Source organism: Exiguobacterium sp. CH10 (assembly GCF_018617635.1).
GTDB classification, from domain to species: domain Bacteria; phylum Bacillota; class Bacilli; order Exiguobacteriales; family Exiguobacteriaceae; genus Exiguobacterium; species Exiguobacterium aestuarii_A.
This window is the reverse complement of the sequence record NZ_JACSKO010000005.1, coordinates 1-53,567: the sequence shown is the minus strand read 5'-3', so window position 1 is coordinate 53,567 and position 53,567 is coordinate 1. Positions and strand designations below refer to the sequence as shown.

72 protein-coding genes, 2 tRNA genes and 2 rRNA genes (1 of these 76 running past the window's edge) are annotated in these 53,567 nt (G+C 48.5%); 23 read left to right on the top strand and 53 right to left on the bottom strand.

Annotated features, from left to right (window positions below; translation table 11 throughout):
• Window positions 1-21 carry the end of a DedA family protein gene (locus KNP04_RS13645; protein ID WP_214876802.1) on the top strand. 453 nt of this gene lie to the left of the window's left edge, so only the last 21 of its 474 coding nucleotides appear in the window; its start codon lies off the left edge, out of view; its stop codon occupies window positions 19-21.
• 1 nt (window position 22) lies between these two features.
• On the opposite strand, the gene KNP04_RS13640 is transcribed toward KNP04_RS13645, so the two are convergent.
• Both KNP04_RS13640 and KNP04_RS13635 read right to left on the bottom strand, forming a co-directional pair.
• Complete coding sequence (locus KNP04_RS13640) at window positions 23-1,036, bottom strand: ABC transporter permease (protein WP_214876800.1); 1,014 nt, start codon at window positions 1,034-1,036, stop codon at window positions 23-25.
• Entirely contained in the window at window positions 1,029-1,757 is a 729-nt protein-coding gene (locus KNP04_RS13635) for an ABC transporter ATP-binding protein (protein ID WP_214876798.1), read from the bottom strand. The genes KNP04_RS13640 and KNP04_RS13635 overlap by 8 nt, the downstream gene beginning before the upstream one ends.
• A 171-nt stretch (window positions 1,758-1,928) precedes the next feature.
• Between KNP04_RS13635 and KNP04_RS13630 the strand changes: the two genes are divergently transcribed.
• Window positions 1,929-2,528 carry a TetR/AcrR family transcriptional regulator gene (locus KNP04_RS13630; protein ID WP_214876796.1) on the top strand — a complete coding sequence of 200 codons (600 nt, stop codon included), beginning with the start codon at window positions 1,929-1,931 and terminating at the stop codon, window positions 2,526-2,528.
• A gap of 41 nt (window positions 2,529-2,569) precedes the next feature.
• On the opposite strand, the gene KNP04_RS13625 is transcribed toward KNP04_RS13630, so the two are convergent.
• On the bottom strand, window positions 2,570-2,953 hold the full coding sequence (locus KNP04_RS13625) for a hypothetical protein (RefSeq protein WP_214876794.1): 384 nt from the start codon (window positions 2,951-2,953) through the stop codon (window positions 2,570-2,572).
• Window positions 2,954-3,139: 186 nt separating this feature from the next.
• Here KNP04_RS13625 and KNP04_RS13620 point away from each other — a divergent pair, with 186 nt between their 5' ends.
• From KNP04_RS13620 to KNP04_RS13610, 3 genes are all read left to right on the top strand, one after another.
• Complete coding sequence (locus KNP04_RS13620; protein ID WP_214876792.1) at window positions 3,140-4,636, top strand: phytoene desaturase family protein; 1,497 nt, start codon at window positions 3,140-3,142, stop codon at window positions 4,634-4,636.
• Window positions 4,637-4,750: 114 nt separating this feature from the next.
• Window positions 4,751-5,476, top strand: coding sequence for a hypothetical protein (locus tag KNP04_RS13615; RefSeq protein WP_214876790.1), 726 nt, complete (start codon window positions 4,751-4,753; stop codon window positions 5,474-5,476).
• Between the two features lie 9 nt (window positions 5,477-5,485).
• Window positions 5,486-6,214, top strand: coding sequence for an ATP-binding cassette domain-containing protein (locus tag KNP04_RS13610; RefSeq protein ID WP_214876788.1), 729 nt, complete (start codon window positions 5,486-5,488; stop codon window positions 6,212-6,214).
• 110 nt (window positions 6,215-6,324) lie between these two features.
• On the opposite strand, the gene KNP04_RS13605 is transcribed toward KNP04_RS13610, so the two are convergent.
• The 11 genes from KNP04_RS13605 to KNP04_RS13555 form a co-directional block, all read right to left on the bottom strand.
• Window positions 6,325-6,801, bottom strand: coding sequence for a hypothetical protein (locus tag KNP04_RS13605; protein ID WP_214876786.1), 477 nt, complete (start codon window positions 6,799-6,801; stop codon window positions 6,325-6,327).
• Window positions 6,794-7,279 (bottom strand): hypothetical protein, encoded by a 486-nt coding sequence (locus KNP04_RS13600; protein WP_214876784.1) that lies wholly within the window; start codon window positions 7,277-7,279, stop codon window positions 6,794-6,796. The genes KNP04_RS13605 and KNP04_RS13600 overlap by 8 nt, the downstream gene beginning before the upstream one ends.
• A gap of 128 nt (window positions 7,280-7,407) precedes the next feature.
• Window positions 7,408-7,881 carry a DMT family transporter gene (locus KNP04_RS13595; RefSeq protein ID WP_214876782.1) on the bottom strand — a complete coding sequence of 158 codons (474 nt, stop codon included), beginning with the start codon at window positions 7,879-7,881 and terminating at the stop codon, window positions 7,408-7,410.
• Between the two features lie 12 nt (window positions 7,882-7,893).
• Entirely contained in the window at window positions 7,894-8,553 is a 660-nt protein-coding gene (locus tag KNP04_RS13590) for a Crp/Fnr family transcriptional regulator (protein ID WP_214748702.1), read from the bottom strand.
• A gap of 12 nt (window positions 8,554-8,565) precedes the next feature.
• Window positions 8,566-8,991, bottom strand: a complete 426-nt coding sequence (locus KNP04_RS13585; RefSeq protein WP_214876780.1) for a DMT family transporter — start codon at window positions 8,989-8,991, stop codon at window positions 8,566-8,568.
• A 12-nt stretch (window positions 8,992-9,003) separates the two neighbouring features.
• Window positions 9,004-9,942, bottom strand: coding sequence for a DMT family transporter (locus tag KNP04_RS13580; protein ID WP_251129982.1), 939 nt, complete (start codon window positions 9,940-9,942; stop codon window positions 9,004-9,006).
• A 107-nt stretch (window positions 9,943-10,049) separates the two neighbouring features.
• On the bottom strand, window positions 10,050-10,532 hold the full coding sequence (locus tag KNP04_RS13575) for a hypothetical protein (protein ID WP_214876777.1): 483 nt from the start codon (window positions 10,530-10,532) through the stop codon (window positions 10,050-10,052).
• Window positions 10,507-11,007, bottom strand: coding sequence for a hypothetical protein (locus KNP04_RS13570; protein WP_214876774.1), 501 nt, complete (start codon window positions 11,005-11,007; stop codon window positions 10,507-10,509). The genes KNP04_RS13575 and KNP04_RS13570 overlap by 26 nt, the downstream gene beginning before the upstream one ends.
• On the bottom strand, window positions 11,004-11,507 hold the full coding sequence (locus tag KNP04_RS13565) for a hypothetical protein (RefSeq protein ID WP_214876772.1): 504 nt from the start codon (window positions 11,505-11,507) through the stop codon (window positions 11,004-11,006). Before KNP04_RS13565 ends, KNP04_RS13570 begins: the two co-directional genes overlap by 4 nt.
• 9 nt (window positions 11,508-11,516) lie before the next feature.
• Entirely contained in the window at window positions 11,517-11,975 is a 459-nt protein-coding gene (locus tag KNP04_RS13560; RefSeq protein WP_214876770.1) for a hypothetical protein, read from the bottom strand.
• 13 nt (window positions 11,976-11,988) lie between these two features.
• A complete protein-coding gene (locus KNP04_RS13555; RefSeq protein WP_214876768.1) occupies window positions 11,989-12,438 on the bottom strand; it encodes a hypothetical protein in 450 nt (149 codons plus the stop codon).
• A gap of 161 nt (window positions 12,439-12,599) precedes the next feature.
• On the opposite strand from KNP04_RS13555, the gene KNP04_RS13550 reads away from it, so the two are divergent.
• Together KNP04_RS13550 and KNP04_RS13545 are read left to right on the top strand one after the other, a co-directional pair.
• Window positions 12,600-13,805 (top strand): MFS transporter, encoded by a 1,206-nt coding sequence (locus KNP04_RS13550; RefSeq protein ID WP_214876766.1) that lies wholly within the window; start codon window positions 12,600-12,602, stop codon window positions 13,803-13,805.
• A 19-nt stretch (window positions 13,806-13,824) separates the two neighbouring features.
• Window positions 13,825-14,256: a MarR family winged helix-turn-helix transcriptional regulator gene (locus KNP04_RS13545; RefSeq protein ID WP_214876764.1), complete on the top strand. Its 432-nt coding sequence runs from the start codon at window positions 13,825-13,827 to the stop codon at window positions 14,254-14,256.
• A gap of 34 nt (window positions 14,257-14,290) precedes the next feature.
• Here the strand turns inward: KNP04_RS13545 and KNP04_RS13540 are convergent, their stop codons facing one another.
• From KNP04_RS13540 to KNP04_RS13520, 5 genes are all read right to left on the bottom strand, one after another.
• Window positions 14,291-14,752 (bottom strand): heme-binding protein, encoded by a 462-nt coding sequence (locus KNP04_RS13540; protein WP_214876762.1) that lies wholly within the window; start codon window positions 14,750-14,752, stop codon window positions 14,291-14,293.
• Window positions 14,752-15,927, bottom strand: coding sequence for an MFS transporter (locus KNP04_RS13535; RefSeq protein WP_214876760.1), 1,176 nt, complete (start codon window positions 15,925-15,927; stop codon window positions 14,752-14,754). The genes KNP04_RS13540 and KNP04_RS13535 overlap by 1 nt, the downstream gene beginning before the upstream one ends.
• A 17-nt stretch (window positions 15,928-15,944) precedes the next feature.
• Complete coding sequence (locus KNP04_RS13530; RefSeq protein WP_214876758.1) at window positions 15,945-16,682, bottom strand: IclR family transcriptional regulator; 738 nt, start codon at window positions 16,680-16,682, stop codon at window positions 15,945-15,947.
• A gap of 111 nt (window positions 16,683-16,793) precedes the next feature.
• Window positions 16,794-17,837 (bottom strand): flavin monoamine oxidase family protein, encoded by a 1,044-nt coding sequence (locus KNP04_RS13525; RefSeq protein ID WP_214876756.1) that lies wholly within the window; start codon window positions 17,835-17,837, stop codon window positions 16,794-16,796.
• Window positions 17,838-17,842: 5 nt separating this feature from the next.
• Window positions 17,843-18,613, bottom strand: a complete 771-nt coding sequence (locus tag KNP04_RS13520; protein WP_251129979.1) for a nucleotidyltransferase domain-containing protein — start codon at window positions 18,611-18,613, stop codon at window positions 17,843-17,845.
• Window positions 18,614-18,741: 128 nt separating this feature from the next.
• Here KNP04_RS13520 and KNP04_RS13515 point away from each other — a divergent pair, with 128 nt between their 5' ends.
• Window positions 18,742-18,909: a hypothetical protein gene (locus tag KNP04_RS13515; RefSeq protein WP_214876754.1), complete on the top strand. Its 168-nt coding sequence runs from the start codon at window positions 18,742-18,744 to the stop codon at window positions 18,907-18,909.
• A 62-nt stretch (window positions 18,910-18,971) separates the two neighbouring features.
• On the opposite strand, the gene KNP04_RS13510 is transcribed toward KNP04_RS13515, so the two are convergent.
• From KNP04_RS13510 to KNP04_RS13495, 4 genes are all read right to left on the bottom strand, one after another.
• Window positions 18,972-19,379, bottom strand: a complete 408-nt coding sequence (locus KNP04_RS13510) for a hypothetical protein (RefSeq protein ID WP_214876752.1) — start codon at window positions 19,377-19,379, stop codon at window positions 18,972-18,974.
• Between the two features lie 107 nt (window positions 19,380-19,486).
• Window positions 19,487-19,681: a hypothetical protein gene (locus KNP04_RS13505; RefSeq protein WP_214876750.1), complete on the bottom strand. Its 195-nt coding sequence runs from the start codon at window positions 19,679-19,681 to the stop codon at window positions 19,487-19,489.
• Window positions 19,678-19,998 carry a nucleotide pyrophosphohydrolase gene (locus KNP04_RS13500; RefSeq protein WP_214876748.1) on the bottom strand — a complete coding sequence of 107 codons (321 nt, stop codon included), beginning with the start codon at window positions 19,996-19,998 and terminating at the stop codon, window positions 19,678-19,680. Before KNP04_RS13500 ends, KNP04_RS13505 begins: the two co-directional genes overlap by 4 nt.
• Before the next feature lie 2 nt (window positions 19,999-20,000).
• Complete coding sequence (locus KNP04_RS13495; RefSeq protein WP_214876746.1) at window positions 20,001-21,644, bottom strand: DUF2075 domain-containing protein; 1,644 nt, start codon at window positions 21,642-21,644, stop codon at window positions 20,001-20,003.
• 132 nt (window positions 21,645-21,776) lie between these two features.
• Here KNP04_RS13495 and KNP04_RS15515 point away from each other — a divergent pair, with 132 nt between their 5' ends.
• The 3 genes from KNP04_RS15515 to KNP04_RS13480 all read left to right on the top strand — a co-directional run bounded on the left by KNP04_RS15515 (window position 21,777) and on the right by KNP04_RS13480 (window position 24,440).
• A complete protein-coding gene (locus tag KNP04_RS15515) occupies window positions 21,777-22,757 on the top strand; it encodes a LytTR family transcriptional regulator DNA-binding domain-containing protein (RefSeq protein WP_214876744.1) in 981 nt (326 codons plus the stop codon).
• A gap of 130 nt (window positions 22,758-22,887) precedes the next feature.
• A complete protein-coding gene (locus KNP04_RS13485; RefSeq protein WP_214876742.1) occupies window positions 22,888-23,736 on the top strand; it encodes an ABC transporter ATP-binding protein in 849 nt (282 codons plus the stop codon).
• Window positions 23,733-24,440: an ABC transporter permease gene (locus KNP04_RS13480; RefSeq protein ID WP_214876740.1), complete on the top strand. Its 708-nt coding sequence runs from the start codon at window positions 23,733-23,735 to the stop codon at window positions 24,438-24,440. Before KNP04_RS13485 ends, KNP04_RS13480 begins: the two co-directional genes overlap by 4 nt.
• A gap of 41 nt (window positions 24,441-24,481) precedes the next feature.
• On the opposite strand, the gene KNP04_RS13475 is transcribed toward KNP04_RS13480, so the two are convergent.
• The 8 genes from KNP04_RS13475 to groES form a co-directional block, all read right to left on the bottom strand.
• Complete coding sequence (locus KNP04_RS13475; protein ID WP_214876738.1) at window positions 24,482-25,003, bottom strand: VOC family protein; 522 nt, start codon at window positions 25,001-25,003, stop codon at window positions 24,482-24,484.
• Entirely contained in the window at window positions 24,987-25,955 is a 969-nt protein-coding gene (locus KNP04_RS13470; protein ID WP_214876736.1) for a Gfo/Idh/MocA family protein, read from the bottom strand. The genes KNP04_RS13475 and KNP04_RS13470 overlap by 17 nt, the downstream gene beginning before the upstream one ends.
• Window positions 25,952-26,641, bottom strand: coding sequence for a ribose 5-phosphate isomerase A (gene rpiA, locus KNP04_RS13465; protein WP_214876734.1), 690 nt, complete (start codon window positions 26,639-26,641; stop codon window positions 25,952-25,954). The genes KNP04_RS13470 and rpiA overlap by 4 nt, the downstream gene beginning before the upstream one ends.
• A gap of 4 nt (window positions 26,642-26,645) precedes the next feature.
• Window positions 26,646-27,593, bottom strand: coding sequence for a sugar-binding transcriptional regulator (locus tag KNP04_RS13460; protein WP_214876732.1), 948 nt, complete (start codon window positions 27,591-27,593; stop codon window positions 26,646-26,648).
• 131 nt (window positions 27,594-27,724) lie between these two features.
• The gene (locus KNP04_RS13455) at window positions 27,725-27,946 is read right to left on the bottom strand and encodes a hypothetical protein (protein ID WP_214876730.1); all 222 of its coding nucleotides are present in this window, start codon (window positions 27,944-27,946) and stop codon (window positions 27,725-27,727) included.
• A gap of 147 nt (window positions 27,947-28,093) precedes the next feature.
• Window positions 28,094-28,663, bottom strand: coding sequence for a YdeI/OmpD-associated family protein (locus tag KNP04_RS13450; protein ID WP_214876728.1), 570 nt, complete (start codon window positions 28,661-28,663; stop codon window positions 28,094-28,096).
• Window positions 28,664-28,793: 130 nt separating this feature from the next.
• Entirely contained in the window at window positions 28,794-30,428 is a 1,635-nt protein-coding gene (groL, locus tag KNP04_RS13445; RefSeq protein ID WP_214697033.1) for a chaperonin GroEL, read from the bottom strand.
• Window positions 30,429-30,467: 39 nt separating this feature from the next.
• Window positions 30,468-30,752, bottom strand: a complete 285-nt coding sequence (gene groES / locus KNP04_RS13440) for a co-chaperone GroES (RefSeq protein WP_015880602.1) — start codon at window positions 30,750-30,752, stop codon at window positions 30,468-30,470.
• A 258-nt stretch (window positions 30,753-31,010) separates the two neighbouring features.
• On the opposite strand from groES, the gene KNP04_RS13435 reads away from it, so the two are divergent.
• Window positions 31,011-31,661, top strand: coding sequence for a CPBP family intramembrane glutamic endopeptidase (locus tag KNP04_RS13435; protein WP_031424528.1), 651 nt, complete (start codon window positions 31,011-31,013; stop codon window positions 31,659-31,661).
• A gap of 16 nt (window positions 31,662-31,677) precedes the next feature.
• Window positions 31,678-31,887 carry a YdiK family protein gene (locus tag KNP04_RS13430; protein ID WP_015880600.1) on the top strand — a complete coding sequence of 70 codons (210 nt, stop codon included), beginning with the start codon at window positions 31,678-31,680 and terminating at the stop codon, window positions 31,885-31,887.
• 15 nt (window positions 31,888-31,902) lie between these two features.
• On the opposite strand, the gene KNP04_RS13425 is transcribed toward KNP04_RS13430, so the two are convergent.
• Window positions 31,903-32,304: a hypothetical protein gene (locus KNP04_RS13425; protein ID WP_214876726.1), complete on the bottom strand. Its 402-nt coding sequence runs from the start codon at window positions 32,302-32,304 to the stop codon at window positions 31,903-31,905.
• Between the two features lie 11 nt (window positions 32,305-32,315).
• The gene (locus KNP04_RS13420; RefSeq protein ID WP_214876724.1) at window positions 32,316-33,941 is read right to left on the bottom strand and encodes an ABC transporter substrate-binding protein; all 1,626 of its coding nucleotides are present in this window, start codon (window positions 33,939-33,941) and stop codon (window positions 32,316-32,318) included.
• Window positions 33,942-34,042: 101 nt separating this feature from the next.
• Between KNP04_RS13420 and KNP04_RS13415 the strand changes: the two genes are divergently transcribed.
• The gene (locus KNP04_RS13415) at window positions 34,043-35,278 is read left to right on the top strand and encodes an MDR family MFS transporter (RefSeq protein WP_214876722.1); all 1,236 of its coding nucleotides are present in this window, start codon (window positions 34,043-34,045) and stop codon (window positions 35,276-35,278) included.
• A gap of 36 nt (window positions 35,279-35,314) precedes the next feature.
• Here the strand turns inward: KNP04_RS13415 and KNP04_RS13410 are convergent, their stop codons facing one another.
• Entirely contained in the window at window positions 35,315-35,713 is a 399-nt protein-coding gene (locus KNP04_RS13410; protein WP_214876720.1) for a hypothetical protein, read from the bottom strand.
• On the bottom strand, window positions 35,710-35,868 hold the full coding sequence (locus KNP04_RS13405; protein WP_015880595.1) for a hypothetical protein: 159 nt from the start codon (window positions 35,866-35,868) through the stop codon (window positions 35,710-35,712). Before KNP04_RS13405 ends, KNP04_RS13410 begins: the two co-directional genes overlap by 4 nt.
• Window positions 35,869-35,972: 104 nt before the next feature.
• Between KNP04_RS13405 and KNP04_RS13400 the strand changes: the two genes are divergently transcribed.
• Window positions 35,973-36,308, top strand: coding sequence for a TM2 domain-containing protein (locus tag KNP04_RS13400; protein WP_214697039.1), 336 nt, complete (start codon window positions 35,973-35,975; stop codon window positions 36,306-36,308).
• Between the two features lie 38 nt (window positions 36,309-36,346).
• On the opposite strand, the gene KNP04_RS13395 is transcribed toward KNP04_RS13400, so the two are convergent.
• Together KNP04_RS13395 and KNP04_RS13390 are read right to left on the bottom strand one after the other, a co-directional pair.
• Window positions 36,347-36,925, bottom strand: a complete 579-nt coding sequence (locus KNP04_RS13395; RefSeq protein ID WP_214876718.1) for an NADPH-dependent F420 reductase — start codon at window positions 36,923-36,925, stop codon at window positions 36,347-36,349.
• Window positions 36,926-36,928: 3 nt separating this feature from the next.
• Window positions 36,929-37,402 (bottom strand): hypothetical protein, encoded by a 474-nt coding sequence (locus tag KNP04_RS13390; protein ID WP_214697041.1) that lies wholly within the window; start codon window positions 37,400-37,402, stop codon window positions 36,929-36,931.
• 159 nt (window positions 37,403-37,561) lie between these two features.
• Between KNP04_RS13390 and KNP04_RS13385 the strand changes: the two genes are divergently transcribed.
• Window positions 37,562-37,744 (top strand): PspC domain-containing protein, encoded by a 183-nt coding sequence (locus KNP04_RS13385; protein WP_074032578.1) that lies wholly within the window; start codon window positions 37,562-37,564, stop codon window positions 37,742-37,744.
• Between the two features lie 37 nt (window positions 37,745-37,781).
• Here the strand turns inward: KNP04_RS13385 and KNP04_RS13380 are convergent, their stop codons facing one another.
• From KNP04_RS13380 to KNP04_RS13365, 4 genes are all read right to left on the bottom strand, one after another.
• Window positions 37,782-39,128, bottom strand: coding sequence for an FAD-dependent oxidoreductase (locus KNP04_RS13380; protein WP_214876716.1), 1,347 nt, complete (start codon window positions 39,126-39,128; stop codon window positions 37,782-37,784).
• 212 nt (window positions 39,129-39,340) lie between these two features.
• Window positions 39,341-40,129: a twin-arginine translocase subunit TatC gene (gene tatC, locus KNP04_RS13375; RefSeq protein ID WP_214742996.1), complete on the bottom strand. Its 789-nt coding sequence runs from the start codon at window positions 40,127-40,129 to the stop codon at window positions 39,341-39,343.
• A 3-nt stretch (window positions 40,130-40,132) separates the two neighbouring features.
• A complete protein-coding gene (gene tatA / locus KNP04_RS13370) occupies window positions 40,133-40,351 on the bottom strand; it encodes a twin-arginine translocase TatA/TatE family subunit (RefSeq protein WP_034770678.1) in 219 nt (72 codons plus the stop codon).
• Window positions 40,351-41,007 carry a redox-sensing transcriptional repressor Rex gene (locus KNP04_RS13365; protein ID WP_015880579.1) on the bottom strand — a complete coding sequence of 219 codons (657 nt, stop codon included), beginning with the start codon at window positions 41,005-41,007 and terminating at the stop codon, window positions 40,351-40,353. Before KNP04_RS13365 ends, tatA begins: the two co-directional genes overlap by 1 nt.
• Before the next feature lie 150 nt (window positions 41,008-41,157).
• Between KNP04_RS13365 and KNP04_RS13360 the strand changes: the two genes are divergently transcribed.
• The 4 genes from KNP04_RS13360 (at window position 41,158) to KNP04_RS13345 (ending at window position 44,657) form a co-directional block, all read left to right on the top strand.
• Window positions 41,158-43,059, top strand: a complete 1,902-nt coding sequence (locus KNP04_RS13360) for an ABC-F family ATP-binding cassette domain-containing protein (RefSeq protein WP_214876714.1) — start codon at window positions 41,158-41,160, stop codon at window positions 43,057-43,059.
• The gene (locus KNP04_RS13355; RefSeq protein WP_026824457.1) at window positions 43,056-43,463 is read left to right on the top strand and encodes a hypothetical protein; all 408 of its coding nucleotides are present in this window, start codon (window positions 43,056-43,058) and stop codon (window positions 43,461-43,463) included. The genes KNP04_RS13360 and KNP04_RS13355 overlap by 4 nt, the downstream gene beginning before the upstream one ends.
• 154 nt (window positions 43,464-43,617) lie before the next feature.
• On the top strand, window positions 43,618-44,280 hold the full coding sequence (locus KNP04_RS13350; protein ID WP_214818586.1) for a type 1 glutamine amidotransferase domain-containing protein: 663 nt from the start codon (window positions 43,618-43,620) through the stop codon (window positions 44,278-44,280).
• Window positions 44,281-44,366: 86 nt separating this feature from the next.
• Window positions 44,367-44,657: a putative quinol monooxygenase gene (locus tag KNP04_RS13345; protein WP_214876712.1), complete on the top strand. Its 291-nt coding sequence runs from the start codon at window positions 44,367-44,369 to the stop codon at window positions 44,655-44,657.
• Between the two features lie 32 nt (window positions 44,658-44,689).
• On the opposite strand, the gene KNP04_RS13340 is transcribed toward KNP04_RS13345, so the two are convergent.
• Entirely contained in the window at window positions 44,690-45,553 is an 864-nt protein-coding gene (locus KNP04_RS13340) for a LysR family transcriptional regulator (RefSeq protein WP_214697062.1), read from the bottom strand.
• Between the two features lie 113 nt (window positions 45,554-45,666).
• On the opposite strand from KNP04_RS13340, the gene KNP04_RS13335 reads away from it, so the two are divergent.
• Entirely contained in the window at window positions 45,667-46,650 is a 984-nt protein-coding gene (locus KNP04_RS13335) for a zinc-binding dehydrogenase (RefSeq protein ID WP_214876711.1), read from the top strand.
• 42 nt (window positions 46,651-46,692) lie between these two features.
• On the opposite strand, the gene KNP04_RS13330 is transcribed toward KNP04_RS13335, so the two are convergent.
• The 7 genes from KNP04_RS13330 to KNP04_RS13300 form a co-directional block, all read right to left on the bottom strand.
• Window positions 46,693-47,259, bottom strand: coding sequence for a hypothetical protein (locus KNP04_RS13330; RefSeq protein ID WP_214876710.1), 567 nt, complete (start codon window positions 47,257-47,259; stop codon window positions 46,693-46,695).
• Between the two features lie 14 nt (window positions 47,260-47,273).
• Window positions 47,274-48,296 carry a tRNA (adenosine(37)-N6)-threonylcarbamoyltransferase complex transferase subunit TsaD gene (gene tsaD / locus KNP04_RS13325; RefSeq protein WP_214697073.1) on the bottom strand — a complete coding sequence of 341 codons (1,023 nt, stop codon included), beginning with the start codon at window positions 48,294-48,296 and terminating at the stop codon, window positions 47,274-47,276.
• Window positions 48,293-48,754 carry a ribosomal protein S18-alanine N-acetyltransferase gene (gene rimI / locus KNP04_RS13320; protein WP_214761456.1) on the bottom strand — a complete coding sequence of 154 codons (462 nt, stop codon included), beginning with the start codon at window positions 48,752-48,754 and terminating at the stop codon, window positions 48,293-48,295. The genes tsaD and rimI overlap by 4 nt, the downstream gene beginning before the upstream one ends.
• The gene (gene tsaB / locus KNP04_RS13315) at window positions 48,747-49,403 is read right to left on the bottom strand and encodes a tRNA (adenosine(37)-N6)-threonylcarbamoyltransferase complex dimerization subunit type 1 TsaB (RefSeq protein ID WP_214697083.1); all 657 of its coding nucleotides are present in this window, start codon (window positions 49,401-49,403) and stop codon (window positions 48,747-48,749) included. Before tsaB ends, rimI begins: the two co-directional genes overlap by 8 nt.
• Window positions 49,400-49,849, bottom strand: a complete 450-nt coding sequence (gene tsaE / locus KNP04_RS13310) for a tRNA (adenosine(37)-N6)-threonylcarbamoyltransferase complex ATPase subunit type 1 TsaE (protein ID WP_074032590.1) — start codon at window positions 49,847-49,849, stop codon at window positions 49,400-49,402. Before tsaE ends, tsaB begins: the two co-directional genes overlap by 4 nt.
• Before the next feature lie 103 nt (window positions 49,850-49,952).
• Window positions 49,953-50,029 (bottom strand) — tRNA-Met (locus KNP04_RS13305).
• Between the two features lie 25 nt (window positions 50,030-50,054).
• Window positions 50,055-50,131: transfer RNA gene (locus KNP04_RS13300), tRNA-Met, on the bottom strand.
• Window positions 50,132-50,269: 138 nt separating this feature from the next.
• Here KNP04_RS13300 and KNP04_RS13295 point away from each other — a divergent pair.
• Window positions 50,270-51,052, top strand: a complete 783-nt coding sequence (locus KNP04_RS13295) for a sporulation protein (protein ID WP_214748859.1) — start codon at window positions 50,270-50,272, stop codon at window positions 51,050-51,052.
• Here KNP04_RS13295 and KNP04_RS13290 read toward each other — a convergent pair.
• On the bottom strand, window positions 51,037-51,678 hold the full coding sequence (locus KNP04_RS13290) for a uridine kinase family protein (protein WP_214876702.1): 642 nt from the start codon (window positions 51,676-51,678) through the stop codon (window positions 51,037-51,039). The genes KNP04_RS13295 and KNP04_RS13290 overlap by 16 nt on opposite strands.
• 50 nt (window positions 51,679-51,728) lie before the next feature.
• Here KNP04_RS13290 and KNP04_RS13285 point away from each other — a divergent pair, with 50 nt between their 5' ends.
• Entirely contained in the window at window positions 51,729-52,106 is a 378-nt protein-coding gene (locus KNP04_RS13285) for an HIT family protein (RefSeq protein ID WP_214697096.1), read from the top strand.
• A gap of 9 nt (window positions 52,107-52,115) precedes the next feature.
• On the opposite strand, the gene KNP04_RS13280 is transcribed toward KNP04_RS13285, so the two are convergent.
• The 3 genes from KNP04_RS13280 to KNP04_RS13270 all read right to left on the bottom strand — a co-directional run.
• Window positions 52,116-53,054 (bottom strand): coiled-coil domain-containing protein, encoded by a 939-nt coding sequence (locus KNP04_RS13280; protein ID WP_214876695.1) that lies wholly within the window; start codon window positions 53,052-53,054, stop codon window positions 52,116-52,118.
• A gap of 165 nt (window positions 53,055-53,219) precedes the next feature.
• Window positions 53,220-53,336, bottom strand: a 5S ribosomal RNA gene (rrf, locus tag KNP04_RS13275).
• 53 nt (window positions 53,337-53,389) lie between these two features.
• Window positions 53,390-53,567: ribosomal RNA gene (locus tag KNP04_RS13270) — 23S ribosomal RNA — on the bottom strand; the annotation flags it as partial.

Sequence of the window (53,567 nt, the reverse complement as noted above, 5' to 3'; positions counted from 1 at the left end):
GATTGGGTGTTGTCCTTCTAACTCAATGCCCCCGATACTTACCGAGCGCCCGCATATTTAAGAGATACAAGACACCTGCATAGAGAATCAATCCGAGTAAATACATCCAAATTCCCGAGAAACCACTTCCGTAAATCATGACTTCCTTGATTGCCGTCGCCCCGTAGAAGATTGGCATGACGTAACTCAAGTTTCCGAGGCCGTACGGGATCAAGTCAAGTGGGATGAGTCCCGAGAAGAATACTTGCGGGATGATGGTGAACGGAATCATCTGGACGACCTGTAATTCCGAACGGGCAAACACCGAGATGGTCGCTCCGAAGAGCACCGCCGTACCCGCCATGAGTAGCATCGTCAACATGACCCACGCCATATTCCCAAGAGAAGAAAGACCGAGCACATAAATCGAATAGAGTACGATAAAAATTGACTGAACGACCGCAAACGTCCCGTATCCGAGCGTATATCCTAAAATGACTTGCCCTCGCTTGATCGGGGTCATCAAAAGCCGTTCGAGCGTACCGCCACTACGTTCTTTGACGAGCGCCATCGCGGATAAGATGAACACGAAGAAGAACGAGAAGAGAGATAGGAATACGAATCCGAACGAATCGAACGTCGACTGGTCTTCTTCCCCATAGACAAATAACGTATCAATCTCGGCTGCGGGGTTGAGCGTCGTCAACGCATCTTGAATCTCACCAACCGCCTTCGACGACTTCGTCGATGGTTCACGTAACGTGATGGTCGTACCTTCTTGATCCATTTCAAAGACAGCATCGACATGTTCATTGTCTTCGATGTATGCTTTCGGATCATCGAACGTTGCTTGTTCCACCTCGAGCGTCTCATCTTCAAACGCATTGACGAGCTGTTCTGGTGCGTTGTCATCAAGGACGACAGTCGGCACGTAATCCGAGTCACCGAGCAAGAAATAGACGAGCGTTAAAATGAGAAGCGGTGCAATCAAAATCAAGGCCACACTTCGTTTATCATTTAACGTTTGGAAGATAACACGTTTCGCTAAATTACGCATGACCGCCCACCTCCTCTTTCCCAGCAATCAAGAACAGTTCTTCGACGCGACCATTCTCGGTCTGGTCGAGCAAGTCCTGTACATGGTCATAGGCAATCAACCGTCCATTGTAGACGAGCGCGGCACGATCGCACTCGAGCACTTCGTCCATGACGTGCGTCGAGACGATGATGGTCGTCCCCTCTCTCCGAATCACTTGAAACTGATTCCAAATTTGACGACGTAAGATCGGGTCAATCCCGACCGTCGGTTCATCGAGGAACAACACGTCTGGCTTATGCAAAATCGCAATGGCTAGCGACAGACGTTTTTTCATCCCGCCTGAAAAATTACGGACGAGTTTATGCCGGTCGTTCGTTAAATCGACAAGGTCGAGCACTTCTGTGATTCGGTCCTGGAGCGCTTTTTTCCCTAACTTATAAATTGAACCGAAGAAGGCGAGGTTCGCCTCGGCCGACAAGTCTTCGTACAAGCCATCGTTTTGCGGCATAAATCCGATTTGTTGGAGCATATCCATGTTTGGCATCTTCGTTTCACCGATGTGGACACTTCCTTTGTCTGGTGTGAGTGCGCCGATCATGAGTCGGATGAGCGTCGTCTTCCCCGATCCAGATGGTCCGAGCAAACAGCAAATCTCACCGGACGGAATCGTGAAGTCGATGGTGTCGATGGCGAGTTGGTCACCGAATGACTTGTCGACGCGTTGCAGTTGAATGTTCATTTCTGTCACTCCTTTTCGGCGCCTCATCGTGTATACTCAAGATAATCGACACCGTGTTGGTTTATAAGTTCAGTATAGACCTGGTTCACGGTAGCAACAATCGTCAATATTGGTCATCGTGTTGGTTTTCCGACAGATGAACTTCATGTGTTGAGGAAAAGGAGAAATAATATGGAACAAACCGATTTACGCGTCATCCGGACGAAGAAGTTGATCAAAGATGCCTTCTTCAGCCTTATTGAAGAACAGGGATTTGAGGCCGTCTCCGTCAAGCAGTTGACCGAACGGGCCGGCATCAATCGGGGTACCTTTTATAGCCACTATGTGGATAAGTTCGAGTTGATGGAGAAATGCGTCGATGAAATTTTTGAGGAAGCCGAACAGAAATTGATTTATCACTTGCCACACATCTTCGGAGACGAACGGACCGACAACTCGTATCATTACCTTGTCCCGTTTATTCGCTTCATCGAAGACAATCAAATCATCATGAAACCGCTGCTCGGACCGAACGGAGATCCGACGTTCCAGGCAAAGCTTCGAAAATTTATGCAAGCTGCCTTGTTTCAGCGCTCTCCAGTAACCTTGTTTGATCCGGATAAGATGATGGTCCCGCCTCCATATCTCGTCGCCTATCTCTCATCAGCTCACATGGGCGTCATCTACGAGTGGTTGAACAATCCATCTTCGAAAGAAACGGCGGAAGACATCGCACGCATCATCTATACGATCACATTTGAAGGACCGCTCGTCGCCGGTGGTGTGAAGTGAAACAATTAAAGCCTCCCGCACACGTTGCGAGAGGCCCTTTTTTACGGAATGCGAACATGCACATGCAAGTTCCCATTGTCTTCCGTTGTCGTCTGATAAGCGTTCTGTACTGCCTCTAAATCATGCCAGGCAATGCGGTATGACTTTCCTCGCATCCCTTCAAACTCGAAGGCGAGATGTTGTAAATCCGACATACCTAGGATACGGTCAAACGGTCTACCTGGACCATCCCATTCCAGTTGGTTTGCTGAATCCTTCAATACGAGGTCGAGCCCGTGCATCACTTTTTCTTTGATCAATTGTCCATCCGCCGCAACACGCATCCCGTCTTGAATATCATGCATCCGACACGATTCAATATCATCAAACGGGATGGTGATGTCATCCCCGTTCGCAAAGTGAAGCGTGATTGTTTTTACGATCATCTTAGATTCCTACTTTCGTTCAGTCTCTGTTCCCTTACTATACAAAACTTTTCCCGATTCAGGGATGACATCTTTGTGGATGTGGCAAATCCGTAAAAGCATGTTCGATTCATTTGGAAACGGGAATAGAAGAGGTAGCAATCATTCTGTTTTTTGAAAATAATACTTCGGAAAGGCGGCGAATATATGCAATCAGTGGATAAATCGGTCATCGTCATCGGCGGAGGGCTCGGCGGATTGTCAGCGGCCATCTCGCTCGCTCAAAAGGGATACGACGTCTCACTCTACGAAAAGAACGATCACATCGGAGGGAAAGTGAACCGTCTCGAACAAGACGGATTCGGCTTCGACCTCGGACCCTCGATTTTAACGATGCCCCATATCTTCGACAAACTGTTCCGTGGAAGCGGCAAACGGATGGAGGACTATGTTTTCATCAAGCGGCTTGAGCTCGAATGGCGCTCGTTCTTCCCGGACGAGACCGTGCTCGACCTCTATCATGACCTCGAACAGATGCAACGCGCAAATCCTTCCCTCTCTCGAAAAGACATGCAAGAATATCGTGAACTATTGAATTACGCAGCCCGCATTTATAAGACGACCGAGAAAGGCTACTTGGCTGAAGGGTTCGAGTCACCTTTAGAAGCCGTCATGAAGACGGGAATCTTCCCAACGCTCTTTGGGTTCGATTTGACGTCGACCATGTATAGTGCCATCAAGAAGCGCATCAGTAATCCCCATCTTCGGGACATGCTGTCGTATTACGTCAAATATGTCGGGTCGTCTCCGTATAACGCACCGGCCGTCCTCAACATGATGATTTACATGCAGTATGCCCAAGGCTGTTGGTACGTCGAAGGTGGGACCCACAAACTCGCGGAAGGATTGACAAAACTCGCCGAAGAAATCGGTGTGAAGCTACATACCGGTCAGGGCATCGTCCGTGCCCACACGGTGAATGAAAAAATCTCAGCGATCGAGCTTGAAGATGGACGTCTCCGTTCGGCCGATTATTTTGTCTCGAACATGGAAGTGATCCCGTTCTATCAGAAAATGGTCGACGCCGACGAACAGTATGTCGACAAAATCGTCGATAAATACGAACCTGCTAGCTCTGGATTCGTCCTCCATCTCGGCGTGAAGAAAGCCTATCCTCAGCTTGCGCATCATAACTTCTTCTTCTCCGAAAATTTGCATGAGCAGATGGATAAAATCTTTGAGAAACACGAACTTCCAGACGACCCGACGATTTATCTCGTCAACGTCAATAAGACCGATGCGACACAAGCGCCACCGGGACATGAGAACATTAAAATCTTGCCACACATCCCGTATATCCAAGACAATCCGTTCACCGAAGAAGAGTACGCCGCCTTTGAAGAGCGTGTACTCGATAAGTTAGAACGCATGGGTCTCCATGGTCTGCGTGAACATACTGTGACGCGTGACGTATGGACGCCTCATGATATCGAGCGGACGTATGGCTCGGACCGAGGTGCCATTTATGGAACGGTTGCCGACAAGAATCGAAACGGTGGCTTCAAGCATAAGAAGCAGAGCGAACTCTATCATAATCTCTACTTTGTCGGGGGAACCGTCAACCCGGGCGGCGGTATGCCAATGGTGACGTTGAGTGGTCAACAAGTGAGCGATAAAATCGCGAAGCGCGACAAAGTGAAATGATTTTCTTTCATCCCTCATTCGATATGAGGGATTATTTTTTTGAAACTTTTTCCAATCACCTTCCGTATATTGTGCTACGATACAAACAATCAAACATACAAACGGAGGAACAGGATGCATCAAATCACAAGTTATTTATTTATGTATGCCAAAGTTGTCGTCACGGATAAAGTTCCATTCTTTTGGACACTCGGGATTCCACTCGTCATCGCTTTGACGACACCATTATCAGGTGTTCATCAAGCGACACCTGCAGAATATTACGGACAAATCGCTTATTTTTGGGTATACATTGTCCTTGCTACATATGTGAATGGTGTAGGTATCGAACTCGCTCGCATGCGCGAATATGGACTGATGAAAACATACGTGATGATTTCCGGGAACAAACTGACGTATGTCATCGCCGTCATCTTGGCGCAACTTCTATTCGCCTCCATCAGCCTACTTTTATTCACAACGGTCGTGACGCTCGTACACGGATTCTTCTCGTTCAAATTGATTGCAACGTCTCTACTCGTATTGATTGGGAGTATCCCGTTCGCGGTTGCCAGTGTCGCCATCACGGCACTTCCAGTGAAAGTATCGAGTCTCGGAACGTTTGCGAACATTCTCATGTTCCCACTCTTCATATTGGCGACGAAGTCACCCGAGCAATGGTTCAGCTTCCTCAACCCGTTCTACGCGCTTCATGAATTCGCGCTCGGGTTGCTGCACCTGACGACTCAAGTCGATCTCTCGTTCGGAGTATGGGCGACATTCCTTTCCGTACTCGGTTACTTCATCATCGGTGCGATTGCGTTGAAACGCTTCAGTCTCGTCTCACTCATCACACGCTAGGAGGTTCTTATGCACGTAAACCAACTCACTTATCGCTATCCGAAAGCGACGCGCCCTGTACTCGACGGCGTCTCGTTCACCCTGCAACCAAATAAGCTGAACGTGTTAATCGGACAAAACGGTGCCGGGAAGACGACACTGTTTGATTGTATGACAGGTACCCTTCCCGTTGACAAAGCGTCACTCGACCTCGTTCCGACGACGGACATGCTGTATTTGACACAACTCATGTATAACCATCATGAGTTGACGGGAAAAGACTTCGCCTATTTCATCGGACGCCTGTCGCAGCGCCCCGAATTCAAGAAACTCGAGTCTTACATAAACAATCTTTCGACGTCCCGAGAACAAGAACTGTTCGAACATCTATGGACGATGAAACTCGGGAAGATGTCCGTCGGGGAGAAAAAATGGCTCTTCGTGACACTGTTGTCTTCGATCAAACGATCTCTTTATTTATTTGATGAGCCGACAAGCGGGGTCGACCCGGCGTCACGCATTCAAATCATGCGCCGCCTACAGCGTCTCGTCGATGACGGTAAGATGTGTCTCATCTCGACGCATCAGTTGCATGACTTAGTTCAACTTGATGCCCACGTCATCTTCTTACACGGTGGACGCATTTTATATGAAGGGGACTTCCAAGACTGGCTCAAAGAGTCTGGAACGACCGACCCGGACGAAGCGTTCGTTCGGATGGTCGACACACCACTTGATGATGTGGCGGTGACACGATGAATGACTCGTTTTGGGAACGACACCGGTTCACATTCTATACAATTGGCATGGTCGTCTGCGGCTTTCTCATCTCCATGTTCTCATGAAAAAACTCAGCCTCTGAAGCTCTGTCAGGGGCTGAGTTTCTGTTTACGATGTGCTTGTCGTAACTCCCGATTGGTCACATGCTCAGGATCCGCTTCACATAATTTACGGTCCATCGGGATGTACAAGATAAGAAGTGGAATGACGCCAATCAATGCGACACCGAGTAACTCCTGCATCGAACCGAATACGAACCACGTGAGGAAAGTGAATATACCAAGTGACCCAAACATGGCGACGATGATAAGAAATTCTCGGCGCACGAGGCGTTGATATTCCTCGTCTTCGTTGAATGTTCGTAACAGTTTCATCCGTCGCCACGCTTGATAGAGCATCGGCAATTGAGTCACGAGGAATGAGAAGGCAATCGTCGTCACCGTGACACCTTTTATGACTGAAACGACTAGAAATAAAAATAGGCCGATGATGCCAAATATCGCGCTGACCCCTCGCGCGTCGAGATCCTGTTCGACCATTTTGGGGAGACGTTCTTGTTTATCCATTCACTTTCCTCCTTTTTTGTTTCTTCCGACTCATCAGTCCCAATAAACTCTCGACCACGTGCTCGTCATCAATCTTTAGAATCTTCCAATCCAACCATGACTCAAGAAGTAGGCAACTCGCGACGAGAAGCGCACATCCGAGGCCTAGAGTATCTAAAGCTACATACTTTAGTGAATATAGGGCCAAGAGAAACATAACACCAGTCAAGAGAACGAACTGTATCGTGCCTTTTAAGTAGATGAATCTGCGGTATGTAGATGAGTCATTGAACTGTAAAAACAACTGGATTTTATGCCACGTCGCCACCAAAAGCGGCATAAGCAGCGCCGCACAAAAAATGAACAAGGACAGGTTCATCCTTGAATCATTGAACAATAACCAAAGCGCTGTCACGACACCGACTATCATCACAAAGAGCGGACCCTTTTTAGTCCATGATTTGTCGTACAGATACTCCATCCGTTCTTCTCGTACCACCTCTCGCACCTCCAACAGTAAAAATCATCCAATTCTCTCTGTATGTTCATCTTAACAATCTAAAAACAAACTTTCGAGGATTTTCCATTAAAAAGGAAAAAGCACCTGATGTTATCAGATGCTTCTCGTTATCCGGCTTTTGAAACTTTCGCTGATGTGACGGGTGTCTTCCCACTCAACTGAAACACGAGCACCCCACCAACAATCAACACAATCCCGACGACCGTCTTCCAGGTGAACGGAACGGCCGTCAAGCCGAACCATCCTAACGTATCCCAGAGGAGCGCGAACAAGATTTGAGACACCATGACGATCGAGATGGCATAACTCGGTCCGAGTCGCTCGACACCTTGCGTCACACTCATGACGACTCCGACGCCAAAGATTCCGCTGAACCAGTACCATGTCTCCATCTCCTCTACTCGGAACAAGGCACTTCCTTCTTGAAATAGACCAATCAGTAGCGATGCTAAAAATCCGAGTCCAAGGACGAGTGTCGTCGTCGCCCACGCACCAACACGCTTTTTAACATTAGCGTTAAACGTATTTTGCACACAGACGAGCATTCCGCCGATGACAGCAAGCATCATCCCAATCGCCATGGTTCTCCCCTCCTATTCATAAATACTCTCCCCGACAATCTCCAACAACCCTTCCCGGTCGATGATGGTAATCATCCGCCGATTTCGTTCAATCAAGCCTGCTTCGACGAAACGCCGAAGCGTCCGGTTCACATGGCGATAACTCGTCCCAATCAAATCAGCGATATCCGTCAATTGATCCACGGTCGAGCCAAGCGTTTGATCATCTGGTGTCATCGACAATAAATAACTCGCTAAGCGGACCTCAACAGGATAGAACAAGTTGAAGCTGAGTGACTGCGACTTCCGTTCGAACTTTCGCGTGATTTCTTCCAATAAATAATGTAACCAGGCGACTTCTTCGTGCGCGTGACGTACTAAATCCTCGAATCGGATGACGAGCATCTCAACTTCTGTGACAGCTTCGACCGTATTCAAATAAGGGGTCCGTTGAATATATTCGATGTCCCCAATCAAATCGAGTGGATATTTGAAAGAAAGGACGAGACGCTTACCGGTAGCGGAAGTATGTGAGACGCGAATCTTCCCTTTCACTAAAAACCGGAGATGCTCCGCTTCATCGCCTTGCGTACAAATGACGTCTCCCGGCTCGTATCGGACAAGCTTCAATTCTTGTTGCGCAGCGACGGGCAAAACGTCTAATTCAAATTGCTTCACATACGCCTCAACCATATACGTTTCCCCCTACCATTTTAATAAGATGACCCCCGCAATCATCATGAACACCCCGAACAACTGTATCCCGTTCAAGTTCCGACGCACCATTCCGAACCATCCACGCCAGTCAATGACGAGCGCGAGCGCCAACTGCGCGATGAGAAACAAGGAAATCGTGAGCGTGACCCCGAGCTCGTGGACGGCCGTCATATTACTGAACAAGATGATCGCTGCAAACGCCCCACCTGATAAGTAGAGCGGGTTCACGTGACGCATCTCGATATACGTGCGGTCGCGTAACGCCAACATGACGAGGAGCGCGACGATGAATCCTGTGAACTGTGTCAACGTCGCCGCTTGCCACGTTCCAATCTGCGAACTGATTCGCGCATTCGCCACACTTTGTAACGTCAAAAAGAAGCCTCCGCTGATTGCAAACAACACTCCTCGCATCGTTTTTCCCCCTTAAGATAGACGAATCAATACAATTCCGATCACCATGACAATCAGACTGATGATTTGAACACCGGTGACCGGGTTCTTCTTCGCTCCGAACCAACCGAAACGGTCAATCAGTAAACTTCCACATAACAGTCCGACAATGACGATGATGACAGCAATCCCCGTCCCCACAATCGGAACGATCAGGACGTTTCCTCCGATGAAGAGCGCCCCGATGATTCCACCGAGCCAGATCCACCACGGTTGACCTTTCAGTTGACCGAGCGGAACGGGTTGGCGTGAGACGAGTAAAATGAGTAAGAGCGCCAACGTTCCGACAACGAAAGAGACCAATGCCCCTTTCAGAGCCGATTCGAGCACTGTTCCCAAATAGCCGTTAATGGCCGTTTGCGTGGCACTCATCATCCCTGTGAAAATCCCAAACAGTCGCCAAAGATTCAGGTTCCCGGTGTCCGTTTCCATCGAGACGACCAACTTGCCTCTTCGGCGGTTGAGCCAGTCGGATAAGGCGACCGTTCCGATGACGCCAAGTAAGACGAGCACAACTCCGAACAAACGAAGCGCTGTAATTGGATGTTCGACAGAATTGAACCAACCAAAATGGTCAATCAACAATCCCATCAAAATCTGTCCAAAAATCGGCATGATGACCGTCTGGACACTTCCGAGCCTCGGGAACAGCAAGATATTCCCCGTTAAAAATAAAACACCTAACAGTCCACCAATCCACATCCACCCTGGACCTTCCTGAATCACTGAGCTATCAAACCCGAATGACTGTCCGGTCAAAAGGAGTAACAGAGATAAAAAGATGGTCCCGACGGTAAACGATAAAAACGATGCGACGACCGGGGAGCCGACCACTTGGCGCAAGCGTGAGTTCACACTCGTCTGCATCGGTAGCAAAATCCCAATCGTCAATCCAATCAAAATAGCTAACATGACTGTCTTCCTCGATTCTTCTACTAGTTCTCTATACATTGTCAGCTTACGCCTCGGCACCCAAGAAGAAAAGGACCGATGTCCTCAAATAAAAAAACGAACCCTTTTCAGGTGTTCGTTTTGGACTCATGGAAACGCTGATCGCGTGCTTCACGCAATTCTTTCCCAAGTACGTGATGCACATCTAACTTGTGAAGCTTTTGATTGATGATGTATGGTGCCAGAATCGACAGCCCACCGATCCCGAATAACCCGGAAATAGCAACGACGGGCGACAACGAATCGGCATAATAGGCGGCTAGTAGGCAGATGGTCGAGACGAAGCAGAGCCACTGGATTCCAAAGTCTGTATACACCAGACGTTGATAACGGGCATCCTCGTTAAAGGTAAGAAGAAGTTTTGTCTTCCGCCACTCGAGACAGAGATACGGAAAAAAACTGATGAAGACGATGAGCGGGGCGTACAGTCTGTACTGCGCAGCGATGAGGAATGTCATCACGACGGTCGCGATGGCAACGCCCCACCGCCAACGCCAATGACTGTCATCTTGTTTGAGCAACTGTTCAATTCGCTTTTCTTTCGTCAGCATATGTACTCCCTTCGTAAGATCGATAGTGCTTCGTCACCTCATCCCGTGTCGGTTGGTCCGGGTCGGCTTGTCGTAATTGCCGGACGGTCTGATAGTGGGTCCATGCTAGCAGGACGATCCCTAGACCAATGATGCCCAGGACGATGAAGCCTAGACCGATTGACGAAACCTCAAGGCGACTGAGAAGGACCATTCCTGTGATTGCTCCAATCCAGTAAGAATAGAGGCGGTACAAGCGCTTCGTGAGCGACTGGGCTTTTTCGGACGTCATGGTTTGCAACTGTTTACTTTCTTGACGTGTGAGATACATGAGTCCAGTCGCTGCTAGCATCGACCCGATTCCCCATATCCACCATGTGTCAAAACCGAGCACGAAACTGTTACAGACAATGAGAGCTGCTGTAAGCCAGATGCTCGTATTTTGATACATTTTCCGATATGCCCCGATATATTGAATTCGTTCTTGTTTCGTCATGACTCTTTACGACCTTTCCTTGAAATATCATCTAACGTATGTTTCAAACGCTCACGGTTTGCCCGGGTCCATTCGCCAGATGTGACGTGGTGCTCATCAAACGCGGACTGCTTTCGGTCAATCCAGCGTGGAATCAATATGAGACACGGTCCGCCGATGAGGAGCGTCCAACTCATCCACGGTAAGAGATCGATCCCGTTGAAATGCATCGCAATCAAAATCACGAACCACATCAGACTGATTAACATAACAGTAAAATCCATTCGTAACAGACGATGATAGCGTGTCGATTCGTTGAAGGATTGCTGTAATCTCATCTTCTTCCATTCAAGCCATGTCGCATAAAGAAGTGCGACACCTGGTAGGAGAATGCTATACGGACTCCATGTCGACAGAAAATAAATCGATACGCCAAACATGGCCGCGCTTGCCATTATATTCAGACGATTGAAGCGCTTCTCAAACTGCTCAATTCGTTGAAGTCGTTCCGCCTTGTCCACGCTGTCACCTCAATCTTTCACGAAGTCGAGTTTGATTTCGCGGCGCATCGGTTGATCCGCATCATACTCGGAAATCTGTCTGTCGAGCATCTTTTGTACGAAATGTAATAAGGTGACTCCACTTAAGAAGACAATGAAGAGCGACCACCCCGGCCAACCGATCAGAACGATTAACGGGAAGAGGATGGCTAATAGGACGAGGAGCCCCATTTCCGATACATACTGCCAATCGATGATCCGTTTGGCTTGTTTCACATCCGTCAACTTTCTGACGAAGCGACGCTCTCGTCCGATGACGTAAAGCATAATTATCAGTACGAGCGCCAACGGGATGGTATATATCGATTCTCCGTTAGACTGAAGTGTGAGAACGACAAGTGCTCCCGTCAAAACTGCTAAGATTGAGCGCAACACAAGCCAACGTTGTTGATAACGATAAATGGTATTGATTCGTTCTTGTTTATTCATTTCATTCATCCTTTCAGAATCGTCGAATCTCACGACGTGTCGGTTGTTCCGGGTCGAGCCAGCGGATTTGTTGATCGAGTTTCTCTTGAGCCCATAAGATATAAAGCAATGCCCCACCGATAAGAACTGCAGGAATCCAAGACCACTCTATGATTCGAATGGCCAACGGATTCACCAGTCCGAGCAATGCGATAAAGAGGAAGTCCAGATGATACTGCAGTGTCACGACACGTTTCACCTGTTCTTGCTCCGACAATTGACTAATTGCCTCTGCTTCATTCGAAAAGAAGTAACGCGTCGCAAGTAACACCCCACCGATGATTGTGAACCCAATCCAAATGTTCCCGTCCGTTCGCATGAGGAAGTAAACCGCAAGACCTGCCGGAATCGCTAAGAGTAAGCGTTGCAGGAGTCGCTTTCGATTTGATTGTTTGATTGTATGTAGTCGTTCTTGCTTGTTCATCTCATTCACCTCTTATTTCACTATACGGGATGCGCATGAGAAAAGTTCCGTTATTTTACATTTTCGTACCAAAGTCATGTTTCTTGACGATATGACTATCTCAGCTTATAGTTTAGTTAACTTAACTATATCTTAAAGAATGAAAGTAAGAGGTTATCAACATGAGCTTATTAAGCAATTCCCGATTTGTGTTTACCTGGTTATCCGGGATGACGCTCACGCTCGGGTTTTCAATTTTCTTCTTGAGCGTCTCGTGGTTAACCATTGATGTGTTGAAACAACCGACGCTACTCGGAATCATTTTGACCGCGGTTTCGTTACCTCGCGTGATCATGATGGTGTTCGGCGGTGTGTTCGCCGACCGGTTCCAAAAGAGTCGCTTGTTATGTTTAACGAATATCGGGCAAGGCGTGTTGATGTTAATTGTCGTCTCGCTCCATTTCGCTGATGCATATTCGGTGGCAGCACTTTTGGTCATCTCCATATTGTTTGGTCTTTTAGACGGCATGTCTTACCCGGCACTGTCATCACTCATGCCTTCAATCGTATCAGGTCAACAGTTGCAACGCGCGAACTCCCTCTTCCAAGGGTCGCTCGAGTTGATGTTCGTCATCGGTCCGTTCCTTGCAGGGATCCTACTCACGTGGGGAAGTTTTGGTCTCAGTTTCGGCACAGCGGCTGCCTTGATCTTCCTCTCTGCGATTTTGATCATGCCTCGGCTGATTCAAGATCACATTCCCGAGGTCGCTCCGCTCTCCCCAAAAGATGTGCTCGTTGATTTGAAAGAAGGCATTCGTTACGTATCGAAGACGCCTGTTTTACGAAGTGGAACGTTCGCGATCGCCATCGTCAACTTGTTCGTCATGGGACCACTCATCATGAGTATCCCGATTCTCGTCGGTGCGGTCGGAGGGACGGCTTTTGATTTAAGTATCATCGAAGGTGGGCTCGCAGTCGGGACGTTCGTCGCAAGTTTCTTGATTCTATTATTGCGGTCCGTTCATCGTGGACGTTTCGTCTTCCGAGCACTGTTCCTGACGCTCGGCGCCTTCTTCCTCTACACGCAGGTTCAATCGATTCCGCTGCTTGCCGTTGCGGCTTCCATGAGCGGATTTATGATCATGCTCGTGTACTTGCCGACCGTCACCATCATGCAGGAACAAAGCGACTCTGACAAAATTGGACGCGTCATGAGTATCATGTCACTCGCCGCCTCGGGCCTTGAACCGATTGCGTTCGCCATCTTATCGGTTCTTGTCGCCTTGTCCGTCCCGATTCAAACGCTCTTATTGGCGTTTTGTATAATCGGACTAGTGTGTGGTGTCCTCTTGTATCTACGGAGCGAAACGTTCCGACGAACACCGTAAAGAAAGGATGAATGACACGTTGAATGAAACACGAAAACAACAAGTCCTCACGATGTACCGCCAAATCGATGAGCTCAACTTGCTGTTCACGAAATATTTCACGGAATTGAACGAGTTCGAGTTGAGTTATCAACAAGAACAAATGCTGCTTCTCTTCAAACGCCAAGAGACGTGGACGACGACAGAGATCGCGACGAAGATGTCCATCTCCAAAAGTGCCGTCAGTCAGGTGATCAAAGTGCTCGAACAACGCGACTTCGTCGTTCGGGAAAAAAATCCTGAGAACCTTCGGGAAAGCTTCATCCGACTTGGCCCGAACGGTCTGGCGTACTCGAAACAAATCGATGAGATTGAAGAACGCCTCGCTGAAGAGATGTTCTCCGTCCTCGAGGATGACGAGATGAAGATGATCAACCGCTCGCTCACGTTGATGATTCAAAAGTTCAAATGAAGAAAGGGATTTCCACATCGGAAATCCCTTTCTTTTAGTTCATTTTATTTTTATATCGCTCAAGTCCTCTGACCGCATACTCATGATCGAGCTCTGGTGTTAAGCCTGCGACCGTCACCGTACCAATCATCCCGGCACCGTTCACGCGGATCGGAAGCGTTCCGCCGATGGCCTGATAGTCGTTCGCTGGTAACAGTGAATTTGTATCGTGTGAAAGACCCGACTCCTCAAAACGCTTCGCAATGAAGTGCGAGCTACGTTGATAGTGGTCCGTCACCCGTTTCTTCCGGAACAACCACATGTAATTCTCTTCTGTCGTTCCTTCCATCAAATGCGTGAAGACCGGGATACGGTTCTTTTCAATATGAACGGCGACGTTCACCCCGTCTTCTTTCGCCAAGTCGATGATCGTCTGACCGAGTTGAAGTGCCTCTTCATGACCGAACGTCGAAAGTGTCATTTGTTCCTCTTGTGCTTGAAGTTGTGTTGTATTCATCATAATCTCTCCTTTTGTTTGTTGTAACTGACCATCGTAAGAAGTGACGCGAGTAACGCCATCACTGCTCCGACAAAGGCGGTATTCAATACGTCTGAGACGGCGAGGACGACACTACCGAGCGTCGAACCGAGTGCGATCCCAATATTGAATGCCGAAATGTTTAATGCCGATGCCATTCCTTTCGCCGACGGGACGTATCGTTCCGCGAGCTGAACGATGTGTGTCTGTACACCGGCTGACATCATGAACGCTACGAGTCCGAGAAGTGAAATGGCGACAAGCGCCAAGAATTTCTCCGGTAATAGGACGTATTGCAGCGCTAAAATGACTGCTTGAGCAAGAAAGACGAAACGTAAGCCTTTGAGCGGCTCCTTGTCTGCGATTCGTCCTCCGATGATATTCCCGATAGCGACAAACACGCCGTATAGTAACAGAATCCAGGTGATGCTCGAGCTCGCATACCCACTGACACCCGATAAGATCGGTGCCATATACGTGAACAGGACGAACGTCGCCCCGAACCCGAGGATTGTCATCGTGAGTGCTCCTAGTATATGAGGATTCTTCACAAGCGCTCCGATATCACGAAGGGTTGTCTTTTCTTCGGTCTGCTGTTTGTCTTGTTGCACCGATGTGAGAATCGCAATTAATCCAATCACACCGAGCGCAGCGACGACACCGAACGTGGTGCGCCAACCGAACGACTGACCGACCCAAGTCCCGAGCGGAACGCCTAAAATCGTTGCGACCGTGAGACCTGTGAACATGATGGAGACGGCAGTCCCTTGCTTCGTGGGTGGAACGATTCGTGTCGCCACAATCGTCGCCATGGCGAAGAATAATCCGTGTGCGACAGCAGTCACGACACGAGACACCATCAACCATTCATAGGTTGGTGCGATGACCCCAAGGGCATTCCCAATCGTGAACACGACCATTAACCAAACGAGCAAGCGTTTTTTGTTCATCCCGCTGAAGACGACCGCTAAAATCGGTGTCCCGATGGCCAACGCGAGTGCGTAACTGGAGACGAGACTTCCAGCCGTTGTCAACGAGATGGCTAAATCATCCGCGACCGTCTCGAGCAGACCGACGATGACAAACTCGGTCGTCCCAATGGCGAAGGCACTGATGGCCAACGCGAACAAGGCGCGGTACATCTGTTTCGTCATAATGAATTCCTCCTGAATTATTGAATGAAGGAGGTGATGGCTTGACTATACTGCTGAAGGACTTTACTGAGCTGACGGTCACGCTTTTTCGTCAACCGTGAACTCGGACCCGAGATGGCGAGTGCGGCGATGACATGACCGTCACGCATAATCGGGACCGCGATACAACGCAGTCCGATTTCGGCTTCTTCGTCATCAACTGCGTACCCTTGTTCATGGATGGCATGAAGATGATAGGTCAACAACTGACGATCGACGAACGTGTGCGCCGTCTTTTGAACGAGTTCGAGTTCCGTCATGACACGCTGTAACGACGACTCGTCCAAAAAAGCGAGAATTGCTTTCCCAAGCGCGCTTTGATGCGCCGGCGAACGTTCTCCGACTTCCGTGTGACTTCGAATCGAATGCGTTCCATCCACGACCTGTGTATTGACGACGTTTGTGCCATGCAGGATGGCGACATATACCGTTTCGCCAGTTTCTTCACTCAACTGTTGGAGCGGTGGCACGGTATACCAGTTCGTCACCGTATCAATCGGTGCTTCGACCGATTCGAGCTTGTCACCAAGGCGATAGCCGTCTTCCGTCTTCTCCACATAGTTCAACTGCTCGAGCGTGTACAGGAGACGGAACGTCGTCGTCTTGTTGTAACCGGATGCTCGCATCAGCTCGGTCAGTGTCATCGATTCATTCACCCGAATCAAATCAATCAAATGTAGTCCTTTTTGCAGTGTGGTCACCATGTATGCTTCCATGTTGAATCACCTCATGTCGCTTATCATAAGCAGAATGTATTGTTACTTCAAAGATACCCAAAAAAGTTTCGATATATGAAACAAGCCCATCACACACGGTGACAGGCTCGATCAATCCTCTATGTTGAATTGTGTTACCATCCGCTCCGCCGAACGTAACGCCCCTTCGATATGTCCCCCAAACTGCGCATCCATCTCAGAACCGATTAGATGGAGACGGTCTCCGAGTTCGATTGGACCATAAGCCGGGAATGCTGTGAGCGGCATGAGGTCGTCAGATGTCGCCGTCTCAGATTCTGTCGACCAGTCCATGTAGTGAAATCGCAAGAAGTCATTCGCTTTCGGACCGTATAACTTCTCCAGTTGCTCAATGACACGCGTCTTCACTTGCCCTTCTCCCAACGCTTCCCGTTCTCCCGGTGACAGACGGAAAAATCCGAATAGCGCACCTTGACCATCTATCGGCGAGGCGTCATGAATCTCTTGGAGTGGACCGACCCAACTCATCCCAAAGCCAGACAAACCTTCTTCTCGCCAGAACGGTGTCTCGTATACGATGAGCGCCTTCGCCTGGGATGCCATCCACGTCGGTGTCGTCTTGAGCGCATTCCGTGTCGATGCTAACAATTCAGGCTCGATTGTCAGATTGGCGACAAGGCGTGGAGGAAGTGCGAGAATCACGTCATCCGTGTGATGCACCGACCCATTTTGGAACGTCAATTGAACTCGGTCTGACTGTCGGTCGATGGACGTGAGGCGATGCCCAATCCGAACGATGTCATCGGGCAACTTCGCGTACAGGGCTTCCACTAAACTCGTCATTCCGCCGACTACACGTTTCGATTGGACGATGCTTTCCTCCGGCAACACATGTCGTTCCGGGGCAGTCGTCGTCTGGCGTTCGAGCACCATCTCCCCTGTCGTATGTTGAAGGAAAGACTCGAGTCCGAGTGTATCCACGAGTTCCGAGATCGTCTTCTCCGTATCCGGCCAATACCATGTCGGTCCGAGGTCATAGCCATCCTTCGTGAAGATACGTCCTCCGACTCGGTCACGTGCTTCAAAGACCGTAACGTCATATCCTTTTTGTTGAAGTTGGAGTGCTGCATAGAGCCCGCTGACACCAGCTCCGATGATGGCGATTTGTTGTTTCATCGTACTCACATCCAATCTATTTCATTCAAATAGTCTAGAAGCTGTTGATTTGTAATGTCGTCTTGCCTTAACAACGTTTCCCCTTGCTCTACACGCTGTTCTCCCGGGAAATAGAGTTTTAGAATCTCTAAGCACGCTTCTACAGTCGTTGCGAAACTCTCATCCTTCACGTTAATCGTCAAATACCAACCTCTAATGACTCGCTTTACGATGGAACGCTTCTCTAGATGAGACATCTGTCCACGAAGCAATTTGGACTTAGCTGTTTCAATGGTGGAAACTAAATCTTGGTTCAACGCCTCACTCACACGAGCGTCCGGCTTCATGAGTGGGAATTGAGTCGAAACATCTTCCCCGTAAACACACGTACAGAGATGCCTTAGCCAAAAGCCCCATTCAAAACGGTTCGCCGGATCCAGTGCCACATCCAGGCGACCGATATCGTAGTCGATTTTGATGACTTCTGGATATTCCGTTAGTAATTGCTCCGTCTGCTCCACCAATTCCGTCGCATCGATATCCTCATGCACAAGCACCGTCAAATCGAGATCAGATTCACCAGCAACAGCCGTCCCGCGACCGATGCTTCCATATAGGTATATGCTATGTAGCTGTTCATCGAATGCTTCTTTCACCAATTCAATTGATTTGAAGAGAATTGTTTCAAACTCAGGCTGAATATGTTTGATGGACGTTTGGTTGATGACGTAACCTTCCTCGTCTGTTCCAAGTCTAGTCGGACACTTCAAAGAACGCTGTCGATTTGTTGAATTCATTCTGATCAAGACCTCTTTTCTATATGCTTAACCTACCGAATGTCTGATATAAAATGCTACTGTCGCCCCTGTCACGATGGATGTATTTGGAAGTATAATGGAGTGTACAGGTAAAGGAGGAAGTTCTCGTGAATATCATCATCAGTTCATTATTTGCAAGTCTTGCGTTTTTCTTACCCATCATCGCCATTGTCTTCGGAATTGTATGGCTTGTCAAAGTGGTCAATCGATTTGAAAAACGCGCAGCAGAAAACTTGAATTGGAGCGTCAAAACACTGAACAGTTTCGAGTGTTAATTGAACGTCTCGATCGAATTGAACAACAATTGGACTCGAACACAAAACGCAGCTGACTCAGGTCAACTGCGTTTCGTCTTATATCGAGCCATATCTGAATAGGTCACATGTTCCGGGTCATGTTGCTTCATCCGCTGATCAACATGTCTGGATATCATCGACACAACGAACATCAATAAGAACGAAATAATCGTGAAGCTATATATTTCGGTAACAATGATTGCAATCGCAATCCCAATATTTAAAAGCACGACAATCAGCGCGCAAATCAACTCAAGCCACACGGTATGACGATATGCAACGTCCTCATTGAAACGTAGCAACGTCTGTGTGCGTTTCCACATCGGAAGCATCAAAAGGAGCGGAGCGAGCAATACACTTCCAAACAATGCTTGAATAGCGGTGAGCCACCCTAACCACCAAACCAGCAATCCACTCATAATAAAAATCACGGAAAAAATGAAACTCAAATGAATGGCATGAACATGGCTTCGACTTAACTTATCTAGACGTTCCTCGTGTGACATCGTTATCTCCTTTTCACTCAATTGATTTTCTATGGCTACAATCGATTTTATTAAGCTTTATTCTGCTTCATCCGTCTCCAATGCACAAACGCATTCGCAAACCAAATGATTGTTAATAGTGGGAACATGACGTTCATCCAGTTTGCACGTTCTATGTGGAATAAGGGGATCGCAAGAAAGAGAGCCAAATTCAATATACCTGCTCCGAGATACATGACGAATAGTAATCGATGGTTCGACTTCATCGTGAATCATTCCCACTCAAAATCGGATACTTCACTGCATTTTTCACGAGCTTGTCTTCAATCGCTTTCGATACATTGATGTTAGCAGCATGCGCGAACGTCAGCGCATAGATCAACACATCGGCAAGCTCCTCTTCCATCTCCGTCTTTTTCGTCTCAAGCGCTTCTTCACTCGAGATCCACTGGAATACTTCAAGTAACTCACTCGCCTCGAGCGACAAGGAAAGTGCCAAGTCTTTCGGGTTATGGTGAAACGCCCAATCGCGCTCATCTCGGAACTTAATAACCTCGTCCATTAATCGTTGTACTTCGTTCATGTTTATACCCTCTCTCTTTGTAGCTTCAATAATTTTCGTCGTAGCGATTCATCGGACGCATATAGATAGAGTCCTTTGACGCCACGCTTCATCAATATGTTAATCGAGTTCAAGACGATCTGTTCTTTTGCCGAATCGACGTTCTCAATTCCTTCGACTCCAGCATATGCGCCTGTGTCTTTATATAAATTCGGATCAATCACCAGACACTCCTGCTCCTCGTCATAAGATACGGATGGACCTAAAACGACACCTACATAATTCAAATCGAATCCTTGAATCGTGTAGATGGAACCGGCCTCGGCGATGGTTTCTGCTTTTTCGGCCCACGTCGTCTTTCCACCGGTCGTATTCCATGGCATTTTATAATCTCCGTTCGACTCATACACATAATAGGTGTCTCCGTCCTTTTTGTGTAAAAAGTCAAAAGTCGAAACAACACGGCTCAACCCGTATCTTCGATCTTGCTCGATGATGGTACGGTGCATCTCTTCTAACGTTTCAAATATTCGTAAATCATATCGCTTCGATTTCGGTAACGGATTGATTCGTTTTTCTTTAAATGCGTTGACCCAGTTCATCATATCTTCATCCGCTTGCATTCGGAATTGACTGGTTAGTTTGTAAGTCTCTACTGTCCTTGCTTTCTTTTTATAATCATCCAACTTGAGCGAATTCCAGTGACTCTTCAGTTTCAATACTTGATGTTGATCAAAAATAGCGATGACAATTTTGGCTTTCTTCAGCAACTCTTCGAGATGATTGTCTTGCCGGAAGTTGTTATAGGCATCTGATTTCGTCAGCAACAAATGGGCTTCGTCCACAAATACAATATCGACTTTCTCATCTTTCAGTTTATTCAATAACGGCGTCGGCTTTGTGAAGTCCCCTGCTTTAAGATGTTTCACTTGCTTTGCGATTCCTTTATAGGTCTTCAACATCTCTTCATGATTAACGACTAAATAATTTTTTGTCTGATGAAGTGTTGAATTGGTGTCTTTTGTTCGAGCTTGGATTGTATTAAAGATTGAGCTCAAGACAACACTTTTTCCTACACCTGCTTCTCCTTCAATCACATATAGATCTCCGTATGTTTCATTTGGGTCTACTTTCGACATTTGCGTTTCACAAAAGTCGAGTACCTTCTCTTTTAAATCTAACTGTTTGACAGATAATTCTTTAAACGGAGACAGCTTGAAGATATCCTTGTTTTCAATGGCGTGAAGCTCATTTTGAACAAGTCCCTTACGATGTAATTCATCCCAGAGTTCGGGAAACAATTCGTTGTCGTAATAAGTTTTATTGTAGTAATTGTGCGTGAAGTCGTTCGCAGTTTTACTTTTATTCTGAAGCGTATACTTCTCATCTCCTAAAAAATAATTGATGAGCTTTGTTTCGAGATGGAATGTTGCTGAACGGTTGAACTTATGATGATCGACGAGATGAATTTGACTCAGCTGTTTCCGTTCTGTTTGTTTAAGCTTTAGATGTTGCTTCATTCGCTTTTTAAAGTGAACCGTTTCTCCAATGTATGCTTCTTTCTCTCCGTTCAAAATGTAAATCACCGGATAGTTCACATATGTTTCTGTATCATCAATACTATGTAGAATACTTTCTTCGAATGTGAATGGAATGACGTTAACCATACAACAAACCTACCCTCTTATAATTTCAAATTATATCCATTTTATCATACAATGCCTTTTAGATGATTACTTGCTACTTTGCAAGTTCTAAATCAGATAATGGTATAATTCCAATAAAAAGGGAGGGATTCGGTGCTTACTTTCCAAAGTGTCTCGGTTCGTCAACAAGACACACTCATTCTCGAAAACATTTCATTTACAATCCAACCCGGTGAGTTGGTCGCCATTCATTGTGGCGTCATTTCTCGGGAAATCATCTTCGGTCTCATCAGTCAGGAGATCTCGACATACACCGGGAACATCGACCACGCTTCAACGTTTTCCCTCTTCTCCGTCCGGGACGGCTTATACGACCGACTCACTGTTGAAGAATATTTACGCTTCACTAAACGTCTTTATGACTCATCCGACTCGGTCGAATCGGTCATCGAGCGCCTCCAACTCAACACATATCGAAAGAAGCGCCTCCATCGTCTCAGTCGCTCTCTTGTCAGACGCACGCAGTACGCCGCGATGCTTCTCCAGGACCGTGACCTGTATTTGTTTGAAGAACCCGATCAAGACGTGGACCAAGAGACACGACACCTTTTACGCGATACGCTACAGACATTGACGTCGAGACAAAAAGCCGTCCTTATGTTGACGAGTAACATGGAAAGTGCACTCTTCATGACATCGATCGTCTATCGGATCGACCACCGTCACTTGCGCCTGTTAGATGTGGAACCGGAAGAAACGGATGAAACAGAAATCTCATCTGAGGTCATCCACGTCCGTTTCGAAAAGATCCCGACGAAGGTGAACGAAAAAATCATCTTACTTGACCCTCCTGAAATCGACTTCATCGAGAGCCAGGACGGTCAATCGATTTTACATAGTCAATCGGATCAGTTCCCGAGCGTCTTCACGATGAACGAACTCGAGACGCGGTTGACCCCGTATGGTTTCTTCCGCTGCCATCGGTCCTATCTCGTGAACTTACAACGTGTCCGCGAAGTCATCACCTATACGAAAAACAGCTTCAGTCTCGTCTTGGATGATTCAGAGAAGACGACGATTCCGTTATCTAAGACAAAAATGGCAGAACTAAAGACGATGATGGGGCTCAAATAGTCTCCATTCATAGTTCCATTCTCTTCGTTCACCTCCTGATATGCGCCATTTATCGCCATTTGAATGCGGTCCCCCTTTATTACTTATACGATAGAGGCAAGCAAGATGACATCGACAAGGAGGAACGGGAATGGAACCAATCATTCAAGTGAACGGGTTGAAGAAATTGTTTGGAAACGAGGAAGCGTTACGTGATGTGACGTTCACAGTTGGAAAAGGAGAAGTGTTCGGCTTCTTAGGACCGAGTGGTTCAGGAAAGACGACGACGATTAAAATTTTGACGTCACAGCTCGCACAGACGGCTGGGGATGCAACTGTCTTCGGTGTGCCGGTTGCCGACTTAAAACAAGAACAGTACCGTAAACGTATTGGCGTGTTGACGGATAACAGTGGTCTATACACACGACTTTCGATTGAGGAAAATCTCAGTTTATATTGCAATCTATATGATGAACCGAAGACTCGGATTGATGAGGTATTGAACATGGTCAACCTTAGTGGCGAAAGGAAGAAGCGCATCGACAAACTCTCTAGAGGCATGCTGCAACGGGTGACGCTCGCACGCGCCCTTCTTCATGAGCCAGAGCTCCTGTTTCTAGATGAACCGACATCGGCTCTCGATCCGGTCAACTCTCGACACATCTATAAAGGGATCGAACGGTTGAAGGCAAACGGAACGACCATTTTTTTAACGACACACGATATGCAGGAAGCAGAAGAGCTATGTGACCGTGTCGCTTTCTTACATCAAGGGTCGATTCAACTGCTCGATGCCCCGAACTTATTGCGTAGGAAATATGCGACAGGATCGATGCGAGTCGAATTGAATAACGGTCAGACGCATGAAGTAACTCAAACTGACGAAGGCGCGGACTGGCTCCATAAACAGATGCGCGCTAAAAATATCGCGTCGATCCACTCAAACGAGCCGACACTCGGCGATATCTTTATCGAAGTGACAGGGAGGAAATTATCATGACTTTTTCAATGAAACGTGCACTCGCTATTTTCCAAAAGGACTATAAAGATCTGTCTCGAAACTTGTTCGTCTCGTCGACCTTGATCATGCCCCTCTTCTTCGCTGTCTTTTATTCGCGAATCGGTGACGGCGGCGTCGATATCACGTACTTCGTCATCAACATCACGTTCAGTCTCGTCGCCATCTTTGTACAGTGTGCGTTGATTGCCGAAGAGAAAGAGAAGAACACGCTCCGTGGGCTCATGTTATCCCCGGCGAGCACGCTCGACATCTTGCTTGGGAAGAGTGCTCTCACGTTCGTGACAACGATGATCCTCATTGTCGGATCGGCATTTTTGATGGACTATGCCCCGCAAAATCTGGCTGTGATCGCCCTGGCGCTCATCGTCTCGACATTCTTTTATATCGGGATCGGAACGATGTTCGGCTTGATGACGAAGACGGTCATGGAAGCTTCATTGATTGTCATGCTTCCATTCTTTTTCTTCTCGTTCTCACCGATGTTGTTACCACTAGAGGACCGTTTCGCTTTCATCGGAGTGCTCGAGTATTTACCGAACGTGCTCTTGATTGATGTGGCCCATCAAGTGGAAAACGGTGCGAACTTCGGTGCCGTCGGGCTAGAGCTTGGTTTGCTTACGGCGTGGGCGCTTGCCGCATTCGTTGGTAGCGTCGTGATGTATAACCGAAAACAGACGGACTAAAAAAGAATCGCCTGAGAACGGGCGATTCTTTTCATATACACTCATTTATGTTCCGCCGGTGTCCAACGCTCCTGTTCACTCGACGCAGGGTAATCAATTCCATCCGGATAGGCAATCAGCTCGATGAGCGACCCCCACGGTGCCTTCCCGTATACACCTCGGTTATCTCCATTGTCTTCGACGCCGGCTAACGGATGCGGTTTCGATAACAACTGTCCACCCGCACGTTCAAAGCGCTGAGCCGCCTCTTGCATATCATCCACATAAATCGCAAAATGATGTAAACCGTACGATGAGATCCCTGTCGGTTCGGTTTCATTTACTTGTGCGACTTGAAACAACTCGATAGACGGTCCTGATTTGATTTGAAGCAGCCGCATATGGATGATTTGTTGTCCGTCTGGTAAGTCCAGTTGTTGCTCTGCTTCTTTCCCTTCCATCGGCTCATCTTCTGGACGTTGCACGTCGTAGCAAATCTCAGCGTGGAACGCATCTTTCAAAAAAGTAGTTGCCTCCTCAATAGAAGGCACTGTCATTCCAATGTGATCAATTCCTCTGTTCATGATGACTCCCCTTCCATTGTTGACGGATCCGATCCATCCACGTCATGACATCCCGTGAATAAAGTCGCGTCTCGTCAGATTCACCAGAAATGACACGATGCATCGCGTCGATTTCATAGCGTAATGCCTGCTCCGTCTCCCCGAGCTGAACGGTCTCGACCGAGCCATCTTTCGTATACGTGATGGTCGCCTCCGTTGCACGAGGAAACGCATTGACGGTAATGTACCCGTCTTCTCCCGCGACTACTCCTTGTTTCGGTAACTTCGTACGCATCGCAAGGGTAATGTTCACCATCTGATCAGAATTCGTACGAAGGATCATACTTGATTGTTCATCGACCCCGGTTTTGTATGGCTTCATCGTCGTCAACACTTCCACTACTTCTTCGTCCAAGAAATTTCGAGCGAACGATAAGGCGTATGTCCCGATATCGAGCATCGCACCCCCAGCCAATTCCGGATTGAAGAATCGGTTAGACGGATCATCTTCTTTATAACTCCCGAACGTCACATGAATCATATTGACTCGTCCGATTGCACCTTCCTGAACACGCCGTCTCAACTCTTCAAAGAGCGGCATATGATAAATCGTCATCGCTTCGAGCACAATCACCCCTTGATCATCAGCCAGACGTTGAATGTTCTCGAGCTCTTCACTGTTTAGTGTGATGGCTTTTTCGCAAAGGACATGCTTTCCATGTGCGATGGCTTGTTCCATCATCGAATAATGGAGGTGATGAGGTGTCGCCACGTAGACGATGTCGATGTCAGGTGAAGACAACATCTCATCTAACGTTTGGTACACATGTCTCACACCATATTCTTGCGCAAATTGTTCAGCTTTTTCTACATCTCGTCCCCATACCCCGTAGGCAATACCATCTGATTGCGCGAGTGCTTGAGCGAATTCTGTCGCAATCGCACCTGGTCCAATGATTCCCCATCGCTTCATTTCACTTCCCCCGTTTCCGTTGAATAGACGACTGTATCGTGATTCGATGCAACGATGACGTGCGTGACGACATCTGTGAACAAGGACGTATCAACCACGCCACGTACTTGAGATAACTGGTGGTGCACCTCAATTGGGTCTTCAGACGGGTGGACGACCACGTCGAGTAATCGGTTTCCGTTCACGGTCACCAAGGCCCCGTCACTGTTCAAACTTTGACGAACTTGTAGAGATGTCACCCAAGAGAACTCTTGAATTTTCTGGCTCACATAAGTGAATGCTTGTGGAAGAACCTCTAAGACAACCGGATGATCAAACGTCAATCGTTCAACAAATTTAGAATCATCCACTAGTAGTACATACCGCTGCGCCATTGTTGCGATGAGTTTTTCTTCCGTATGAATCCCGCCTCCACTCTTCAAGGCGTGGTGTCGTGTATCAACTTGGTCACATCCGTCAAAGGCAAGGTCGATCAGCGAGACATCCCCCGTCTCGACAACCCGAAGCCCTTTTTCCAGACAAGCGCGTCGTGTGACAAAAGAAGGTGTCACGATTGTCACGTCCAGTTCATTCGCATGAATCATATTGATGAGGTGTTGAATCGTACTGCCACCCCCAAGACCAATTGTCATCCCCGATTCAATCCAAGGGAGCGCGGCTTCCGCACATTTCTCTTTTACATCCATCTGTTCATTCCCCCTGTAACAGTTGTTGGGCCGTGCGATCAGTTGTCACGATGACATCAATCAACCGATGCTCGGCGGCGACTCGAATCGCCTCTACTTTCTCACTTCCATAGGCAACCCCGATTTTAAGCGGCACCTTTGCGAGTTGTTGATGCTCAATATGGACTGTTCGATCCGATAGCGAAGTGGTCACGGTCTCTCCATTTTGATTATAGAAGTGCGAGCAAAGATCTCCGATGATTTGAAGTTCGTTCATTTCTTCGGTAAACGGTTGGCCATAGAAAGCCAACCAGTTGGATTCCAGGTTCAGTTGGGCCGAACCGATTCCAAAGAGGGCGATGTTCATCCGCCCCCACAGCTCCACGACTTCCTGAGCATGTGTTGACTGCGTCAATGCTTGTTTGATGGCGGCATTCGGTAAAATAGCAGGAACGTCAATAAGTTTAGAACGTCCACGCCATTTCCGTGAGGCGTCATACGCTAACGTGTTCGCATGAAAACGACTTTCGAGCTTTCCGTCCGGCCCACCGATGAGTGGCACACATTGGATAGTTGAATACGCTTCTTTCGGTGTGAGTGCTTCTACGACAGCTGCGAGTGCTGTTCCCCAAGAAAAGCCGATCACATCGTCATCGGTCACCACCGACTCGACGTATGTTGCGCACGCTTCCCCCATACGTTGTAACGTCTCTTCGCGTTGTCCTGATTTTTCAGGTACAAGGATGACATGTTTTAGACCAAACCGCTCTTTCAGTTGGACTGCCACGTCAATTGATTGAAAGCGATCATAATCAATTTGGAACTTCACAATTCCTAATTCCCGAATGCGTTTTAACATGCGACTAACCGTGGCTCGATTGACATCGAGTGTCTCTGCAATCTGGTGTTGTGTTTGATTCTGTTCGTAATACAAATGCGCTACTTCGTAAAGCCTTTTCAGTTCTTCTGACATTCAGTCACACCCCTTTGCACAAATGTACACCTAAATGAACATTTGTGCAAATTAGGATATGTTTGATTTAAAGAAGACACAAAAAACGCGTCACGATCGATATCGTGACGCGGGTTTCGTATTCAAACGATTTATGGAAAAGGATCATTCTCGTCGCTTAGTCGGATTCGAAATAAAAGAAATGGAACAAACAGAAGACTTAAATAGCCTAATGTAAACAGACGCTGCGTTTCACCAGAAATATATTGCGTGTATCCACAGTTCGGACACGCTTTTCCGTCTTTTGAGAATCCGAGTGACCATACCTCTTTCGCTTTCCACTTATACTGACAATTCGTGCAAAGTGATACCATCGAAATCTCCCCCTTTCTCACTCATTACGAACAAAGGGGAAGGAAGTTTCGATTTTCAACATTTTCATATTCCTTGGGTATATCCATCATAGAGATTGACGATTTTGAATCATTCGCGCAATAAATTAGATCACTTCATGTCCCTACTCAATCATGAAGCAAACGTCCATCGTCATTCCATTGTCCGTACATTTCATTTGCTCTCGTCTTCTCGATCAATTTATTAAGACGTTTCGTATACAACTCACGATCTTGACGAACGCTTTGAATCGTATCAATTCGAATACGGCGATATAGTTCGGGAAAAGTCATGAAGTTCGCATACACTTGAGGATCTTCCTGTAATCGCAATATGATTTCTGAATCAACGACAAACGACGTAACGCGCATATCAGGAAGAACGCTTAATCCTCGTTCTTGCATAAGTCCGAGTCTTATCAAACGTCTTACCCTCTCTTTGTTTAGCTCCGTCCAATTACTCTTTTGTCGTCTGGGTGAAAAACGTTGGGCGAATTTTCCCTCTGCTGTCTTCTTTGCAATCCCATCAATCCATCCGAAGCACAACGCCTCTTCAACAGCATCGAGATAGAGTAGTCCATCCCCACTATTTTTGCGACTGAGAATCACCCAACAATAGGGTATTTCACCTGCATGTTCATGTAGCGATTCTCGGAATTCACTTCGCTGTTCGAAGCGTAAGACTTTATCGATCTCCATGACGCTTGTCCTCTCTTCTGTTTTCTTCATTATTCTATCTGTACGAAAAAATAGAAAACTCTATCTAAGCAACACAAAAAAACCATCCACCAGCTTTCGCTGATGAATGGTTCTCATTAAGGCGCATGACTTACATCATACCGCCCATTCCACCCATGCCGCCCATATCAGGCATTGCAGGAGCGTCTTTTTCTGGCTTGTCTGCGATGACGGCCTCAGTTGTGAGGAACATCGCTGAGACAGATGCAGCGTTTTGAAGCGCTGAACGCGTCACTTTCGCCGGGTCGACGATACCATGTGCGATCATGTCGACATATTCGCCAGTTGCCGCGTTGTACCCGACACCGACTGACTCGTTCTTGAGCTTTTCAACGATGACCGAACCTTCTTCACCCGCGTTTTCCGCGATTTGACGGACCGGTGCTTCGAGCGCACGAAGGACAAGTTTTACACCAGTCGCTTCATCCGCTGTCACCTCTGCAAGCAATGCACGAACAGCTGGGATGACGTTGATGAGTGATGTACCACCACCCGCAACGATTCCTTCTTCAACGGCCGCACGTGTCGCGTTGAGTGCGTCTTCGATGCGGAGTTTACGCTCTTTGAGTTCTGTCTCCGTAGCTGCACCGACTTTGACGACGGCTACGCCACCTGCGAGTTTCGCGAGACGCTCTTGGAGTTTTTCACGATCGAAGTCAGACGTTGTCTCTTCGATTTGGTTACGGATCGTTTGAACACGTGCTTTGATCGTTTCTTCGTTTCCTGCACCTTCGACGACAGTCGTTGTGTCTTTTGTGACGACGACTTTCGATGCGCGACCGAGCATGTCGAGTGATGCCGATTTGAGGTCGAGACCGAGGTCTTCCGTGATGACTTGACCACCTGTGAGTGTCGCGAGGTCCTCGAGCATCGCTTTACGACGGTCACCGAATCCTGGTGCTTTGACGGCTACCGCGTTGAACGTGCCACGGAGTTTGTTCAAGACGAGTGTCGCGAGGGCATCGCCTTCGATGTCTTCTGCGACGATCAAGATCGGCTTCCCTTGTTGCACGACTTGCTCGAGTACCGGGATGATCTCTTGAATGTTTGAGATCTTCTTGTCTGTGATCAAGATGTACGGGTTGTCGAGTGACGCTTCCATCTTGTCAGAATCTGAGATCATGTATGGTGACAAGTATCCACGGTCGAACTGCATTCCTTCGACGACGTCGAGTTCAGTCGTGAAGCCGCGTGATTCTTCGATTGTGATGACACCGTCGTTACCGACGCGCTCCATCGCTTCTGCGATCAATTCACCGACTTCTTCGTCCGCTGCCGAGATGGCTGCGACTTGTGCGATTGCCTCTTTCGACTCGATTGGTTTTGAAATCAATTTCAATTCTTCGAGTGCACGACGAACCGCTTTGTCGATTCCTTTACGAAGGATCATCGGGTTCGCGCCCGCTGTGACGTTTTTGAGCCCTTCACGAATCATCGCTTGTGCGAGGACTGTCGCTGTTGTCGTACCGTCCCCTGCGACTTCGTTCGTCTTCGACGCGACTTCAGCAACGAGTTTCGCGCCCATGTTTTCGAAGCGGTCTTCGAGTTCGATTTCTTTCGCGATGGTCACGCCATCGTTTGTGATGAGTGGTGAACCAAATTTTTTCTCGAGGACGACGTTACGTCCTTTTGGTCCAATCGTTACTTTGACTGCGTCAGCGAGTGCGTCGACGCCGCGAAGCATCGCGTGACGTGCATCTTCTGAGAATTTGATATCTTTTGCCATCGTTCATTTCCCCCTAAAAAAGTTTTTGAATAATGGTGCTTAGCCTACGATTGCGAGAATGTCGCTCTCGCGAACGATTAAGTACTCTTTTCCATCATGCTTCACTTCGGTACCTGCGTACTTCGAGTAGATGACCAAATCATTTTCTTTCACGTCGAGATCGATGCGCTTGCCTTCGTCTGTCACGCGGCCTGTTCCGACTGCGACGACTTTCCCTTGTTGTGGCTTTTCTTTCGCTGTATCAGGAAGCACGATGCCCCCGATCGTCTTTTCTTCTTTCTCCACGACTTCGATGATGACACGATCGCCTAGTGGTTTTAACATGGAAAAACCCTCCTCCGAATATGAATGATGTAATGTGTATCGTAAGGTTTTAGCACTCAGTTAAAAGGAGTGCTAACATTGATAAGTGTAGTATGGGACGATTAAAAAATCAAGTAGGGAACATCAAAAAATGCTCCTACTCGCGGTCAAGAGAACTTATTTGTTACAATGAGAAAAAGGTAGGTTCATTCTTATGATTAAGGACGTGTTGAATTGGCTACATTAAACTCAAACCAATCGATAAATACCCGTTTTTCGATGGCGCCTAACATTCGTCTCCGGCACCTCACCCCGATTTTACTATATGCGTTCGTCCAACTGTTCCCGCTCGTGATTAGCGAAGTGCGACCGGAATGGTTAACAGAAACGTTCGTCGGGCTCTGGCTCGCCATCGGATTCGGTGTGACGATTGTTCTGTCGATTTTACTCATCTGGCCGGACTTGAAACAATACAAGGCGCAAGGCATCCAGTCGAACTTGAACGACACGGTCAAATGGATCGGGCTCGGGATTTTGATGCAATACGGGCTCGTCATCGTGGCGAACTTGATTGAAACGGCCATCTCTGGTGAACTGGTCGAGTCGATGAACACACAAAATATTGCTGAAATGGTTGAAGTCATTCCACTCATGATTTTGCCGGTCGTCTTGCTCGGACCGATTATCGAAGAGATTCTCTTCCGCCATATTTTGTTCGGAAACTTGAACGCTCGCTTCGGATTCTGGATTGCCTTTGGAGTCAGTTCAATCCTATTCGCGCTCATCCACCAAGACAATCGGTTCCTCGTGTATATCGCGATGAGCTTCGCGTTCTCATACGCGTATGCGAAGACGAGACGGTTGATTGTGCCAATCGCCATCCACGCGTTCAACAACGCGCTCGTGATGCTCGTACTATTTTTAATGTAGAAATGAGGTGGCAGTTATGCCGCGACAATTAAAAGTGATGATGCTCTTTAGTCTCTCGTTCGGTGTTTTGTTCACCGTCCTCGCGTACTTCTCGGTACAAGAGTATGGGTTCAGCTTCTGGACGTACTTCATCATCGCCGTCGCCGCTTACGACTTTTTCAAAGTGTATCAAATCTTGGCACTCGCCCGAAAAGTCAAAAAAGAAGGCACGGACAAATCCGCATAACGAAACCCCCGAGTCTTACGAGCTCGGGGTTTTTCTTATGGATGTAACTTTCGATTGATCCTGTATTTCTTCTTGATACACACTCCGAATGAGCAGTCCACGCAGTCCGAACAATACACCTAATGCGACATAAATGACATCAATCAATGAGATTTGTGGTTCATCCATAAAGAAATTGATGATCACGCCAATGATCAGCAAACCGTAAATCGTGATGTTCATGAGTGTCGCATCGACTTGCCTCATGATTCTCTTCGTCACCTTTTCTTCAAGCTTTTCAATTTCTTCGTGTCGATAACCATAAATCGCAAACCCTAGACCTGTGATTGACAAGGCGACGAACTCACCATCCCATAGCGCGAATAAAAACAGTCCTACAAAAAAGATCATGAACCCAATGAGTAACTTCTTACGCACCATACCCCTCCTTACGACGGAATCCATAGTTTTGCAAAATCAAAATAACCGAACAAGTCGACACAGACGTCCTTTAGCTCGACCGGGAACGGAATCGTCCGCTCCTCATTATAGAGCGGGATGAAGTACGACTTTTCTTTCAACTCGCGCTCAATCTCTCGGTGCAGGGGCAACCAGTCCTCAAACGGTAACTCGTCATACTGTTCGATCCGTTCCGCTATCCCCTCCATGTAAGGGAACACTTTATGCGGCGGCGAGTACTCGTTCGACATAAATTGTTCGAACCCGAGCGTCACGTTCCGTTCGAACACTTCCCCGTGAACGACCAGGTCAACGTATTCATAATACGTTTTATCGTGGATCGAATCTTTGAAGCTGATGGGCACGAACTCATAGGCAATGCCGTGACGCGTCAACATCTCGGCAATCCAGTCGGTCGTATCGTTCGTATAGTCCGTCTGCTTGATTCGTATCGGACGGTCGAACGTGACGGGTGCCCCTTTTGGAACATCATACGTCTCACTCAGCGAACCGAGAAACCCTCGGTCGTTCGGCGTTCTTCGCTCATTCAACGTCCCGATTTCCGGACGAATCTCCGCAATCAAGCGATGCATATAATGCCGTGCCTCTTCATTGGCGAACACACTATTCGGATGACTGTTTAAGATGACAAGCCCGAATCCGGACGGTGTCGAGATCAGTCCGGTCTCCTTGGAATCCCGCGACGAGATTCGATACGTCGGGTCATATCCGTCCGGCACTTTGATGAACTCGACACGATCTAAGAGCGCTCGGACTCCAAAATAGTTCTCGAAAGCGAGAAGGACCGTCTTCTCTTTGTCGTGGCGATCCAATTGAAAGGGACCCGTCCCAACACTCCCTTTCGCGATGCTCGTATGAATCATCGACAGTTTCGGGATGTAGGAATTTCGGCGCCGGTCGAGCGTGACATCGACGCGATACGTGCCGTTCGATGCGATGTGCCGGACGTGCCGGTACATATAGCGATACACATCCGACTGAACGAGTGTGCGTAAACTCTTCGTCACGTCTTTACTCGTCATGAGCGACCCGTCATGAAAACGGACGCCTTTCCGAAGAAACAAGACGAGCGTACTTCCTTGCCATTCGTAATGATGGGCAAGCTCTCCTGTGACCTCTCCGGACGCATCAATCATGAAGAGACGATTGAACACGTTTTGTACGAGGTGGGCACTATGGATGTCAGCCGCCTCGAGCGGATGTGTCGTCAAAAAGTGACGACGGCGCGGAATGATGAGCGCATCGCTCGATGTTTGGACGTAACCGAACTTCTTCTCGAGCTGGCGCATGAAGCGCCCTGCCTGCGCAGGCGACCAGTCCCATTCGAGTTGATTCGTAACGGCCTCGACCGACTCTTTCTCCATGCGTTCGAGCAACTGTTTCGCCAAATCATGCTCGACGTGTCGTAGCCATTCGAGACGCGTCAAATTTCCCCGTCCGCGTCCACTCGTATACGTGAGCCACCCTTCTTCTTGCCACCGTGCCAAATGACGCTTCGTCTGTTTCGGGCTTAAATGAATGGCTTCCGCCATATCGGAAATCGTGTACGCCCCGTCCCGACACTCTTTCCACAATCGAAATAAATATGCATCCACGTCACATCCCCCCTTAAAAGTGGACATCATTTCCCCATGTCGTCCATTTTTCAAATCCGTTGTCTTGTTTATCATACAGGTACAGAATGGAAGGTGACAAGATGAAATGGAAAGATATACCTAAACCAATAAAAGTTCGACTCGTGACATCATTTTTCAACCGTTCGGTCTCATTCGCCATCATGCCGTTCATGGCACTTCTCTTTGTCAAAGCGTTCAACGAATGGATTGCGGGCGTCTTCTTGATCTCGCTCGTCTGTCTCGGATACGTGATCGGGTTAATCGGGGGATACCTCGCCGATAAGTTTTCACGGAAGCGACTCCTCGTGTTGACGGCAAGTCTCACCGCATCGATGTTTCTCGTCATGACGCTCAGTCTTCAGTTCGACCAGATGATCGTCTTTATGATCGCCTATACGATCTTCACGGTCACGAACAACCTCGGGCGACCCGCGATGAGTGCCATCATCATCGACGCGACAACACCTGAGAACCGAAAAGCCGTTTATGCGCTCGATTACTGGTTGATCAACTTATCCATCACGATCGGGACGGCACTCGGGGGCTGGCTCTATGTCAGCAATCAATTGTTACTATTTTGGATTTTGACGTTCACGTCGAGCATGTTGCCGATCGCGTACGCCATCTTCCTCGAGGACACGAAACGAACGTGGACCTCACAAAAGCTCAAGCTCGTCTTCGTCGACGTGTTCCAAAGCTATCAAATCGCCTGGCGTGACCGCCCGTTCGTCAAAGTCGTCTTCGGCTCGATGTGTATCCTCGCCGCCGAGTTCTCGATGGGCAGTTACGTCGCCGTCCGACTCGCCGATTCATTTGAACCGCTCTCGTTCGAAGACTGGACGATCAACGGAGTACGGATGATGAGCTTAATTCAAATCGAGAACACGCTCATCGTCGTCGCATTGACGTTCTTCATTCAACGTCTCGCCTCACGCTTCTCGAATAAACACACATTACTCGGCGGTCTCGCGTTGTACACAATCGGCTACGCGGTCATCACGAGTGCGAACTCGATGATGCTCCTTCTCGGCTTCATGCTCATCGCCACGTTCGGAGAATTGTTGTACTCTCCGGTGTTAAATACGGAGAAGGCGAACATGATGCCAGAAGACAGACGAGGTGCGTATTCAGCATTTGCCGGGACGTCGTTCGCCGGTGCCGACTTCTTATCACGTTCGACGATTTTGATCGGGTCGCTTCTCACCCCGTTCATGATGAGCGTCTATATCGGACTGTTGGTCAGCTTCGGCTGCTTCCTCGTCTATAGCGGAATTTATGTAAAAGAAAAGCTCGTCCTACGACGAGTTGCTTCCTAAATAAAACCCATCCTTTCTCATGCGAAGGGATGGGTTTTAATCGAGCTGTTCTTGGTGCATGGCATAAATCAATGTCAACGCCCGGATACAAAAGATTGTCGAGAAGCCGTAAATGCTCAGCTCGAGCAATGAAATAGAAGGTTCTTGTAAACCGAGCGAAACGGCATAGCCTACGAAGCAAAGCAAGATGACGAGTGTGATTGTCCACTCGTTCGATCGCTGCTTCATCTGTTCGGCTAACGCCTTGTCTTCTTTCTCGACACGTTCACGCTGCCAAAAGTAAAAGAACAAGGCATACATCGCAAACGAGATTCTCGGAACGTCACCTAAAAGTAAATCAAAGATGATCAGACCTAAAAATAGATATGTCCCCAACTGATAGCCACTCTGCATGTGAAGACGCGAACGAAGTGGTCCATTTGCCCCCCACTTCATAACCCAATCACAGCCACAGTCAACCCACCGTAGACGAATCCGAGTACGATGGCACTGATGGCCATTCGTTTATATTGTGGATATTGATACAGCGCAATCGCCCCACCGACGACGTGAACAAAGGCGACAATGAACGTTAAAATCGGAAAAAGCATAGCAAACCTCTTTTCTTTTTAGGAAATCATGGAAACAAATCCATTTTCCGATATACTAGAGTCCGAACTTATTATAACAATTATGGATAGGGAGTTGAAATCCGATGAATGTGTCACGCATGGATTTGACGACGGAAGAAATGCAGCTCGTCAACAGCGAAGTCGAGAAGCGCAAGCGCAGCTTACTCGTCGCGTACTTACTTTGGTTTTTCCTCGGTGCACTCGGTGCACATCGCTTTTATTTCAAAAAGATTGGGTCAGGAATTGCGATGGTCCTCCTCGTCGTCTTGACGCTCGGTTTCGGTGCCATCATCACAGGAATCTGGGCACTCGTCGATGCGTTTCTCATGCCAGGTTGGCAACAGCGCGAAGTCGAACAAATCGAACGTGAGACGATCGAGCTACTGCAAACACGCTCTGACCGCTACACAGGGTTCTAATCAAAAAACGATCGAGGCTACTCCGCCCCGATCGTTTTTTAGCGTTCTGTTAAGTAGAAGGCGAAGTCCCGTGACTTTCTTTCCTTCACCGCATTATGAATCCACAACCACGCCAACCCTTCTAGTTCACGGGCAAGCTTCAACCCATGGAGCGGATGCGTATCGAAACCGATCTTGTTCGATAGCTCGACGACAAGCTGCACCGCTTCCTCATCATCTCCTGCGACAAACATGACAGAACCATCCGGGTTACCTAGGTTCTCGACGCCCGTCTGGTTGAACGCTTTGACGACTTTCGTATCGGGAACGAGTCGCTGCAAATACTCCGCACCCGACACCCCGTCCGGTCGCTCGACTTCGTTAAACTCGATGGCGATTGGATTCGTCACATCAATCAGGACTTTCCCATTCAGTTCATCAAGTGTCGGCAGCAGGTCGACCGCTGCCGCAAAAGGTGTACATAGCAGAAGGGCATCGCTTGCTGAGGCGACTTCTTGTAACGTCAACGTCCCTTCCCGCTCAGTCCGTGTCCCGTACAGCACCTCATAACCGGCCTGTTCGAATTGCTCCCCGAGCGCGCGACCGACTTTCCCAGCACCTAAGATCCCGAATTTCATGTCTCACAACTCCTCGTCTGTCCGTGTGACCGTTCCTCCATACTCTTCTGCGAGCCCGTCTAAAATCGATGGGTCGAATTCTTCCCCGATGGCCATGACGCCGGTCTGACCTGGTTCGATGTTACCGACCGTCCGTTTGAATGTATCTTGAATACCTTGCATATGCTTCACGTCTTTCGTGCCGCCGATGAGACCACCTGTGAGTGTTCCGAATAAAATTCCGAACGGTCCACCGAGGATTCCAACCGCCATCCCGATGAGCGCACCTTTCGTCGACTTGTTGACGGGTGCTAGCTGCGCCGCATCTTCAAACGAGAACGCCCCGTTTTCTTCACGCTTGATGACGACCAATTGTTCAAAACCGACAAGCCCATCCGAATGGTACTTTTTCAGTTTACTGAACGCCTGATACGAAATCGCCTCTTCTGGGAACGTGAACGTGACGATGTGATACGGTTGTTTTTCCTTTTTAGCCATGAAAAATTCCTCCTTTAAGGTAGAAAGCATGACGAGCACTTACCCTATCTCTTTTCCCTGAGTGACTTGTAAATAATCTACATTAACAAATCAATCGATGGGGATGTTTATGTACTTATCATGGTAAAATTTACATATCAACTCAAAAGGAGCTTTGCTATGCAACGTACACTTCGTAAGTCCGCGACGGACCGCTCTCTGTCTGGAGTATGCGGTGGGATTGCTGAATACTTTGGTATTTCTTCAATCGGAGTTCGACTCATCTTTTTGATTCTCCCTGGGAGTTTCCTTCTTTATATGATCTTAACGAATTCCATGAAAGATGCACCACGCTATCTATAAGAAAACGCGAAAGCTGTTAAGCTTCCGCGTTTTTTTGTTAGACATTTACTTTGTCTTTCATCGCTTCAAGCGCTCCGCTGTTCAAGAAGTGCCATGGTTTATTGTAGTGCGGTTGGAAGAAGAAGTCGACGTACGCGAGCTCTTCGACCGTCATCTCGTTTTGGATGGCTAGGGAGAGCGTGTTAACCGCTTGTGTCAAATCCGCTTTCGATAATACTTGTCCTCCGACAATCCGATGCGTCTCTTTTTCATAGACGAGTTTGAATTCGACTTTCTCTGCGGTCGGCATGAACTCCGGACGATATGCATCCTCGATGACGACACTTTCTACGTCGAGTCCGAATAGGGATGCCGCTTCTTCTGTCAGACCAGACGACGCAATGTTCCAGTCATAGAGTCGAAGTCCTGACGTTCCTTGCGTCCCTTGGTAGCGGACACGTGGTTGCATCATATTTTCCGCGACGAGCGTCCCCATACGGACAGCGTTCGTTGCAAGCGGGATATAGGCATGTGTGCGTGCCGGGTTGTAGTAGACGGCACAGCTGTCCCCTGCCGCAAAGATATCCGGGTTGCTCGTGCGCATGTATTCATCGACGATGATCGCACCGTTTCCGAGCATATCGACCTGTCCTTCGAGGAGTCCTGTGTTCGGACGGAATCCAACGCAGAGGATCACGAGATCCGCCTCGAATTCACCTTTATCCGTCATGACATGTGTGACATCTCCATCTGTACCACGGAACGCTTCGACCGTCTGACCGAGTTCGAGGTCGATTCCCCGACTTGTCATGTTCGCTTCTAATGGATCTGTGAACGACTTGTCGAGGTATTTGTTCAAGATGCGGTCGGCACTATCGATGAATGTAACATGTTTCCCGTATGCTTCGAACGCCTCGACGAGTTCGACTCCGATATAACCTGCCCCGATGACGGCAATCTTCGTCGCATCTGTCGCGCGCTCGATGATCCGTTGGGCATGCGCATAGTTTTTACAGAGCTCAATTCCATTCATCTCAATGCCCGGCAGTGTTGGGACGATCGGCCATGAACCCGTCGTAACGATCAAGCGGTCGTACGTGTCATGCACGTCTTCCCCCGTCTCGAGATTTTTGGCGTGGACCGTCTTCGCTTCGGCGTCAATCGACAAGACATCATGTTTCATGCGCATAGTCGCTCCGAGTTCTTCAAGCTCACGTGGAGAGGAGTAGAATAATTCTTCTGCACGTTGGACGACCCCACCGACATGGAGCGCAATCCCACACGAGAGGAAGCTGACGTTGTCGTTCCGCTCGTAAACGGTGATGTCGAGATTGTTGTATCGATTGAGTAACCCTTTGACAGCTGCTGTTCCTGCGTGTGTACATCCGATGACTGCGATTTTCATATGAGTCGTCTCTCCTTTTATCTTAAACAATACGTTTTGTTTTATATTGTGATAAATATCACATTCACTTCCTGACTTTAGTGTACTATTTCACAATATAGGATTCAACGACTATGCTCACTATTTCACGTAAAAGTGTCTAAAGTTTGAACACAAGTTGAACTACAGTGGAATGCATATAAAAAAGCATCATCCCATTTACGGAACGATGCTCATTTCTCATTCATCTGTTTCATTAAATCCATCTGTTCTTGCACCATCGCTTCTTTCTCCCGGCGCAGCACCCCTTTGTAGGCGACGCGTGAAATCGATAAACTGATTTCATATAGGAAGAAGAGTGGCAATGACACCATAAGGTGCGACGTCAAATCCGGTGGTGTGATGAATGCCGCGACTACGAATAGCGCGAAGTACGCATACTTACGAATTTTTGATAAGAAGTATGGTGTCACGACACCAATCCGGGTCAAGAACATCGTCACGACCGGCAATTGGAACAATAGACCGAACGGAATCGTCAGTTGCAACAAGAACGTGAAGTAATTGTTCGCCCCGATGATTTGTTCGAGTCCAAGGTCTTGCCCGAGGTCCGTCGAGATATCGAGGACGAGCGGGAATAACCAGTAGTAGGCGAACGCAAGGCCGATCAAGAATAATCCGAAGATGATCGGGATATAAGCGAGCGTACCTTTTCGTTCATTCGGATGCAGACCGGGTGCGACAAACGCCCACACTTGATACAGTAGGAATGGGCTCGCCGCAATCAGGCCGATGATGAGCGCCAAGTTCAAGTAAATCATGAGCGGGTCCGCGACCCCAAAGGCGTTCAGTTCGAGCCCGCGTTCGACGAGATCTTCTTGCAAGTACGCGAGTACATATTTGACACTCGGCAAAGCCATCAAAAAGAAGGCAAAGACGACAAATGCAGATAGCATCAGTCGTCTCCGCAGCTCTGTCAAGTGATCGGTGAGTTCCCGCTCTTGATCAGGTTGATGATTCATGGCTTACTGCTCTTTCTTTTCGATAGCTTTCTTGTCGTTCTCGTCGTGCTCGTTCATCATGCCGTTCGTTGCATTTTTGAACTCACGAAGCGTTTGTCCGGCCGCGCGACCAAACTCCGGTAATTTCTTCGGTCCGAAGATGATGAGCGCGATGATGGCGATGATGAATAGACTCGCCCCACCCGGAATCCCGACGACGAGTGATGATGCTAGTAATTCCATTATTGATGGACCCCCTCAGCGGTTGGATAGTGTTGCATAAAGTAAATGAGTGACTGCAGCTCAATCGACAAATCGATGTGATGGACGCGAACCGTGTCCGGTACGGTAAGTCGTGCCGGTGTGAAGTTCAAGATGCCCTTGATGCCGAAACGGACCAAGTCGTCTGCGACGGACTGCGCATAGGCAGAAGGTACCGTCAAAATGGCGACGTCAATCTTGTTTTGCTTCATAATCTGTTCCATCTCATCGACGTGATGAATTGGGACGCCTGACATCGTCGTGCCGACTTTTGTCTCGTCTGCGTCGAACCCGACGACGATATGTGTGTTATTGTTTTTAAGGAAGTTATAGTTGACGAATGCCGTCCCAAGGTGACCGACCCCGACCAAGGCGACATTCGTAATCTCGTCCTGATTCAGTGTCTTTCGGAAAAAGTCTAACAGATACTGCACGTTATAGCCATATCCCTTTTTACCGAGCGCACCGAAGTACGAGAAATCACGGCGAATCGTAGCCGAATCGACCTTGACCGCCTCACTCAGTTCTGCTGAAGAGACACGTTGTTTACCTGACGCGTGCAGGCTTTGAATAAATCGATAGTATAGTGGCAACCGTTTGGCTGTCGCTTGTGGAATCTTTGGTTCGTTTTGACTCAACGGAAAGAGCCTCCTTTTTACGACACGTTACAAACGAATCTGAATTTCATACACCTTGATTGTAAACGAATTCACATGACCACTCAACGAATATACCTAAAATCGCTGAAAAATACAGTATACTAAATAGAGAGAAAGGGGTTTTTTCACTTGATCCTACTGCAAGTCAATAACTTATCCAAATCCTTCGGCGTCGAGCCGATTTTAGAAAACGTCAAACTCGAAATCCAGGAAGGCGAACGCGTCGCCCTCGTCGGCCGAAACGGGGCCGGGAAGTCGACGCTTTTGAAAGTCATCGCTGGTGAATATAACTATGACTCCGGGGACATCATGAAGCCAAAAGACGTCACCATCGGCTATCTCGCCCAAGACTCAGGGCTCGAATCCGACGAGACGATCTGGAACGAGATGCTCACCGTCTTTACGGACTTGATCGAGCAAGAGAAGACGCTCCGTCGCATGGAGGCCGACATGGGATCCGAACGAATCCTAAATGACGCTGCGGCTTACGAACGTCTCCTCTCCTCTTACGATGAAGAGCAGCACACGTTCAAAGAGCGCGGCGGTTACCAGTATGAAGCGACGATCCGCTCGGTCCTTCACGGGATGCGCTTCTATCCGGACGACTTCGAGCGTCGGATCGACACGCTCTCCGGGGGACAACGGACGCGTCTCGCCTTGGCGAAGATGCTCCTTCAAAGTCCCGACCTGCTCATCTTGGACGAGCCGACGAACCACTTGGACATCGAGACGCTCGCATGGCTTGAGAAGTACTTGAGCGGCTATAAAGGCGCCGTCCTCATCGTCTCCCACGACCGATACTTCCTCGACCGCGTCGTCTCGGTTGTCTATGAGCTGTCACGTCATCGGAGCCGCCGCTTCGTCGGGAACTACACGAAGTACCTCGAACAAAAGGCCGCTCTCTACGAACAAGAGAAGAAGCAGTTTGAGTCGCAGCAAGAAGAGATTGCCAAGATGCAGGACTTCATTCAGCGAAACATCGCCCGGGCGACGACGACGAAACGGGCGCAAAGCGTACGGAAGCGTCTGGAGAAAGTCGACCGCCTCGATGCTCCGGACGGTGACGAACGCAGTGCTGTCCTCTCGTTCTCCATCAAACGACAGAGCGGGAACGATGTGTTGAGCGCGAGTGACCTCGCCATCGGTTATGAAGAACCGATCGCCCAAAATCTCCGTTTCCAACTACAGCGCGGGGAATCCGTCGCTCTCGTCGGTCCGAACGGGGTCGGAAAGTCGACACTTCTCAAAGTATTGACGAAACAACAAGCCGCTCTTACCGGTGATATCCGCTACGGGACCGGCGTCGAGATCGGCTACTACGATCAGGAGCAGCAGAACTTGTCGGACGCGAACCGTGTCATCGACGAGATTTGGAACGACTGGCCACTCATGCGCGAGCAAGAAGTGCGGAGTCTTCTCGGACAGTTCCTCTTCAGCGGCGATGATGTCATGAAGCGTGTCCACGAACTATCCGGCGGCGAACGCGCACGTCTCACGTTGGCCAAGCTGAAGCTTGAGCAACCGAACCTCCTCATTTTGGACGAGCCGACGAACCACTTGGACCTCGACTCGAAGATGATCTTAGAGAACGCCCTTCTCGACTATCCAGGTACGATTCTCTTCGTCTCGCACGACCGCTACTTCATCGACCGTCTCGCGACGCGTGTGTTAGAGATCACGCCGAACGGCATCGATGAGTATCTCGGTGACTACTCGTACTACGTCGAGAAGAAAGAAGAGATCGAAGAACTCGCACGACTCGCCCGTGAAGAGACGAAGCAGGTCGTCGTGAAAAAACAGCGTGCCGATAAAGAACAACAACGGGAAGAGCGCCGCATCAAACAGCGCATCGAAGAGATTGAGCAAGCGATTGAGCAACATGAGAATCGTCTCGACGAGATTGAACAGTTGCTTTGTGAGCCGGACGTCTTCAACGACTTCGCGCGTGCCCAGGAGTTGTCGACCGAATCGGACGCAGCGAAAGAATCCATCACCGCACTTTATGCGGAATGGGAGGAACTCCATACATGATGCGTACACGTGCCATGCGAATCGAGTTCATCCAAGCGTTCCTCACTGGACTGGCCTATATCGTGCCAACCGGAACCGAGTTCGTATCTGAACTCATCCGTGGGGAGCCGACGATCGTCCCGTCTATTCTCTTTTACTTTTTACCGGTCGTGATCGGCTTCATCATTCAGACGTGGCCAGGGATTCTACTCAGTCTTTTCAGTGGTCTGCTCATGAGCACACTCTTCATCCGTATCGTCGTCTGGCCGGTCGATGTGACGGTTCACACGTTCTATGCACCGGGATCAGTGTGGGCCCACTTTTATGAAGAGACGCTCTTCATGTGGATCCTCGCACTTCTCGTGTTCATCGTGAGCCGCATCAACACGTGGCATCGGGAGAATTATCGACAACCGAAAGCTTGAACAGTCCGTCCTCTTTTTAAAGAGGGCGGCTTTTTCGTTTATGTATAAATTTATTTATAGATAAGGTGCTTTTTCTTAATTTGTTTTTCGTTAGAGTGCGCGTTATTCTAGTCACGTACCGAAACAACGGATGATTTCTTAGGAGGAATGACAGATGAGTAAACATGTATTAATGGTCGTGACGAACGCAAAAGAAATGAAGGACGGTCACACGACTGGACTTTGGTTATCCGAATTTGGTGAGGCATACGTCGAGTTCAAACAACAAGGATATGACATCACGGTCGCTAGCCCGAACGGTGGTCAATCTCCAATCGACGCACGCAGTTTAGAAGGAGAAGTACCGGCTGACATTCAAGCGACGGCTCCCCTTCTCGAAGATACAATCGATTTGAAGACAATCACCAACTTCGATCAATTTGATGCCATCTTCATGCCAGGTGGTCACGGAACGATGTTCGACCTTCCACAAAGCGAAGCGTTGAATGTTGCGATCCGTTCACTATTTGAAGCAGGTAAAACGGTTGCTGCCGTCTGCCACGGTCCCGCTGGTCTTGTCGGTGCGACATTGTCTGACGGCACACCACTCGTGAACGGTAAAACGATTGCGACGTTCACGGATGAAGAAGAACGTGCGACAGGTCTTGATATCTACATGCCGTTCCTACTTGAAACGCGTCTTCGTGAACTCGGTGCGAACATCGTGCTCGCAGACAACTTCACAGAAAACGTTCAAGTCGATGGAAACTTGGTAACAGGCCAAAATCCACAATCGACCGTTGCTGTCGCAAAAGCCGTCATCAACACGTTAAACTAATCAATTCTTTCTCGTTGCCAATCGATGAAAGAGAACGACCCGCCCGTTTGAGAACAGGCGGGTTTTATAGATGAGGAGGAATGAAGATGATTACCATCTTAGCTCAAATTCAAGCGAAGCCTGGTCTCGGGTCCGCGCTCGAGACACACTTACGTCAAGTCGTCACCCCATCACGCGCGGAGGCAGGTTGTGTCTTCTATACGTTACACCGTGTCGAAGGCAACCCGGACGCATTCGTCTTTTACGAAAAGTGGGCCGACAAGGAGGCATTCGATGCGCATATCGCCTCACCCCACTATCAAACGTATCGCAAAGAAGCAGAGGCACTTCTCGCTAGTCGCGATGTCCAATTTTTAGAAGACCTTAATGTACATTAATCGAAAAAAGTAGGGCCCACGTGGGTCCTACTTCATTTTGCATCCTGGAGCGCTTGGATGACTTGGTTGATGACAGGGTCATGCTTCGATTCGGTCCGATGTGCGAGGTAAATAACGTTCGTTGCAAAACGCTCCGGTGCTACGATTTGAACGCTTCCTCGCTCGAGTGCATGTCGAATCAAATAGTTCGGTAAGATACTGATGCCGCACTTCGATTCGATTGCCGCAAGGATCGCGTCGACGTTTGGTAAGATCATCTCCGGACGGATGTCTGGGCGTTCCCCGAACTGCGTCTGATAGTATCGACGGATGATGGGAAGCTCCAATCCGTAACTGATCCACGGCTGACGGTCCATCCAGTCTTTTAACTCATCAGTAGGGATTTCCCAATCGTTCGGCGCCACTAACAAAAACGATTCGTCGGCAATCGGGACGTATTGGATACCAGGCTCCTCCATCCGCTTCGTCGCGATGACAAAGTCGAGCTCCCCGTCCGCTAAGCGTTTGATTAAATCTGCTGTCATCCCGAAATCTGCGATGTACTGTGCAGCATCAAGCGGCAAAGCGGGTATAATCTCATGTGTGACGAACTCGGTCGGTCCACCGAACTTGAGGACGGGACGCGGTTGCTCACCTGAGACATATTTCATCTCAAGCGATAGTTCTTCAAGACGGTCGATCAAGCCGACCACTTGCGTGTATAGTTCCTTCCCCGCATCCGTCGGAATCATCTGACGTGGTGCCCGTGTGAAGAGGGACGTTTCGAGTTCTGCTTCGAGTGCGGCGATATGTTGGCTGACAGCCGGTTGGGTCAAAAAGCGAACACGCGCCGCTGCCGACACGGAACGTTGCTGGTACACGTGGATAAAACTGCGATACCATTCAAAATCAATCATCTGTGTAAACTCCTTTTATATTCATTATCTTCAGTATAAAAGGGAGTAAATCATAAGACAAATAACGTTTAAAGGATATATCGATAAATAAATTTATAAGGAGTGGCTATTTGATGAAAGCTTTATTACTACATGAACCGAACACGTGGCAGACGATGCAAATCGAGGAGGTCGATACACCGACGCTTCGCTCCGGTGAGGTATTGATTGAGGGAGAATATGCAGGGCTCAACCCAGTCGACTATAAAACGGCTACCAATGGCAAACCCGAATGGTCATACCCTCACGTCCTCGGGCTCGATGTCGCGGGTACGATTGTCGCTGTCGCGGATGACGTGACGAACGTACAGATCGGTGACCGTGTCCTCTACCACAGCAACTGGAATGAATGGGGTGGCTTCGCCGAGTTCACACGTGCCAAATCGCACATGGTCGTCCCGATTCCAGAATCGATCTCGTTCGCTGATGCGGTCGCTTTACCGACAGCTGGATTCACAGCGTACCAAGCCATTTTTGAAAAACTTCCGATGAATGCAATCGATACAATCCTCATTCACGCGGGTGCCGGTGGTGTCGGTGGCTTTGCCATTCAGCTGGCGAAGTATCTTGGAAAACGTGTCATCACGACCGCTTCAGCGCGTAACCATGACTGGGTCAAACAACTCGGAGCCGACGAGGCGATTGACTACAATACAGAAGACTGGCAACAACGGGTGATGGAACTGACGAGCGGTCACGGTGTCAATGCTGTCATCGATCCCGTCGGTCGGGAGACGGCGACCGCTTCCCTCCAAGTCATCGCCTACAACGGACACATCGCCCATATCGCCGGGGCCCCTGACATGAGTGTCATCAAACCGTTCACACGTGTCATCTCCTACCATGAAGTCGCACTTAATGCGATTCATCATCAACAAGACCGTGTGAGCGAAGCAAACATCGTCCGCATCGGTACGCACATGCTCGAACTGCTTGCAGCGGGTGAGATTCAACCGATGATTCAAGAGACAATTCCATTTGCGGATATCCCGAAGAAGTTGGTCGAACTCTCGAACCGACATGTCGTCGGGAAAATCGTTGCCAATTTGAAGGCATGAAAAAAGAGGTCAGCGTGTTTAATACGCTGGCCTCTCTCTATCTTAAAAGTATCGTAACGGTTGGAATCCCACCGTATGGAAATCGAGCTTCGTCCCGTCCTCGGCGATAAAGAAGACCGCCTCGTTCGTATCGACGTCACGTGTGAACACTTTATAGAACGTCATCGGTTTTTCGTCATTCGTCACATAGCGTGCCTCGTGTGTCGAGATGACTTGTGCGAACAGTTGCTGTTCGTCAAGTTCCTCGATCAAAGCGTCAAACTTCGCAGCCTCTTCTTCCGTTGCCTCGCGACCCCGCTCAATTTCATAGTAAGCATCGCTCGCTTTTGGCTGAACACCGAGATTGCGATCAACGACGATCACACGCTCTGGCTCTTGGTCGATGACACTCGTGTAACCATACAATGACTCGATGAGCGTATTCTCTCCGGTCACACGACCGATACCTTCTAATGACTCTTCTCCAGTCAACGACTTCACTCGTGTCTCTTCTGGCACAATTTCCTCTTGATAGGCAATATTGTAAGCGCGGATGATTTCTCGTACTTGTAAAAACGTCGCGACGACGAGTAGTACGATGAGTCCTCCAATGATGATGCGTTTCGTCATGTCTCTATTTCCCCCTAGACTGTCATGCTCTCTTCTAAGGATAACCCAGGAACCGCATTCATCGCTAGTGTATCGCGCTTCCCGCGCACATACGCGTGATGTGCCGCAACCCCAATCATGCCGGCATTGTCTCCACAAAGATCGAGTGGTGGAATGACAAGTTGAATCCCTTCAGCAGCAGTCGCTTCTTGAAGCGCAGCGCGGAGTCCACGGTTTGCCGCAACACCACCGGCAACGAGTAATTGTTTCGCTCCTTTTTCTTTCACAGCGCGAATCGCTTTCTCAACGAGCACTTCGACGACACTTGCTTGAAAACTCGCTGCCAAGTTTTCCGGGATGACCGTCTCCCCACGTTGCTCCGCATTGTGTACGGCGTTGATGACCGATGACTTCAAGCCACTAAAGCTGAAGTCGAAGCTACCCGGTTCAAGGCGAACACGTGGGAAATTGTACGTATCTTCCCCAACCGCTGCCAAGCGGTCAATCGCAGGACCTCCCGGATATGGGAGACTGAGCGTGCGCGCGACCTTATCGTATGCCTCACCTGCCGCGTCGTCACGTGTCTCCCCGATGACTTCGAAGACACCATGTTCTGGCATATAGACGAGTTCTGTATGTCCGCCCGAGACGACGAGACAGACGAGTGGGAACTCCATCTCTTCGACGAGTTCGTTCGCGTAAATGTGTCCCGCGATATGATGGACGCCGATGAGCGGTTTTTGATGGGCGAACGCCAATGCTTTGGCCGCACTGATGCCGACGAGAAGGGCACCGACGAGACCCGGTCCTTGTGTGACGGCGACCGCATCGACGTCTTCCATCGTCACGCCTGCTTCGCTCAACGCATCGTCAATGACATACGTGATGCGCTCCACGTGATGACGAGACGCCACTTCAGGGACGACGCCACCAAATCGTTTATGGCTCTCAATTTGAGAAGAGACGACGTTCGACAATAGCGTCTTCCCGTCTTTGACGAGCGCAACAGACGTCTCGTCACAGCTCGACTCGATTGAGAGAATCAGTGATGTGTTCATTCTGAGTCACTTCCTAACTTCGCCCAATAAATATAGGCGTCTTCATTATTATCCTGATAGTAGCGTCTTCTTCGTCCAGCTTGCATAAACCCAAACTGTTCATATAGTTTTTGCGCCCCGACGTTCGACACGCGGACTTCTAACGTCAATCCGACAAGCCCCTTTGACTTGGCAAACGCGACAAGTTCCGCTAACAGTTGATTACCGATCCCTTGCCCACGAAATTCAGGTAAGACAGCAATGTTCGTGATATGTCCTTCGTCGACGATTTGCCATACTCCGACAAAACCGACGACCCGTTTGTCATGGACCGCGACAAAATAAATTGCCTGTTCATTTCGAAGCATCTCGTTCATAAACGCCTCTTTTGTCCACGGAATGGAGAACGACGCTTCTTCGACTTTCGTCACTTCTTCGACATCAAGCCACGTCATTCGACGAATTTTAACGTCAGCCATTGTTTTGACCCTCTAACCATTTCGCTTCCGCTTCAGCGAGTCGCAAATACTCTGGCTCAAACGCATGGACATCACTCGTCTCATCGCTAAAGACGACCAAATCACTCGCGCGGCCGTAACGATGTGCAGCCGGCGCTTCGACATACTCATATTCACTCAACACGTCACGGAACGGTTCGACATCTCCAACGACGAGGAAACGTCCTTGGATATTCAGTCGTAGCCAGTCGGCGACAGACGCATGTTGATCGTGTGTCAGTGCCTTGTTCTGTTGATAATATCCGATATAGGCGTTGCCGCGTCGTGCGTCAATTAATGATACGACGGGCAAGTCCGTATTTGGGGCTGCTGCCATGAGTTGAAGGGCAGACACGCCGATCAGTGGAATGTTCAACGTATAAGCAAGTGTCTTCGCCGTCGTCACTCCAATCCGAATCCCTGTGTACGACCCAGGACCTGTCGTAACAACGATGCGTTCGAGCATATTCGGAGTCCATTTCACAGCTGCCATGAGTTGTTCAATCATCGGCATGAGTGTGACCGCATGGTTTTTCGAGACCATGACCGTCGCTTCGGCTTGAATTTCTCCAGCCTCACTTAATGCGACAGACAAACGTGTCGTCGCGGTATCAATCATCAATTGCTTCATGCGAGCACCTCCTTGGCGATTTGAACGTAACGCTCACCCGTTGGAGCGAGTGTCAATTTCCGTTCTTCATCACTGACTCGTTCAATCGTTATCGCCAAGCGTTCTTCCGGAAGAGAAGACTCGATCAAGTTCGACCACTCTACGATGGCGACACCGTCACCGTTGATATATTCCTCAAGACCGATGTCATCCCCCGTATCCTCGAGTCGATAGACATCCATATGATAGAGCGGCAAGCGCCCTTTGTATTGTTTCATAATGGTGAATGTCGGACTGTTGACGTTCCGTGTGACACCGAGTCCTTTTGCGAACCCTTGTGTGAACGTCGTCTTGCCGGCACCAAGGTCACCGTTTAACGTGATGACCGTTCCTGCTTCGACGAGCGTGGCCAAACGCTCTGCCACTGCCTGCGTCTCCGCCGCAGAATGCGTAATCAATGTATACATGAATGGTTCTCCTTTTATCACTTCTCATACGTACTCATTGTACACTTCATTTTAAGCAAAAAAAAACACGAAACGCTATCGTTTCGCTATCTCATTTAAAAATTGGTTGCGGGGGCTGGATTTGAACCAACGACCTTCGGGTTATGAGCCCGACGAGCTACCAGACTGCTCCACCCCGCGACGACATATAAAATTAAATAAAGATTGGTTGCGGGGGCCGGATTTGAACCGACGACCTTCGGGTTATGAGCCCGACGAGCTACCAGACTGCTCCACCCCGCGATGGTTTGAATTGTTTCGACATCCTCTATAATAAGTGAGACAGTTATAAAAAGCAACCTTTTTCTCAATGTTTTTTGAAAAATGGAATCGGGAACAGGTATAACAGCATAGAATTTAGAGAAAAGGGGCGCGACCGCCATGTCCAAATGGGGAAACCGATTCAAGAAATGGTTCTTTTCGGAGATCGAAGCCGACATCACGTTTGACCCGGCAGCACTCATTCCGAAGCAGGTAGTGACCGGGACCCTGCACGTATCCAACCCGACGACGACTGTCGTCCGGTTACAAGAACTGACACTCAACTTTTTGACGACATTTAAAGACATCACCATGGAAGGAAATGAATTTAATCGAGAAGCCGACATTCAAGAAATTCCGATTCCACTCACTGTCGTACTAGAACCTGGTGCGAAGGAAGACGTTCCGTTCTCATTCGAATTGACGATGTATGCCCCTTCGTCTGCTGGAGCCCCATACAGCGTGGAAGCGACGTTATGGGACAAGGACATGAAACGTGTCTGGTTTGACGTGATTGAACATATTGAAATCGAACCAATGCCTGAACTGAAACGATTGCTCGACGCAACGGCTCATGCTGGACTTGAACCGATGTTTGTTCGGAACGTGATTGACCCGCTCGGAGAAGAGCGTCCTTATCCGTTCGTCGAAAAGTATGGGTTCAAGCCGGTCGGTGAGTGGGCCGATGAGTTTGAGGTCGTCAAATCATTTTGGCGTCTGCATGAAGATGGAATCGACCTCTACTACTGGCTCGACAACATCGAAACACAGCGAACGCTCGAGTCGATGGCGACTGACGTCGAATTGCGCCACCGCTCCCTCACCTGGGAACAACTCGAACGTGAGCAAGAACAGCTCGGTCTCGGTATTCAAGATACGCTACGCAGTCACCGCTCCTCGTGAGCGGTTTTTTCAATTTGAATTTCATCCTTACTCGTATTGACGATGGTTTGGAAGTGATGGCGATACGGATGCATGAACACGTCATATTGAATACGTCTTTCGTCATGCGAGGCGCGTAAGTAATCCATTTCCATTCCCCGTTCCTGGATATCACGATTCGCTCTGCGTCTAAATTCTGTTTCTCCGTCCGTATAAAGATAAATCGACTGGTCAAAAGAGGAGAGATCTAGAAATGCGACACTCATGCCCTCAATAATCGTAATCATTTTTTTCGGGTCAATCCACGTACGTTCTAAATATGAGACATCGATTGTGTAAAAGCCGATTCCCTCTCGAATCATACGAACATCACGCTCGAGTGAAAGCAGATGATGCGCAGCTGGATGACAAGCCGTCATCTTATAATGATGGGTTTTTCCATTCTGTTCATAGGTGAGTATCGTTTGTTTCCGTAACTGTGAATCGATGATGTATGGATCTGTGTGAAGCAGGTTTATATCACCGAGTCGTTCCCGTAATCTTTCGGCCAATGTCGATTTTCCTGCTGCCCCATGTCCAGAGATACCAATCAGCGTTCGTTGTCCTGTTTGCACATTTTGCACGATTTCATCGATGAGTCGTTCCATGATTCTCCCCCTTTGGTACACTTAGTATAGAAAGGAAGTGTATCTATCTCATGTCCACTTGTCCATTTTGTCACCCGACACTCGATCCACATCAAACCATTATTGCCGAGAATGACTCTTGTTACTTTCTCATGCATGACCACGAGCAAGATGTCCTCGTTGGCTCGGGTGTGATTGTCCCGAAAGCACACCGCGCGACGACATTCGACTTAACGCCTTTAGAGTGGCAACATACATACGAATTACTTCATCAGGCGAAGGAACATCTTGATCAAACGTTTCAACCTGATGGATACACGCTCGGTTGGAACGTCGGCACGGCATCAAACCAAACTGTTCCTCATGCCCATCTGCACGTCATTCCTCGTTACGAGGCAGGACCTCATGCAGGGAAAGGACTTCGCCACTGGTTAAAACGACCGGAGTAAATAAGCAGCTCATCGCGTGAGGATGAGCTGTCTTCTTTTTTCACCAACCTCTTCGAGTCTTTCTCCCAACTGTTCCATTTTTGTCGTCATATGCGTAATCAACTGACTGATTTCCTTATCTAGTCCGTTCACTTGATCTAATGAATCATTGATTCGTCCATGCATCGTCCATTCTGAAAAAATATCATCCAAAAAGTAATCTGCGAACTGAATCAGTGAACCTCGATCGACATGTAATTCCTGTACAATTTCTTGGACGTCTGCCAATTCACGGGAGAAACGTTCCAATGCAGATTGTAATTCATGCATCGTCTGCTCGGATGCATCTAACGCATCATGTTTCATTGCCGTCGCAAACAATCCTCCCCCGAAGAACGTATCATACGTCGACCAACCTTTGGCACTGTCTAAATGCTTTAGCGTCTTCGTAATCGTTGCTCGTGCTGCCTTACCCGCAACAATGGCTTCTCGATATTCGATGATAAGTTCATTCGTCTGAGCTTGTTGATTGGTGAGATCATGTAGGTCTCGGCGAATAGCTGGATCTTTTGTGAGGTGTGCCTCTTTTGTTTCTAAGAAGGTCTCCCACTCCGTATCGATGCTTTCATATCTCTCGAGCTGTTCTTGTAAATCTCGATGCTCGAGCGTCAGTTCATCAATCATCTTCTCGTGTTCGCGCAATTTCAGTTCAGCACGAGCAGCTTCTTCTACTTCCTTTATGCGTTGCTCATCAAATGTGCCTCGTAATTTACGCCACGTATTGACGAGCGAAAAACTTTCAAGATCGTAAACATCGCGCTGTTCTTTCGTAAATGTATTCAACAATTCTTTCCGTATCACTTCATGTTCCTTTAGCTGTTTTTCAAGTGTCTTTTGTTTGCGGACAAGTCGATCACGCTCGGCGATACGTTGTTGTAGGTCTAATTGGATTTGCTGAAGATCTTTCATTATGCTTCCCCTCTCGTTTTGTTTCCCCGATGAATCACTGTAAGGAGACATATTGTTCATAAAAAAATCCCCTCTTTCTCATATTCACTACGAGGAAAGAAGAGATAAAGTTTCAATGAAACAAAAAAACGACCGAGCGTATGCTCGGTCGTCCTCTCTGTTGTTGCCTGGCAACGTCCTATCCTCACAGGGGGAGATCCCCCAACTACTTTCGGCGCTGAGACGCTTAACTTCCGTGTTCGGCATGGGAACGGGTGTGGCCGTCTCGCTATCGCCACCAGACTTTAGGGCTTGTTCCCTGAAAACTGAGGATTCATCAACACAAACCATTAGACTAGATCAAAGCCTCGACCGATTAGTATCATTCAGCTCCACGTGTCACCACGCTTCCACCCATGACCTATCAACCTCATCGTCTCTGAGGGGTCTTTCTTGATTGCTCAAAGGGAAATCTCATCTCGGAGGGGGCTTCATGCTTAGATGCTTTCAGCACTTATCCCGTCCGCACGTAGC

Bases quoted from the DNA above. Each gene is read 5' to 3' on its own strand.
- KNP04_RS13640 (WP_214876800.1), bottom strand. From the start codon at position 1,036: ATGCGTAATTTAGCGAAACGTGTTATCTTCCAAACGTTAAATGATAAA.
- KNP04_RS13635 (WP_214876798.1), bottom strand. From the start codon at position 1,757: ATGAACATTCAACTGCAACGCGTCGACAAGTCATTCGGTGACCAACTC.
- KNP04_RS13630 (WP_214876796.1), top strand. From the start codon at position 1,929: ATGGAACAAACCGATTTACGCGTCATCCGGACGAAGAAGTTGATCAAA.
- KNP04_RS13625 (WP_214876794.1), bottom strand. From the start codon at position 2,953: ATGATCGTAAAAACAATCACGCTTCACTTTGCGAACGGGGATGACATC.
- KNP04_RS13620 (WP_214876792.1), top strand. From the start codon at position 3,140: ATGCAATCAGTGGATAAATCGGTCATCGTCATCGGCGGAGGGCTCGGC.
- KNP04_RS13615 (WP_214876790.1), top strand. From the start codon at position 4,751: ATGCATCAAATCACAAGTTATTTATTTATGTATGCCAAAGTTGTCGTC.
- KNP04_RS13610 (WP_214876788.1), top strand. From the start codon at position 5,486: ATGCACGTAAACCAACTCACTTATCGCTATCCGAAAGCGACGCGCCCT.
- KNP04_RS13605 (WP_214876786.1), bottom strand. From the start codon at position 6,801: ATGGATAAACAAGAACGTCTCCCCAAAATGGTCGAACAGGATCTCGAC.
- KNP04_RS13595 (WP_214876782.1), bottom strand. From the start codon at position 7,881: ATGGCGATTGGGATGATGCTTGCTGTCATCGGCGGAATGCTCGTCTGT.
- KNP04_RS13590 (WP_214748702.1), bottom strand. From the start codon at position 8,553: ATGGTTGAGGCGTATGTGAAGCAATTTGAATTAGACGTTTTGCCCGTC.
- KNP04_RS13585 (WP_214876780.1), bottom strand. From the start codon at position 8,991: ATGCGAGGAGTGTTGTTTGCAATCAGCGGAGGCTTCTTTTTGACGTTA.
- KNP04_RS13580 (WP_251129982.1), bottom strand. From the start codon at position 9,942: ATGTTAGCTATTTTGATTGGATTGACGATTGGGATTTTGCTACCGATG.
- KNP04_RS13575 (WP_214876777.1), bottom strand. From the start codon at position 10,532: ATGCTGACGAAAGAAAAGCGAATTGAACAGTTGCTCAAACAAGATGAC.
- KNP04_RS13570 (WP_214876774.1), bottom strand. From the start codon at position 11,007: ATGACGAAACAAGAACGAATTCAATATATCGGGGCATATCGGAAAATG.
- KNP04_RS13560 (WP_214876770.1), bottom strand. From the start codon at position 11,975: ATGAATAAACAAGAACGAATCAATACCATTTATCGTTATCAACAACGT.
- KNP04_RS13555 (WP_214876768.1), bottom strand. From the start codon at position 12,438: ATGAACAAGCAAGAACGACTACATACAATCAAACAATCAAATCGAAAG.
- KNP04_RS13550 (WP_214876766.1), top strand. From the start codon at position 12,600: ATGAGCTTATTAAGCAATTCCCGATTTGTGTTTACCTGGTTATCCGGG.
- KNP04_RS13540 (WP_214876762.1), bottom strand. From the start codon at position 14,752: ATGAATACAACACAACTTCAAGCACAAGAGGAACAAATGACACTTTCG.
- KNP04_RS13535 (WP_214876760.1), bottom strand. From the start codon at position 15,927: ATGACGAAACAGATGTACCGCGCCTTGTTCGCGTTGGCCATCAGTGCC.
- KNP04_RS13530 (WP_214876758.1), bottom strand. From the start codon at position 16,682: ATGGAAGCATACATGGTGACCACACTGCAAAAAGGACTACATTTGATT.
- KNP04_RS13525 (WP_214876756.1), bottom strand. From the start codon at position 17,837: ATGAAACAACAAATCGCCATCATCGGAGCTGGTGTCAGCGGGCTCTAT.
- KNP04_RS13520 (WP_251129979.1), bottom strand. From the start codon at position 18,613: ATGAATTCAACAAATCGACAGCGTTCTTTGAAGTGTCCGACTAGACTT.
- KNP04_RS13505 (WP_214876750.1), bottom strand. From the start codon at position 19,681: ATGAAGTCGAACCATCGATTACTATTCGTCATGTATCTCGGAGCAGGT.
- KNP04_RS13500 (WP_214876748.1), bottom strand. From the start codon at position 19,998: ATGAACGAAGTACAACGATTAATGGACGAGGTTATTAAGTTCCGAGAT.
- KNP04_RS13495 (WP_214876746.1), bottom strand. From the start codon at position 21,644: ATGGTTAACGTCATTCCATTCACATTCGAAGAAAGTATTCTACATAGT.
- KNP04_RS13485 (WP_214876742.1), top strand. From the start codon at position 22,888: ATGGAACCAATCATTCAAGTGAACGGGTTGAAGAAATTGTTTGGAAAC.
- KNP04_RS13480 (WP_214876740.1), top strand. From the start codon at position 23,733: ATGACTTTTTCAATGAAACGTGCACTCGCTATTTTCCAAAAGGACTAT.
- KNP04_RS13475 (WP_214876738.1), bottom strand. From the start codon at position 25,003: ATGAACAGAGGAATTGATCACATTGGAATGACAGTGCCTTCTATTGAG.
- KNP04_RS13470 (WP_214876736.1), bottom strand. From the start codon at position 25,955: ATGAAGCGATGGGGAATCATTGGACCAGGTGCGATTGCGACAGAATTC.
- rpiA (WP_214876734.1), bottom strand. From the start codon at position 26,641: ATGGATGTAAAAGAGAAATGTGCGGAAGCCGCGCTCCCTTGGATTGAA.
- KNP04_RS13460 (WP_214876732.1), bottom strand. From the start codon at position 27,593: ATGTCAGAAGAACTGAAAAGGCTTTACGAAGTAGCGCATTTGTATTAC.
- KNP04_RS13455 (WP_214876730.1), bottom strand. From the start codon at position 27,946: ATGGTATCACTTTGCACGAATTGTCAGTATAAGTGGAAAGCGAAAGAG.
- KNP04_RS13450 (WP_214876728.1), bottom strand. From the start codon at position 28,663: ATGGAGATCGATAAAGTCTTACGCTTCGAACAGCGAAGTGAATTCCGA.
- groL (WP_214697033.1), bottom strand. From the start codon at position 30,428: ATGGCAAAAGATATCAAATTCTCAGAAGATGCACGTCACGCGATGCTT.
- groES (WP_015880602.1), bottom strand. From the start codon at position 30,752: ATGTTAAAACCACTAGGCGATCGTGTCATCATCGAAGTCGTGGAGAAA.
- KNP04_RS13435 (WP_031424528.1), top strand. From the start codon at position 31,011: ATGGCGCCTAACATTCGTCTCCGGCACCTCACCCCGATTTTACTATAT.
- KNP04_RS13430 (WP_015880600.1), top strand. From the start codon at position 31,678: ATGCCGCGACAATTAAAAGTGATGATGCTCTTTAGTCTCTCGTTCGGT.
- KNP04_RS13415 (WP_214876722.1), top strand. From the start codon at position 34,043: ATGAAATGGAAAGATATACCTAAACCAATAAAAGTTCGACTCGTGACA.
- KNP04_RS13410 (WP_214876720.1), bottom strand. From the start codon at position 35,713: ATGAAGTGGGGGGCAAATGGACCACTTCGTTCGCGTCTTCACATGCAG.
- KNP04_RS13405 (WP_015880595.1), bottom strand. From the start codon at position 35,868: ATGCTTTTTCCGATTTTAACGTTCATTGTCGCCTTTGTTCACGTCGTC.
- KNP04_RS13400 (WP_214697039.1), top strand. From the start codon at position 35,973: ATGAATGTGTCACGCATGGATTTGACGACGGAAGAAATGCAGCTCGTC.
- KNP04_RS13395 (WP_214876718.1), bottom strand. From the start codon at position 36,925: ATGAAATTCGGGATCTTAGGTGCTGGGAAAGTCGGTCGCGCGCTCGGG.
- KNP04_RS13390 (WP_214697041.1), bottom strand. From the start codon at position 37,402: ATGGCTAAAAAGGAAAAACAACCGTATCACATCGTCACGTTCACGTTC.
- KNP04_RS13385 (WP_074032578.1), top strand. From the start codon at position 37,562: ATGCAACGTACACTTCGTAAGTCCGCGACGGACCGCTCTCTGTCTGGA.
- KNP04_RS13380 (WP_214876716.1), bottom strand. From the start codon at position 39,128: ATGAAAATCGCAGTCATCGGATGTACACACGCAGGAACAGCAGCTGTC.
- tatC (WP_214742996.1), bottom strand. From the start codon at position 40,129: ATGAATCATCAACCTGATCAAGAGCGGGAACTCACCGATCACTTGACA.
- tatA (WP_034770678.1), bottom strand. From the start codon at position 40,351: ATGGAATTACTAGCATCATCACTCGTCGTCGGGATTCCGGGTGGGGCG.
- KNP04_RS13355 (WP_026824457.1), top strand. From the start codon at position 43,056: ATGATGCGTACACGTGCCATGCGAATCGAGTTCATCCAAGCGTTCCTC.
- KNP04_RS13350 (WP_214818586.1), top strand. From the start codon at position 43,618: ATGAGTAAACATGTATTAATGGTCGTGACGAACGCAAAAGAAATGAAG.
- KNP04_RS13345 (WP_214876712.1), top strand. From the start codon at position 44,367: ATGATTACCATCTTAGCTCAAATTCAAGCGAAGCCTGGTCTCGGGTCC.
- KNP04_RS13340 (WP_214697062.1), bottom strand. From the start codon at position 45,553: ATGATTGATTTTGAATGGTATCGCAGTTTTATCCACGTGTACCAGCAA.
- KNP04_RS13335 (WP_214876711.1), top strand. From the start codon at position 45,667: ATGAAAGCTTTATTACTACATGAACCGAACACGTGGCAGACGATGCAA.
- KNP04_RS13330 (WP_214876710.1), bottom strand. From the start codon at position 47,259: ATGACGAAACGCATCATCATTGGAGGACTCATCGTACTACTCGTCGTC.
- tsaD (WP_214697073.1), bottom strand. From the start codon at position 48,296: ATGAACACATCACTGATTCTCTCAATCGAGTCGAGCTGTGACGAGACG.
- rimI (WP_214761456.1), bottom strand. From the start codon at position 48,754: ATGGCTGACGTTAAAATTCGTCGAATGACGTGGCTTGATGTCGAAGAA.
- tsaB (WP_214697083.1), bottom strand. From the start codon at position 49,403: ATGAAGCAATTGATGATTGATACCGCGACGACACGTTTGTCTGTCGCA.
- tsaE (WP_074032590.1), bottom strand. From the start codon at position 49,849: ATGTATACATTGATTACGCATTCTGCGGCGGAGACGCAGGCAGTGGCA.
- KNP04_RS13295 (WP_214748859.1), top strand. From the start codon at position 50,270: ATGTCCAAATGGGGAAACCGATTCAAGAAATGGTTCTTTTCGGAGATC.
- KNP04_RS13290 (WP_214876702.1), bottom strand. From the start codon at position 51,678: ATGGAACGACTCATCGATGAAATCGTGCAAAATGTGCAAACAGGACAA.
- KNP04_RS13285 (WP_214697096.1), top strand. From the start codon at position 51,729: ATGTCCACTTGTCCATTTTGTCACCCGACACTCGATCCACATCAAACC.
- KNP04_RS13280 (WP_214876695.1), bottom strand. From the start codon at position 53,054: ATGAAAGATCTTCAGCAAATCCAATTAGACCTACAACAACGTATCGCC.